The organism is Arthrobacter sp. P1_C12_2, assembly GCF_056406415.1.
In genome coordinates this window covers 170,401-226,548 of record NZ_JBFUAF010000005.1, presented here as the reverse complement: position 1 = coordinate 226,548, position 56,148 = coordinate 170,401, and the positions used below count along the sequence as shown (strand labels likewise).

50 protein-coding genes, 3 tRNA genes and 2 riboswitches (1 of these 55 only partly in view) are annotated in these 56,148 nt (G+C 67.3%); of the genes, 36 read left to right on the top strand and 17 right to left on the bottom strand.

The annotated features are described in order from the left end of the window. Window positions 1-1,476: the 3' portion of a SulP family inorganic anion transporter gene (locus AC1DZQ_RS08070; RefSeq protein WP_476963019.1), read on the top strand. Its footprint begins 255 nt before the window's first position; 1,476 of the gene's 1,731 nt are visible here — the last part of the coding sequence; its start codon lies beyond the left edge, outside the window; its stop codon occupies window positions 1,474-1,476. Window positions 1,477-1,504: 28 nt separating this feature from the next. Here the strand turns inward: AC1DZQ_RS08070 and AC1DZQ_RS08065 are convergent, their stop codons facing one another. Both AC1DZQ_RS08065 and AC1DZQ_RS08060 read right to left on the bottom strand, forming a co-directional pair. After that, window positions 1,505-2,176: a response regulator gene (locus AC1DZQ_RS08065; RefSeq protein WP_476963018.1), complete on the bottom strand. Its 672-nt coding sequence runs from the start codon at window positions 2,174-2,176 to the stop codon at window positions 1,505-1,507. Continuing rightward, on the bottom strand, window positions 2,169-3,938 hold the full coding sequence (locus AC1DZQ_RS08060; protein WP_476963017.1) for a sensor histidine kinase: 1,770 nt from the start codon (window positions 3,936-3,938) through the stop codon (window positions 2,169-2,171). The genes AC1DZQ_RS08065 and AC1DZQ_RS08060 overlap by 8 nt, the downstream gene beginning before the upstream one ends. Before the next feature lie 121 nt (window positions 3,939-4,059). Between AC1DZQ_RS08060 and AC1DZQ_RS08055 the strand changes: the two genes are divergently transcribed. The 4 genes from AC1DZQ_RS08055 to gatB all read left to right on the top strand — a co-directional run bounded on the left by AC1DZQ_RS08055 (window position 4,060) and on the right by gatB (window position 9,147). Beyond that, window positions 4,060-5,580, top strand: coding sequence for a CitMHS family transporter (locus AC1DZQ_RS08055; protein ID WP_476963016.1), 1,521 nt, complete (start codon window positions 4,060-4,062; stop codon window positions 5,578-5,580). A gap of 174 nt (window positions 5,581-5,754) precedes the next feature. Next, window positions 5,755-6,051 (top strand): Asp-tRNA(Asn)/Glu-tRNA(Gln) amidotransferase subunit GatC, encoded by a 297-nt coding sequence (gatC, locus tag AC1DZQ_RS08050; protein ID WP_026537696.1) that lies wholly within the window; start codon window positions 5,755-5,757, stop codon window positions 6,049-6,051. A gap of 4 nt (window positions 6,052-6,055) precedes the next feature. After that, on the top strand, window positions 6,056-7,642 hold the full coding sequence (gene gatA / locus AC1DZQ_RS08045) for an Asp-tRNA(Asn)/Glu-tRNA(Gln) amidotransferase subunit GatA (RefSeq protein WP_476963015.1): 1,587 nt from the start codon (window positions 6,056-6,058) through the stop codon (window positions 7,640-7,642). After that, window positions 7,642-9,147, top strand: a complete 1,506-nt coding sequence (gatB, locus tag AC1DZQ_RS08040) for an Asp-tRNA(Asn)/Glu-tRNA(Gln) amidotransferase subunit GatB (RefSeq protein ID WP_476963014.1) — start codon at window positions 7,642-7,644, stop codon at window positions 9,145-9,147. The genes gatA and gatB overlap by 1 nt, the downstream gene beginning before the upstream one ends. 3 nt (window positions 9,148-9,150) lie before the next feature. On the opposite strand, the gene AC1DZQ_RS08035 is transcribed toward gatB, so the two are convergent. Further along, window positions 9,151-10,059 carry a LysR family transcriptional regulator gene (locus AC1DZQ_RS08035; RefSeq protein ID WP_018774590.1) on the bottom strand — a complete coding sequence of 303 codons (909 nt, stop codon included), beginning with the start codon at window positions 10,057-10,059 and terminating at the stop codon, window positions 9,151-9,153. 167 nt (window positions 10,060-10,226) lie between these two features. Between AC1DZQ_RS08035 and tdh the strand changes: the two genes are divergently transcribed. The 4 genes from tdh to AC1DZQ_RS08015 all read left to right on the top strand — a co-directional run bounded on the left by tdh (window position 10,227) and on the right by AC1DZQ_RS08015 (window position 14,182). Then, window positions 10,227-11,273, top strand: coding sequence for an L-threonine 3-dehydrogenase (gene tdh, locus AC1DZQ_RS08030; protein ID WP_476963013.1), 1,047 nt, complete (start codon window positions 10,227-10,229; stop codon window positions 11,271-11,273). Between the two features lie 88 nt (window positions 11,274-11,361). Next, the gene (locus tag AC1DZQ_RS08025; RefSeq protein WP_476963012.1) at window positions 11,362-12,582 is read left to right on the top strand and encodes a glycine C-acetyltransferase; all 1,221 of its coding nucleotides are present in this window, start codon (window positions 11,362-11,364) and stop codon (window positions 12,580-12,582) included. Window positions 12,583-12,840: 258 nt separating this feature from the next. Next, a complete protein-coding gene (locus tag AC1DZQ_RS08020) occupies window positions 12,841-13,200 on the top strand; it encodes a GNAT family N-acetyltransferase (RefSeq protein ID WP_476963011.1) in 360 nt (119 codons plus the stop codon). A 439-nt stretch (window positions 13,201-13,639) separates the two neighbouring features. Further along, a complete protein-coding gene (locus tag AC1DZQ_RS08015; RefSeq protein WP_476963010.1) occupies window positions 13,640-14,182 on the top strand; it encodes a hypothetical protein in 543 nt (180 codons plus the stop codon). Between the two features lie 17 nt (window positions 14,183-14,199). Here the strand turns inward: AC1DZQ_RS08015 and AC1DZQ_RS08010 are convergent, their stop codons facing one another. Next, entirely contained in the window at window positions 14,200-14,343 is a 144-nt protein-coding gene (locus AC1DZQ_RS08010) for a hypothetical protein (RefSeq protein WP_476963009.1), read from the bottom strand. Here AC1DZQ_RS08010 and AC1DZQ_RS08005 point away from each other — a divergent pair. Both AC1DZQ_RS08005 and hutI read left to right on the top strand, forming a co-directional pair. Then, window positions 14,342-15,475 (top strand): NAD(P)/FAD-dependent oxidoreductase, encoded by a 1,134-nt coding sequence (locus AC1DZQ_RS08005; protein ID WP_476963008.1) that lies wholly within the window; start codon window positions 14,342-14,344, stop codon window positions 15,473-15,475. The genes AC1DZQ_RS08010 and AC1DZQ_RS08005 overlap by 2 nt on opposite strands. A gap of 11 nt (window positions 15,476-15,486) precedes the next feature. Next, window positions 15,487-16,704, top strand: a complete 1,218-nt coding sequence (hutI, locus tag AC1DZQ_RS08000) for an imidazolonepropionase (protein ID WP_476963007.1) — start codon at window positions 15,487-15,489, stop codon at window positions 16,702-16,704. 31 nt (window positions 16,705-16,735) lie between these two features. On the opposite strand, the gene AC1DZQ_RS07995 is transcribed toward hutI, so the two are convergent. After that, entirely contained in the window at window positions 16,736-17,416 is a 681-nt protein-coding gene (locus AC1DZQ_RS07995; protein WP_476963006.1) for a histidine phosphatase family protein, read from the bottom strand. 99 nt (window positions 17,417-17,515) lie between these two features. Between AC1DZQ_RS07995 and AC1DZQ_RS07990 the strand changes: the two genes are divergently transcribed. Beyond that, a complete protein-coding gene (locus AC1DZQ_RS07990) occupies window positions 17,516-18,283 on the top strand; it encodes a CPBP family intramembrane glutamic endopeptidase (RefSeq protein ID WP_476963005.1) in 768 nt (255 codons plus the stop codon). Between the two features lie 124 nt (window positions 18,284-18,407). Here the strand turns inward: AC1DZQ_RS07990 and AC1DZQ_RS07985 are convergent, their stop codons facing one another. Further along, on the bottom strand, window positions 18,408-19,046 hold the full coding sequence (locus AC1DZQ_RS07985) for a VOC family protein (RefSeq protein WP_026266630.1): 639 nt from the start codon (window positions 19,044-19,046) through the stop codon (window positions 18,408-18,410). 170 nt (window positions 19,047-19,216) lie between these two features. Next, window positions 19,217-19,332: riboswitch (SAM riboswitch) on the top strand. 62 nt (window positions 19,333-19,394) lie between these two features. Here AC1DZQ_RS07985 and AC1DZQ_RS07980 point away from each other — a divergent pair. The 3 genes from AC1DZQ_RS07980 to AC1DZQ_RS07970 all read left to right on the top strand — a co-directional run bounded on the left by AC1DZQ_RS07980 (window position 19,395) and on the right by AC1DZQ_RS07970 (window position 23,671). Next, window positions 19,395-20,711 carry a bifunctional o-acetylhomoserine/o-acetylserine sulfhydrylase gene (locus AC1DZQ_RS07980; RefSeq protein ID WP_476963004.1) on the top strand — a complete coding sequence of 439 codons (1,317 nt, stop codon included), beginning with the start codon at window positions 19,395-19,397 and terminating at the stop codon, window positions 20,709-20,711. A gap of 147 nt (window positions 20,712-20,858) precedes the next feature. Beyond that, window positions 20,859-20,974, top strand: a riboswitch (SAM riboswitch). Window positions 20,975-20,985: 11 nt separating this feature from the next. Next, a complete protein-coding gene (gene metX, locus AC1DZQ_RS07975) occupies window positions 20,986-22,125 on the top strand; it encodes a homoserine O-acetyltransferase MetX (protein WP_476963003.1) in 1,140 nt (379 codons plus the stop codon). Between the two features lie 166 nt (window positions 22,126-22,291). Then, a complete protein-coding gene (locus tag AC1DZQ_RS07970; RefSeq protein ID WP_476963002.1) occupies window positions 22,292-23,671 on the top strand; it encodes an MFS transporter in 1,380 nt (459 codons plus the stop codon). A gap of 103 nt (window positions 23,672-23,774) precedes the next feature. Here the strand turns inward: AC1DZQ_RS07970 and AC1DZQ_RS07965 are convergent, their stop codons facing one another. Next, a complete protein-coding gene (locus AC1DZQ_RS07965; RefSeq protein WP_090577094.1) occupies window positions 23,775-24,674 on the bottom strand; it encodes a LysR family transcriptional regulator in 900 nt (299 codons plus the stop codon). 203 nt (window positions 24,675-24,877) lie between these two features. On the opposite strand from AC1DZQ_RS07965, the gene mmsB reads away from it, so the two are divergent. The 3 genes from mmsB (at window position 24,878) to AC1DZQ_RS07950 (ending at window position 28,045) form a co-directional block, all read left to right on the top strand. Then, window positions 24,878-25,780 (top strand): 3-hydroxyisobutyrate dehydrogenase, encoded by a 903-nt coding sequence (gene mmsB / locus AC1DZQ_RS07960; protein ID WP_476963001.1) that lies wholly within the window; start codon window positions 24,878-24,880, stop codon window positions 25,778-25,780. Between the two features lie 64 nt (window positions 25,781-25,844). After that, window positions 25,845-27,329, top strand: a complete 1,485-nt coding sequence (locus AC1DZQ_RS07955; protein WP_476963000.1) for a CoA-acylating methylmalonate-semialdehyde dehydrogenase — start codon at window positions 25,845-25,847, stop codon at window positions 27,327-27,329. Window positions 27,330-27,478: 149 nt separating this feature from the next. Then, window positions 27,479-28,045: an isochorismatase family protein gene (locus AC1DZQ_RS07950; RefSeq protein ID WP_476962999.1), complete on the top strand. Its 567-nt coding sequence runs from the start codon at window positions 27,479-27,481 to the stop codon at window positions 28,043-28,045. Here AC1DZQ_RS07950 and AC1DZQ_RS07945 read toward each other — a convergent pair. Further along, window positions 28,042-28,623 (bottom strand): hypothetical protein, encoded by a 582-nt coding sequence (locus AC1DZQ_RS07945; protein ID WP_476963044.1) that lies wholly within the window; start codon window positions 28,621-28,623, stop codon window positions 28,042-28,044. The genes AC1DZQ_RS07950 and AC1DZQ_RS07945 overlap by 4 nt on opposite strands. 99 nt (window positions 28,624-28,722) lie before the next feature. Continuing rightward, entirely contained in the window at window positions 28,723-29,592 is an 870-nt protein-coding gene (locus tag AC1DZQ_RS07940) for an SGNH/GDSL hydrolase family protein (RefSeq protein WP_476963043.1), read from the bottom strand. 94 nt (window positions 29,593-29,686) lie between these two features. On the opposite strand from AC1DZQ_RS07940, the gene AC1DZQ_RS07935 reads away from it, so the two are divergent. Continuing rightward, window positions 29,687-30,343: an alpha/beta hydrolase gene (locus AC1DZQ_RS07935; RefSeq protein WP_476962998.1), complete on the top strand. Its 657-nt coding sequence runs from the start codon at window positions 29,687-29,689 to the stop codon at window positions 30,341-30,343. A 36-nt stretch (window positions 30,344-30,379) separates the two neighbouring features. Here the strand turns inward: AC1DZQ_RS07935 and AC1DZQ_RS07930 are convergent, their stop codons facing one another. Next, entirely contained in the window at window positions 30,380-30,616 is a 237-nt protein-coding gene (locus AC1DZQ_RS07930) for an RNA-binding S4 domain-containing protein (protein WP_476962997.1), read from the bottom strand. A 33-nt stretch (window positions 30,617-30,649) separates the two neighbouring features. Here AC1DZQ_RS07930 and AC1DZQ_RS07925 point away from each other — a divergent pair, with 33 nt between their 5' ends. The 3 genes from AC1DZQ_RS07925 (at window position 30,650) to AC1DZQ_RS07915 (ending at window position 34,133) form a co-directional block, all read left to right on the top strand. Continuing rightward, entirely contained in the window at window positions 30,650-31,615 is a 966-nt protein-coding gene (locus AC1DZQ_RS07925) for a DMT family transporter (RefSeq protein ID WP_476962996.1), read from the top strand. A 122-nt stretch (window positions 31,616-31,737) separates the two neighbouring features. Beyond that, entirely contained in the window at window positions 31,738-33,123 is a 1,386-nt protein-coding gene (locus tag AC1DZQ_RS07920) for a glycine--tRNA ligase (RefSeq protein ID WP_277526103.1), read from the top strand. A 2-nt stretch (window positions 33,124-33,125) separates the two neighbouring features. Next, a complete protein-coding gene (locus tag AC1DZQ_RS07915; protein ID WP_476962995.1) occupies window positions 33,126-34,133 on the top strand; it encodes a GNAT family N-acetyltransferase in 1,008 nt (335 codons plus the stop codon). 71 nt (window positions 34,134-34,204) lie between these two features. Here the strand turns inward: AC1DZQ_RS07915 and AC1DZQ_RS07910 are convergent, their stop codons facing one another. The 4 genes from AC1DZQ_RS07910 to AC1DZQ_RS07895 all read right to left on the bottom strand — a co-directional run bounded on the left by AC1DZQ_RS07910 (window position 34,205) and on the right by AC1DZQ_RS07895 (window position 38,228). After that, on the bottom strand, window positions 34,205-35,644 hold the full coding sequence (locus tag AC1DZQ_RS07910) for a short-chain fatty acid transporter (RefSeq protein ID WP_476962994.1): 1,440 nt from the start codon (window positions 35,642-35,644) through the stop codon (window positions 34,205-34,207). 70 nt (window positions 35,645-35,714) lie between these two features. Beyond that, complete coding sequence (locus tag AC1DZQ_RS07905; protein ID WP_476962993.1) at window positions 35,715-36,605, bottom strand: lysophospholipid acyltransferase family protein; 891 nt, start codon at window positions 36,603-36,605, stop codon at window positions 35,715-35,717. A gap of 46 nt (window positions 36,606-36,651) precedes the next feature. After that, window positions 36,652-37,464 carry a DUF1295 domain-containing protein gene (locus AC1DZQ_RS07900; RefSeq protein ID WP_476962992.1) on the bottom strand — a complete coding sequence of 271 codons (813 nt, stop codon included), beginning with the start codon at window positions 37,462-37,464 and terminating at the stop codon, window positions 36,652-36,654. Further along, a complete protein-coding gene (locus AC1DZQ_RS07895; protein WP_476962991.1) occupies window positions 37,464-38,228 on the bottom strand; it encodes an alpha/beta hydrolase in 765 nt (254 codons plus the stop codon). The genes AC1DZQ_RS07900 and AC1DZQ_RS07895 overlap by 1 nt, the downstream gene beginning before the upstream one ends. Before the next feature lie 259 nt (window positions 38,229-38,487). Between AC1DZQ_RS07895 and AC1DZQ_RS07890 the strand changes: the two genes are divergently transcribed. The 7 genes from AC1DZQ_RS07890 (at window position 38,488) to AC1DZQ_RS07860 (ending at window position 46,344) form a co-directional block, all read left to right on the top strand. Continuing rightward, on the top strand, window positions 38,488-39,861 hold the full coding sequence (locus AC1DZQ_RS07890; protein ID WP_476962990.1) for an FAD-binding oxidoreductase: 1,374 nt from the start codon (window positions 38,488-38,490) through the stop codon (window positions 39,859-39,861). A gap of 134 nt (window positions 39,862-39,995) precedes the next feature. Further along, window positions 39,996-41,444, top strand: a complete 1,449-nt coding sequence (locus AC1DZQ_RS07885; protein ID WP_476962989.1) for a YibE/F family protein — start codon at window positions 39,996-39,998, stop codon at window positions 41,442-41,444. A gap of 100 nt (window positions 41,445-41,544) precedes the next feature. Beyond that, window positions 41,545-42,723, top strand: a complete 1,179-nt coding sequence (gene dusB, locus AC1DZQ_RS07880; RefSeq protein ID WP_476937251.1) for a tRNA dihydrouridine synthase DusB — start codon at window positions 41,545-41,547, stop codon at window positions 42,721-42,723. Further along, complete coding sequence (locus AC1DZQ_RS07875; RefSeq protein ID WP_476962988.1) at window positions 42,707-44,005, top strand: deoxyguanosinetriphosphate triphosphohydrolase; 1,299 nt, start codon at window positions 42,707-42,709, stop codon at window positions 44,003-44,005. The genes dusB and AC1DZQ_RS07875 overlap by 17 nt, the downstream gene beginning before the upstream one ends. Before the next feature lie 52 nt (window positions 44,006-44,057). Continuing rightward, on the top strand, window positions 44,058-46,010 hold the full coding sequence (gene dnaG / locus AC1DZQ_RS07870; protein ID WP_476962987.1) for a DNA primase: 1,953 nt from the start codon (window positions 44,058-44,060) through the stop codon (window positions 46,008-46,010). A 53-nt stretch (window positions 46,011-46,063) separates the two neighbouring features. Then, window positions 46,064-46,136 (top strand) — tRNA-Asn (locus AC1DZQ_RS07865). A 135-nt stretch (window positions 46,137-46,271) separates the two neighbouring features. After that, a tRNA-Asn gene (locus AC1DZQ_RS07860) sits at window positions 46,272-46,344 on the top strand. A gap of 127 nt (window positions 46,345-46,471) precedes the next feature. Here the strand turns inward: AC1DZQ_RS07860 and AC1DZQ_RS07855 are convergent. Continuing rightward, window positions 46,472-46,879: a hypothetical protein gene (locus AC1DZQ_RS07855; RefSeq protein ID WP_026266625.1), complete on the bottom strand. Its 408-nt coding sequence runs from the start codon at window positions 46,877-46,879 to the stop codon at window positions 46,472-46,474. 334 nt (window positions 46,880-47,213) lie between these two features. Continuing rightward, window positions 47,214-48,437, bottom strand: a complete 1,224-nt coding sequence (locus AC1DZQ_RS07850; RefSeq protein ID WP_476962986.1) for a multidrug effflux MFS transporter — start codon at window positions 48,435-48,437, stop codon at window positions 47,214-47,216. A gap of 183 nt (window positions 48,438-48,620) precedes the next feature. Here AC1DZQ_RS07850 and AC1DZQ_RS07845 point away from each other — a divergent pair, with 183 nt between their 5' ends. The 6 genes from AC1DZQ_RS07845 (at window position 48,621) to AC1DZQ_RS07820 (ending at window position 54,040) form a co-directional block, all read left to right on the top strand. Continuing rightward, window positions 48,621-49,499, top strand: coding sequence for a phage holin family protein (locus AC1DZQ_RS07845; protein WP_476962985.1), 879 nt, complete (start codon window positions 48,621-48,623; stop codon window positions 49,497-49,499). A 55-nt stretch (window positions 49,500-49,554) separates the two neighbouring features. Beyond that, window positions 49,555-50,178, top strand: a complete 624-nt coding sequence (locus tag AC1DZQ_RS07840) for a CDP-alcohol phosphatidyltransferase family protein (RefSeq protein ID WP_476962984.1) — start codon at window positions 49,555-49,557, stop codon at window positions 50,176-50,178. Beyond that, window positions 50,178-51,080 (top strand): DMT family transporter, encoded by a 903-nt coding sequence (locus AC1DZQ_RS07835; protein ID WP_476962983.1) that lies wholly within the window; start codon window positions 50,178-50,180, stop codon window positions 51,078-51,080. The genes AC1DZQ_RS07840 and AC1DZQ_RS07835 overlap by 1 nt, the downstream gene beginning before the upstream one ends. A gap of 105 nt (window positions 51,081-51,185) precedes the next feature. After that, window positions 51,186-52,382, top strand: coding sequence for a glycosyltransferase (locus AC1DZQ_RS07830; RefSeq protein WP_476962982.1), 1,197 nt, complete (start codon window positions 51,186-51,188; stop codon window positions 52,380-52,382). Between the two features lie 182 nt (window positions 52,383-52,564). Then, window positions 52,565-52,638, top strand: a tRNA-Ile gene (locus AC1DZQ_RS07825). Between the two features lie 211 nt (window positions 52,639-52,849). Beyond that, the gene (locus tag AC1DZQ_RS07820; RefSeq protein ID WP_476962981.1) at window positions 52,850-54,040 is read left to right on the top strand and encodes an acyl-CoA dehydrogenase family protein; all 1,191 of its coding nucleotides are present in this window, start codon (window positions 52,850-52,852) and stop codon (window positions 54,038-54,040) included. A gap of 89 nt (window positions 54,041-54,129) precedes the next feature. Here AC1DZQ_RS07820 and AC1DZQ_RS07815 read toward each other — a convergent pair whose 3' ends face one another. Further along, the gene (locus tag AC1DZQ_RS07815; RefSeq protein WP_476962980.1) at window positions 54,130-54,711 is read right to left on the bottom strand and encodes a M23 family metallopeptidase; all 582 of its coding nucleotides are present in this window, start codon (window positions 54,709-54,711) and stop codon (window positions 54,130-54,132) included. Window positions 54,712-55,188: 477 nt separating this feature from the next. Here AC1DZQ_RS07815 and rpsB point away from each other — a divergent pair, with 477 nt between their 5' ends. Then, window positions 55,189-56,106, top strand: coding sequence for a 30S ribosomal protein S2 (gene rpsB / locus AC1DZQ_RS07810; RefSeq protein WP_476962979.1), 918 nt, complete (start codon window positions 55,189-55,191; stop codon window positions 56,104-56,106). The last annotated feature ends 42 nt before the right edge of the window (window positions 56,107-56,148 follow it).

Here is a 56,148-nt window from a genome sequence, read left to right as displayed (position 1 = left end):
CTGGCGGCAGTGGCCGCCAGTGCCGTGCTCGCGGCAGGCATCACCGGCGAGCAAGATGTCGCCTCGTTCGTTGCCGGAATCACCCTTGCCTCCGGGATCCTGTTCCTGATTCTTGCCGTCTTCAAGATGGGCTGGATTGCGCAGTTCCTCTCGAAGGCCGTGGTCACCGGCTTCCTTTTCGGCGCGGCGATCGACGTCGTGATCGGGGAGCTCCCCAAACTCACCGGGACCGAGGTCACCGGCTCCAACCCCATCCAGGAACTGTGGTCCTGGCTGGGCACCCTGGGCGAGGCACAGCCGACCACCGTGGTGGTGGGGGTCATCGCGCTGGCCGTCGTCTTCGGACTGAAAGCCATCGCTCCCCAGGTCCCAGGCGCCCTTGTCCTGGTGGTGGGCGGATTGCTGGCCGAGGCGCTGTTCAGTCTCGGGGCCAAAGGCGTGGCCCTGGTGGGCGACGTGCCCAGCGGCCTGCCCTCGCTTCAGGTTCCGGACGGCCAGCTGATGTGGGACCACGTGGGCACCGTCGCCCTCGCGGCGGTGGCGCTGGTCCTGATCGGCTTCTCCCAGACCGCCGGGGATGCGAGGGCCTTCGCTGCCAAGCACCGCTACCAGATCGACATCAACCAGGAATCGATAGCCCAGTCGATGGCCAACATTGCCGCAGGACTCTTCAAGGGGATGCCCGTCTCGACGAGTCTGTCAGCGAGCTCGCTGAACGACCACTCCGGGGCGAAGACCGGCCTTGCCTCCCTCACTTCGGGGGTCACAGTTCTGCTCACGCTGCTCTTCCTGGCGCCGCTGTTCTCGATCCTGCCTAAGCCGGTGCTGGCGGCGCTGATCATCGAGGCCGTCGTCATGGGCATGATGAACCTTCCGGAGCTGCGGCGGCTTGCCCGGGTGCAGAGGTTCGACTTCTGGATTGCGATCGCAGCGATCATTGGCACCCTCATCTTCGGCGTGCTCGCGGGCGTCGTCATCGGGATCGGCCTCTCGCTCCTCTGGCTCGTCCGGGTGGCCACCCACCCGCAGATGCCGGCCCTCGGCCGCGAACCGGGCACCCAGGTCTTCCGTGAAGCCGACGGGCACCCCGGCGACGAGATCGTTCCCGGCATTGCAGTGATCCGGTTCGACGGCGGCCTCTTCTTCGCCACCGCCGACGCACTGGAGGACCGTCTGCGCGAAGTCATCCAGTCAACGCCGGGGCTCACAGGGATTGTGCTCGACTGCGGCGGGATCAACTTCGTCGACTCCCAGGGGGCAGCAAAGATGGCGGACATCGTGATCCTCGCCCGCGAGTCGGACGTCAATTTACGCCTGACCCGGCTCAAGCCCGCGGTTCGGGCGATCCTGGAGCGCGACGGCGCGATCGAGCGCATCGGGACCGACATGATCCACGGCAACATCCACCGGGCCGTGGAGGCGGAGCAGGCGGCAGCCCAGAAGCGGCCCGACGACGCCGCCGGCCAGCCGCAGTGACCCCGCAACCAACAAGCGCCCTGCGTTTCTAGTGGCCGGTTGCGGCGGGGATCCCGTAGCGGTGCTCGGGCCGCCCGGTGGTGCCGTAGCGCAGCTGGATGTCGACGGCGCCGTCGTCTGCCAGCGCGGACAGATACCGCTGGGCGGTGGCCCGGGACACACCGACCCGGGCGGCGACGTCGGCGGCCGAATACTGCTCGCCGGGCACCAGGGATTCCAGCACCGCGGCCTCGGTGGCGGAGCGGGGACGCGCAGAGGCGACGACGTCGCCCGGGATCAGGGCGCGTTTGGCGCGCTCCACCGTTTCCTGGCTGACGGAGCCCGGCTGGGCCAGGATCCGGCGGTAGCGTGCATAGGAGCGCAGCTGCTGCGAAAGGGATTCGGCCGTGAAGGGCTTGAGCAGGTAGCCCAGTGCCCCGCGACGGAACGCGAGGCGCAGCGAGGCCGTGTCCGAGGCCGCGCTGAGGATCATTGTGTCGACGTCCAGCTGGTGCAGCAGGTCCAGGCCCGAGGCGTCCGGGAGATAGACGTCCAGCAGCACCAGGTCCGGGCGCAGGCTGTGGATGGCCTGCAGCGCCTGGGACGCCGAGCCGGCCGGCGGCAGCGCCAGGAAGCCGGCCACCGAATCCACGTAGGCGGCATGCAGCTTGGCGACGTGGAAATCATCGTCGACAATCAGCACCCTGAAATCCTCAGACATCGTTGTCCTCTCGGCGTGTATCAGTGGTACCCGGCTCAGTGGCACCCGGTTCGGTGGTTCCCGGCAGCGTTGGCCCTGGTTCGGTGGTTCCCGGCAGGGTGGCGACGAATACGGCGCCCGGGCCGCCGGGGGAGCCGGCTTCGAGCACCCGCACGTCTCCGCCGCGGCGGCGCGCGAGCTGGCGGGACAGCGCCAGTCCCAGGCCCTGCCCGGCGCCCGCCCGGGCCGGCCGGTCCGAGGTTGTATAGCCTTCCGCGAAGACCGCCTCGGCCTCCGCGGCTGTCATTCCGGCGCCCAGGCCGTCGCCGGAATCCGCCACCACAATGTGAAGTGTGCCGGCGCCCCCGTTGATGCCTGGTTCGTCCAGCACTTCCACTTCCACCCAGCGCTCGGCCGCCGAACCGGCGACGGCGGCGTCCACTGCGTTGTCGATCAGGTTCCCCAAGACGGTGGTGACGTCCTGCGGTTCGGTGACGTGGCCGCGGACCACGGATTCCGGGCCGAGGCGCAGGCTCACGCCGCGCTCGTCCGCCTCGACGCCCTTGGCGCCCAGGAAGGCCTGCAGGTAGGGATCCTGGAGCAGCTCGCCCTGGTCCACCGGGAACGCCAGTGGCCCGGTGCCGGCCAGTTTGGCGAGATAGTCCTGGGCCTGCTGGGGCTGGCCGATGCTCATGAAGCCAGCGATCGTGTGCAGCTGGTTGGCGAATTCGTGGCGCTGCGCCCGCAGGGCCGCGGACATGGTGCCGACGGCGTCGAGCTGGCGCGTCAGCTGCTGCAGCTCGGTCCGGTCCCGGAGCATCACCACCCAGCCCAGGTCCTCGCGACGATGCAGGGCCTTGCGGGCGCTCGCCACCAGGACCCGGCCGCCGGCCACGAGCTCCACCGCCTCACCCTCCGCCGCATCGGCCCGGGTCAGGGCCTTCAGCTGCGGCGGCACCGGCGCGGTGGCCCAGGCGGTGCCCGCGAGGTCGGGAACACCGAGCAGCCGCTGGGCGGCGGCGTTGAAAACACTGACCCTACCGTCGGCCGCAACGCCGATCACGCCGTCGTCGACCCCCTGCAACACGGCCACCTGGTCGTGCACCAGGGTGCTGATCTCCTCCGGCTCCAGCCCGAGCGTCAGTCGCTGGAGCCGCCGCCGCAGCAGGAAGGAGGCCAGCACGCCGGCCAGCAGCGCGCCGGCGGCCGTGGCGGCGATGGGGATGATGTCCCGGGCCAGGCTTTGGCTGATCGTCTCGGTGGAGTACCCCACACTCACTTCACCAACCACCGCTCCGGAGTCCGGGCCGTACACCGGGACCTTGGCGCCGGCTGACGGGCCCAGCGTGCCAGTGTTTCGCGTGGTGACCTCCCGGCCGGCGAGGGCCTCCGAGGGGTCGGTGCTGACCTTTTCGCCCAGCCGTTCCGCGTCCGGATGCGCCAGCCTGATGCCGGTCTCGTCCGTAATCACCACGAACAGCGCCCCGGTGCGGGTCCGGGCACCCTCCGCGGCAGCCATCAACGGACCGGACAACAGCTCGGCCGCCGGGGGAGCGGCGGGAAGGGCGCTGATGGACTGGACCTCTGCCCGCACCGACGGGTCCGAGGCCACCGTCCGGGCCAGGGTCAGCGCCTGGCTCTCCGCCTCCCGGCCCAGCCGGTCGTAGGTCAGCCAGGCGTGGACGGCACTGCTCAGCAGCACCACCAGCGCGACGACGCCGAGCTGCAGCAACAGTGTCTGGGTCGAAAAGCGCAGGGCCGGCAGAGCTGTGCGGCGCTTCATCGGGCTCCTGCCTGGGGTTGGTACGGACGTGAGCAAAATGCGCAAAATGCATCCAATAAGCAGTATGCCAATCAATTGAGCCAAAGGCCCAGTCGTGACGGGCGCCACTCTAACGTCTGTAGTGCGCATCACATCGGAGTGGTGTCATTCAACGAAGAAGGAGCCGGCCGTGCTGGTATTACTAGGATTCGCCATGATCGCGGTATTCATGGTGCTGATCATGACGAAGAAGTTGACGCCCGTACTGGCGCTCATCATCGTTCCCACAGTCTTCGGGCTTTTCGCCGGCGCGGGCCTCGGCATCGGCCCCATGGTGCTGGACTCCATGAAGTCCATGACCTCCACGGCCGCGCTGCTGATGTTCGCGATCATCTACTTCGGGTTGATGATCGACGTCGGGCTCTTCGACCCCCTGGTCCGGTTCATCCTGCGCAAGCTCGGTAACGACCCCGCCAAGGTGGTCCTCGGCACGGCCATCCTCGCAGCAGCGGTTTCGCTCGACGGCGACGGCTCCACCACCTTCATCCTCACCACCGCGGCCATGCTGCCGGTCTACCTGCGGCTCAAGATGAGCCCCGTGGTCCTGACCTGCGTGGCCGGCCTGGCCAACGGCACCATGAACATCCTGCCCTGGGGCGGACCCACCGCCCGGGCCGCCTCCGCGCTGAAGCTCGACGTCAACGATGTCTTCGTGCCCATGGTCCCGTCCCTCATCGCCGGACTCATTGTGGTGCTGGTCTTCTCCTGGATGCTCGGCCTGCAGGAACGCAACCGCCTCCGCAGCACCGCTCCCGAGATCTGGGGCGTCCCGGATACAGCTGAATCGTTCGACGGCGGCACAGCCGGTTCCAGCGCGACCGGCGGTTCCGGCACTCGCGGCGGCCGCAAGGGACCCGGAGCCTCGCCCGCGGGGCTCGCCCCGGAGGGATCCTCCGTTGCCGTGCTGGAACGCACCGATTCCCTGGTTGACGACCGCGACTCCGCCATGGCCGACACCGCCCTGGACCCCAACCGCAAGACCCTCCGTCCCAAGCTGTTCTGGTTCAACCTCGGCTTGACGGTCGCGGTCATGGTGACGCTCGTCGCCAACGTCGTTCCGCTCCCGTTCGTCTTCATGGTCGGCTCCGCCATCGCCCTGCTGGTCAACTTCCCCAAGGTCAAGGACCAGAGCGCCCAGCTGATCGCGCACGCACCATCGATCGTCGCCGTCGTCAGCATGGTCATGGCCGCCGCCGTCCTGACCGGCGTCCTCAACGGCACGGGCATGGTCAAGGCAATGTCGGAATGGCTGGTCCAGATCATTCCGTCCGACATGGGCCCGCTGATGGCCATCATCACCGGTGTCCTGAGCATCCCGATGACGTTCTTCATGAGCAACGACGCCTTCTACTTCGGCGTCCTGCCGGTCCTGAGCGAGACGGCGGCCCACTACGGCGTCAGCGCCGCCGAGATGGCTCGCGCTTCCATCACCGGCCAGCCCTTCCATCTGCAGAGCCCCCTGGTCCCGGCCATCCTGCTCCTGGTCTCCCTCGCCAAGGTGGACCTGGGCGACCACCACAAGAAGGTCCTCTGGCGCACGGCCGTGATCTCCCTGGTCATGCTCGGCGTAGGAGTCCTCACCGGAGCCATCGGCATCGGCTAGCAAACCCAACAACACCAAGCAACGCGGGGTCACTACGGCCCATTCGGGACCTCCGGATGGGCCGTAAGTGACCCCGCGTTGCTTGTGGTCGTCGTTCCAGGCGCCGGACAGTAACCACGGTTCAACCCACGTAGACTGGGACGGAAAATTATCCATACTTTGCAGGGGAGATCCATGGCTGCGATCAACCGCGACGACGTCGCGCATCTCGCGCAACTCGCGCACATCGAGATGAGTGCTGAAGAGCTGGACAGGATGGCCGGCGAACTCGCCGTCATCGTGGATTCAGTGAAGTCCGTCAGTGAAGCCGCCGGTGATGACGTCCCGGCCACGTCCCACCCGATTCCGCTGACCAATGTGTTCCGTGAGGACGTCGTGGGCCACACGTTTACGGCCGAGCAATCCCTCTCCGGTGCCCCCGACGCGTACGAAGGCCGTTTCAAGGTCCCGGCAATCCTGGATGAGGACTAAGACCATGACTGAGAACAACGAACTGATCCGCCTCTCCGCCGCCACACTCGCCGAGAAGCTGGCAGCCCGCGAGATCACCGCCGTCGAGGTCACCCAGGCATACCTGGACCGCATCGCCGCCGTCGACGGCAAGGTCCACGCCTTCCTCCACGTCAACGCCGACGAGGCGCTCGCCGTCGCCGCCGAAGTTGACGCGATCCGCGCCGCCGGCGGTGCCGCCGCCGCAGAGCTGCACGTGCTCGCGGGCGTGCCGATCGCCGTCAAGGACCTCATCGTCACAATCGGGCAGCCCACCACGGCCGGCTCGAAGATCCTCGAAGGCTGGCACAGCCCCTACGACGCCACCGTCGTCGAGCGCCTGCGCGCCGCCAAGATGCCGATTCTGGGCAAGACGAACCTCGACGAGTTCGCGATGGGCTCCTCCACCGAACACTCCGCCTACGGCCCCACGCACAACCCGTGGGACCTTGACCGCATCCCCGGCGGCTCCGGCGGCGGCTCCGCTGCCGCCGTCGCGGCCTTCGAAGCCCCGCTGGCCCTCGGCACCGACACCGGCGGGTCCATCCGCCAGCCCGGCGCCGTCACCGGCACGGTCGGCGTCAAGCCCACCTACGGCGGCGTCTCCCGCTACGGCGCCATCGCCATGGCCTCCTCGCTGGACCAGATCGGCCCGGTGTCCCGCACCGTCCTCGACTCGGCCCTGCTGCACCAGGTGATCGGCGGGCACGACCCCCGCGACTCCACCTCGCTGCCGGATCCGCTCGAGGACCTCGTGGCCGCGGCACGGACCGGCAACGTCGAGGGCATGAAGATCGGCATCATCAAGGAGCTCCACGGCGAGGGCTACCAGGCCGGCGTCGAGAACCGCTTCAACGAATCCCTCGAGCTGCTCAAGGGCGCGGGCGCCGAGATCGTCGAGGTTTCCTGCCCCAACTTCAAGTACGCCCTGGGCGCCTACTACCTGATCATGCCCTCCGAGGCGTCCTCCAACCTGGCTAAGTTCGACGGCGTCCGCTACGGCATGCGGGTCCTGCCCAAGGACGGTCCCATGACGATCGAACGGGTCATGGGCGCCACCCGCGCCGCCGGCTTCGGCGACGAGGTCAAGCGCCGCATCATCCTGGGCACCTACGCCCTGAGCGCCGGCTACTACGACGCCTACTACGGCTCGGCCCAGAAGGTGCGCACCCTGATCCAGCGCGACTTCGACGCCGCCTTCGAGAAAGCCGACGTGCTGATTTCCCCGACGGCGCCGACCACGGCGTTCAAGCTGGGCGAGAAGCTCAACGACCCGCTGGCGATGTACCTCAACGACGTCGCCACCATCCCGGCCAACATGGCAGGCGTCCCGGGCCTGTCCCTGCCCGGCGGCCTGGCCGACGAGGACGGACTGCCCGTGGGCATCCAGCTGCTGGCCCCGGCCCGCCAGGACGCCCGGCTCTACCGCGTCGGAGCGGTCCTCGAATCCCTGCTCGAGGCGCAGTGGGGCGGCCCGCTGCTGGACCGTGCCCCTTCATTGACGGCTCCGTCACTGACCGATTCCGCACCGGCGGCTGCTGGCGCCCCCGCGAGCCACGGAGGTTCACACTAATGACTGACGCAACCCTCAGCTTCGAAGAGGCGATGGAGAAGTACGATCCCGTCCTGGGTTTCGAGGTCCACGTGGAGCTCAACACCAAGACCAAGATGTTCTCCTCCGCGCCGAACGTCTTCGGCGACGAGCCGAACACCAACGTCAACGAGGTGGACCTCGGCATGCCCGGCGTGCTGCCGGTGGTGAACAAGACCGCGATCGAGTCCTCGATCAAGATCGGCCTGGCGCTGAACTGCAAGATCGCCGAGAAGTGCCGCTTCGCCCGGAAGAACTACTTCTACCCGGACACCCCGAAGAACTTCCAGACCTCCCAGTACGACGAGCCCATCGCGTACGACGGCTACCTGGACGTCGAACTCTCCGACGGCACCGTGTTCCGCGTCGAGATCGAACGCGCGCACATGGAGGAGGACGCCGGCAAGCTGACCCACATGGGCGGCGCCACCGGCCGCATCCAGGGCGCGGACTACTCCCTGGTGGACTACAACCGTTCCGGCGTGCCGCTGGTCGAGATCGTCACCAAGCCGATCGAGGGCGCCGGCAGCCGCGCGCCCGAGCTCGCCAAGGCCTACGTGGCAGCCGTCCGCGAAATCGTCAAGAACCTCGGGGTCTCCGACGCCAAGATGGAACGCGGCAACGTCCGCTGCGACGCCAACGTCTCGCTCCGCCCGCACGGCCGGGAACGGTTTGGCATCCGCTCGGAAACCAAGAACGTCAACTCGCTGCGCGCCGTCGAACACGCCGTCCGCTACGAGATCCAGCGGCACGCCGCCGTGCTGGACTCCGGCGAGCCGGTCACCCAGGAAACCCGCCACTGGCACGAGGACACGCGGACCACGACGTCGGGCCGGGCCAAGTCCGACGCCGACGACTACCGCTACTTCCCGGAACCTGACCTGGTTCCGATCACCGCGTCCCGTGAATGGGTCGAGGAACTCCGCGTCACCCTGCCCGAGCCGCCGGCCGCGCGCCGCAAGCGCCTGCAGGCCGACTGGGGCTACTCGGACCTGGAGTTCCGCGACGTCGTCAACGCCGGCGTCATGGACGAGATCGAGGAAACCATCGCCGCCGGCGCCACGGCCACCGTGGCCCGCAAATGGTGGATGGGCGAGATCGTCGGACGCGCCAAGAACGCCGACGTCGATCCCGGCCAGCTCGGCGTCGCACCGGCCACCATCGTGGAACTGAACAAGATGGTGGAGGACGGCAAGATCAACAACAAGATGGCCTCCGAGGTCCTGGACGGCGTGCTCGCCGGCGAGGGCACCCCGGCGGAAATCGTCGAGAAGCGTGGCCTCGCCGTGGTCTCCGACGACGCACCCCTCCTGGAAGCCATCGACGCGGCCCTCGCCGCGCAGCCCGACGTCGCGGACAAGATCCGCGGCGGCAAGGTCCAGGCGATCGGCGCGATCGTCGGCGGCGTCATGAAGGCCACCCGCGGGCAGGCCGACGCCGGCCGCGTCCGCGAGCTGATCCTCCAGCGCCTCGGCGTCGAAGGCTAGGCCCTAGCCGCCCACTAAATCGGTCATGATGGTCTGCAGCGCTTCGCAGACCATCATGACCGATGTGCGTTTAAGGTTCTCCGGCCGGGCCAGGACATCGATCCGGCGCCGGGTGCTGATGCCCTCCAGCGGCCGCAGCACAATGTCCGGGTTCAGCACCGGCCGCGCGGTGTGCCGCGGCAGCAGGCCGATCACGCCGCCGGCCGCCACGAGCGCCGCCACGGTCGAGTAGTCGTTGATGCGGTGCACGATGTTCAGCTCGCGGCTGGAGACCGCCGCGACGGCGGAGAGCACGTCGGCGGGGGAGTAGCCGGCGCGGCTCGTCACCCAGGGTTCGCCCACGACGTCGTCAGCCGTCACCGCCCGCTGGCCGGCCAGCCGGTGCCCGGCCGGCAGCGCCACGTCCAGCGGCTCGTGCGCGAGCGGGATCACGGCAACGCGTTCCTCGGGCCAGCGCGGGCTGTGATCCATCCGGTGCGCCAGGACCAGGTCATAGCGCGCCGTCAGGGCCGGGAAATCCTGCTGCGCGACGTCCTCGTCGGAGAGCAGGATCCGGGGTTGGCCGGGGCCGTCCAGGAGCCGGGCCAGCGGCGCGAACAGCGCCTGCCCGGCACTGTGGAATCCGCTGAGCGTCACCGGCGCGACCGGCGAGCCGTGGTAGGCGCCGATCGCCATCTTCGCATCCGCCATCGCACTGACCACCGCGGCTCCGGCGTCCGCCAGGACCTGGCCGGCCTCGGTGAGCACCAGGTTCCGGCCCTCCTTGCGGGTCAGCGGCACCTCTACGGTCTTCTGCAGGGCGGCCAATTGCTGGGACACGGCCGACGGCGTCACGAGGAGGGTTTCGGCGACGGCCTTGACGCTGCCCAGGGCTCCGAGTTCGCGCAACATCTCCAGCTGGTGGATTTCCATGCCAGCCATTCTATGCAACAGCAATTCCTAATTCGTCGATTGAGAAAAATTCGGTTGTGCTAATGCTTTCTGGTGGGTCTAATGGGGTGAGTTGTCCCACACGCCCGTGCCACGCAGCGGAACAGAACGCGCGGAGCAGAAACCGAAAAGCACAGTTAGGAAGGCCCATGAAGGCTCTCTACAAGGCCGGCGCCCACGCAGGGTTCGAGCTCGTCGACCGTCCCGAGCCGAAGACCGGCCCCGGCGACGTCAAGATCCGCGTCATGACCACCGGCATCTGCGGCACGGACCTGCACATCCAGGCCTGGGACGCCTGGGCCCAGGGCATCATCAATGCCCCCCTGATCGCCGGCCACGAGTTCTACGGCGAGGTCGTGGAGACCGGCGAGGACGTCCTGGACGTCAAGGTGGGGGACCGGGTCTCCGGCGAAGGCCACATCGTCTGCGGGATCTGCCGCAACTGCCGCGCCGGCCGCCGGCAGATGTGCATCAACACCGTCAGCGTCGGCGTCCAGCGCGACGGCGCCTTCGCCGAGTACGTGGTGATCCCCGAGACCAACGTCTGGGTCCACCAGGATCCCTCCGTCACCCCGGAACTCGGCGCGATCTTCGACCCCTTCGGCAACGCCGTCCACACCGCCCTGAGCTTCCCGCTGGTCGGTGAGGACGTCCTGATCACCGGGGCCGGACCCATCGGCCTGATGGCGATCGCCGTCGCACGGCACGCGGGCGCCCGCAAGATCGCGATCACCGACGTCTCCGCGCCCCGGCTGGCACTGGCCCGCCAGCTCGGCGTCGACCTCGCGATCGACGTCTCGAAGATGCGCGTCAAGGACGCCCAGCGCGAACTCGGCATGCGCGAAGGCTTCGATATCGGCATGGAAATGTCGGGACACCCCACCGCGCTGCCTGAGATGATCGACAACATGAACCACGGCGGCCGGATCGCGATGCTGGGACTGCCCAGCCAGTCCATCGACATCAACTGGGGCAAGGTGGTCACGCACATGCTGACCATGAAGGGCATCTACGGCCGCGAAATGTTCGAGACGTGGTACGCGATGAGCGCTATGCTCTCCTCCAGCCCGGCCCTGCACGCGAACATCTCGGCCGTGGTCACGGACACGCTGCCGGCCACCGACTGGGAAAAGGGATTCGAGGTGGCCCGCGCCGGCGTCGGCGGCAAGGTGGTCCTCGACTGGACCGTCTTCTAGGCCAGCCAGTTTCAGAAGCCCCTGCCAGACACCCCCTTCCCGATCCGCACGAATTGCCCCCGCATCCAACCAGCTGAGGAGCCAACCCATGTATTCCGCCATCAAGGACCAGCTGCAGCACGAACTCGATGAGATCCGCAGCGCCGGACTGTTCAAGACCGAGCGGCACATCGACTCGCCGCAGGCCAACCGGATCAAGGCCGGGCAGATCGGCGAATCCGGCGCCGACGTGCTGAACTTCTGCGCCAACAACTATCTGGGCCTCGCCGACCACCCGGACATCATCGCCGCGGCGAAGACCGCGATGGACGAGCGCGGCTTCGGCATGGCCAGCGTGCGCTTCATCTGCGGCACTCAGGACCTGCACCTGGCCTTGGAGCAGCGCGTCTCGGCGTTCCTCGGCACCGAGGACACCATCCTGTTCTCCAGCTGCTTCGACGCCAACGGTGGCGTGTTCGAGTCCCTCTTCGGCCCGGAAGACGCCGTCATCTCCGACGCCCTGAACCACGCCTCCATCATTGACGGCATCCGGCTCTGCAAGGCCCAGCGCTTCCGCTACGCCAACCAGGACATGGCGGACCTCGAGGCAAAGCTGATCGCGGCCACCACGCAGGAGAACCCGGCCCGCCGCAAGATCATCGTCACGGACGGCGTCTTCTCGATGGACGGCTTCCTGGCCCCGCTCGAGGCGATCTGCGACCTCGCCGAAAAATACGACGCCTTGGTCATGGTGGACGATTCCCACGCGGTGGGCTTCATGGGCGCCACCGGTGCCGGCACGCCGGAACACGCCGGCGTCTCGGACCGCGTGGACATCTACACCGGCACGTTCGGCAAGGCCCTCGGCGGCGCGTCCGGCGGCTACGTCTCCGGCCGCAGTGAAGTCATCGCGATGCTCCGCCAGAAGGCCCGCCCCTACCTGTTCTCCAACTCGCTGGCCCCGGCGATCGTCGCGGCCACGCTCAAGGCCCTGGACCTCGTGGAAAACTCCGGTGAACTGCGCGGCAAGCTCTTCGCGAACGCTGAGCTCTTCCGCAACCGCATGAGCGAGGAAGGCTTCGACCTGCTCCCCGGCGAGCACGCGATTGTCCCGGTGATGTTCGGCGACGCCGTCATGGCGGCCAAGGTGGCCGACGCCATGCTCCACAACGGCGTCTTCGTCACGGCGTTCAGCTACCCGGTGGTGCCCAAGGGCGCCGCCCGGATCCGCGTCCAGCTCTCCGCTGCGCACAGCACGGACGACGTCGAGGCCTGCGTCCAGGCGTTCGTCCGCAGCCGCGCGGCTGTCGCCGCAGCCGGCGCCGCCTGATCGCTGAGGCCGGGCTCCACGGGGCCCGGCCTCACTCCAGGGGCCCGGCCTTGCTCGTTTATCCCGGCTTCCCGCCAGTGGCTTGTCCGCGGGACATGCCCAGCTCCGGCAGCGAGGACTGGACATAATGCCACTATGTCCAACGGCCACGACCAACGAAGGGCATGTCCCGGGCCGGCCCGCGGCCTCGAGGGGACATGTCCAGTCGTGCGGACCAGGGAAGGGCATGTTCCCGGCCGGCACGCGGCCACGAGGGACATGTCCAGCGGTGCGAAACGTGGACATGGCACCTCAGCCTTCTTCGAACGATCCATTGGCACCTTTGTGGGCTACTGCGGCGTAGTCGGGGCGCCGGATCGGGACTTCGATGAACTGACTTATGTCTTCCACCAGAAGTTCTGGCGCAAAGGCTATGCAAGCGAAATCGGGCGGGAAATGCTCGCCCACGTCTTCAATATCTCCATGCTCCGGTCAATCTCCGCGACGGTCGATCCAACCAACCAGGATTCCAAGAAGGTCGCCGCCAAACTCGGAATGGTGGAGATGCCAATTGCCGACAACACTGTGAGCCACTGGACTCTTCAACGCCCCGGGACCAAACCAGACCCGCTGTCGTGATGGAGTGCGTCCCGGCGACTCGTGAAGGTTGCACGTGACAGACTTGCCGACTCTTTGTCACAAAAATGACCAGCAGGCTCCCCTAGTTAGTGGACAACCCCGATCGTAAATTGAGTGTCATCACTCGTTTCTAACCAGGGAGCTACGGTGTTCATTGGGGGAATTGCGGCGTATGCCGCAACATCACATCGATCTGCCGGCGGCCTTAGGCTGCCGGCTTTGATGTTCCGCGGGGCTGTGGCCTCCTGGCCCTTCCACTGAAATCCAACGGTATGAGACTGGTATTTTGGCTGGTCCTGGCGCTGAGCCTCCTTGTGCTTGTTGTGATGGCGACGTGGGGAAGATTTGATCTTATCCATTTGCCTGCCATACCTCTGGTCGTATCCGCCGGATTCCTGTGGCTGAGCCGACCCGGACGATGACCGGCATGAGGAAGTGGATGGCTGTTCACCGCAAGTTCGTCGTCCTACTGGGAGCCGCAGTTGTGTGGGTCGCCGGTATCGCCCTCTTCGTCAGCTGGGGTCACCCGCTGGGACGGGTGCTCGCCAACGCGGCGATGTGGGCCGTCTACATGGCAGTCCTCTGGTACTTCCAAGCACGCCGGGAACGCAACGCCGCGGCCAGGCTCGACTCCCAGGGCACGCTCCTGGTCTACATCCGCGAGCCGGATTCACGTCCCGGATCCCTCAGTGGTATCTGGAATATGGGAGTCGCCACGTTCGAGGGGACAGCGGTTATGAAGTTCCAGCCGGCCGTCTATGACACGCTCGAGCCCTCCGGCCGGCCCACAACCTTCAGCGCCCTGGCGACGGTGTCCACTGAGCCCCGGAAAATCGACCGGAAGGAGCAGAAATACATCACCCATCAAGGCTTCCAGGCCATCCGGCTCACCACCGACAAAGAGGACATCGAAGTGGCCGGCAGGCCCGATTCACTCCGAAGAATCCTCGACCTCATTACCGGCTCCCCGGCGCCGGAATGAGTCGGGGCGTGTGCGGCTTAGACCGATTCGTTCTGACCGGAGTCCGCCAGAGTGATTCCACCCACGGACCAGTGCTCTCCGGAGAAGTTCACCTCGACGCCGGCCGCACGGGCGCAGGTTTCGGCGCGGCGTGACGGGACAATCTGCAAGGATGGGACCATGTCAGCTCATTACGATGTCGTAATTGTCGGCGGCGGTATCGCCGGCCTGTCCCTTGCCTCCACACTGGCCGGGCACTGCAGCGTGGCCCTGATCGAAGCCGAGCAGACCCTGGCCTACCACACCTCAGCCCGCTCGGCCCGGCAACTGATTCCCAGCTACGGCCCGCCTGTGGTCCAGGAACTGACCGTCCGGACGCTGGACCTCATCGCCGCCCAGGACGCCGAACGTCCGGAGCCGGTGCTCACCCCGCGCAGCTTCATGCTGATCGGTGACGAGGCCACCGTCCGGGCGGAGGCCAGCGGCCACATGCACCCGATCACCCACGCCGAGGCCCTGGACCTCTGCCCGGCCCTGGTCCCGGACTCCTTCAGCGCCGCTGGCCTGGACACCGGATCCTTCGCCTGCAACGCCCCCGTGCTGCTCGAGGACCACCGGCGCCGTGCCGAGGCGGGAGGTGTGGACATCATCACCGGCGCCAGGGTCCATTCGGCCCAGCGGCTCGGCACCGGCTGGGAACTGGGCGCCGGACAGGAAGGCTTCCAGTCCGCCGTCGTGGTCAACGCCGCCGGTGCCTGGGCCGACGAGCTCGCCGTCCTCAGCGGCGTCGAGAAGCTCGGCCTGCAGCCGTACCGGCGCACCGCGGCGATCGTCGACGTCGAGAATCCGCTCCCGGAGGCCTGCCCGATGGTGGCGGCGGCCGATGACAGCTTCTACTTCCGGCCCGATAACGGCCAGGTCCTGATCTCGCCCGCCGAGCACGTGCCGAGCGGGCCCGAGGACGCCCGGCCATACTCCGGCGACGTCGAACGGCTCATCGCCCGGCTCAACACGATCACGACGCTCGGGATCCGGGGCGTCCGCACGGCCTGGACGGGGCTGCGGACGGAGGCCGCCGACGGCGTCCCTGTGATGGGGTTCGACGCCGAGGCCACCGGATTCTTCTGGCTCGCCGGTCAGGGCGGGTACGGCTTCCAGACCTCCTCCGGCATCGCGGAGCTGGCCGCCGGTCTGATCCTGGCCGGTCAGGGGTCCGCAGCGCTGGCCCCGTCTGTGCCCCCGGCTCGGGACGCTAGTCCGGCATCCCGGACAGCGGAGGCGCTGGCCGCGACCCGCTGGTCCATCCGGCGCTGAAGAATGGATCCATGAGTACCCTCATCACCAACATCGCCGAACTGATGACCCAGGACGCGGAACACCGCGTCCTCCGCGACGCGGCAGTGGTGATCGAGGGGGAACGGATTTCCTGGCTCGGTCCCGCAGCCGACGCCCCGGCCGCGGACGAAAGAGTGGACGCCGGCGGCCGGGCGCTCCTGCCGGGCTGGGTCGATTCGCACACCCACCTGATCTTCGCGGGGGACCGCACGGCCGAGTTCGAGGCCCGGATGGCGGGGCAGAGTTACAGCGCCGGCGGGATCGCCGTCACCACCGGCGCCACCCGGAGCACGAGCGACTTCGACCTGACCCGGCTGGCGATGGGCCGCGTCGCGGAGGCCGTCTCGCAGGGCACCACCTACCTGGAGACCAAAACAGGCTACGGCCTGGACCTCGAGAACGAGGCCCGCAGCGCCCGCATCGCCTCCACCGTGGCGGACGAGGTGACCTACCTGGGCGCGCACCTCGTGCCCGCCGGGATGGACGCGGAGGAGTACACGGAGCTTGTCTGCGGACCGATGCTCAGCGCAGTCCTGCCCTACGTCCGCTGGGCCGACGTCTTTTGCGAGCAGGGCGCTTTCAACGAGGACCAGTCCCGCCGGGTCCTGCAGGCCTGCAAGGACGCCGGGCTGGGGCTGCGCGTCCACGGCAACCAGCTCGGCGAGGGCCCCGGCGTCCGGCTGGCCGTCGAATTCGGCGCCGCGAGCGTGGACCACGTGAACTACCTCTCGGCCGCGGACGTCGATGCCCTCGCCACCAGCTGGTCCGGCTGGGACGCCGCCGGCGGCAGCGGCACGCGGGGCACGGTCGCCACGTGCCTGCCGGCCTGTGATCTTTCCACTCGGCAGCCGCTGGCCCCGGGCCGGGAACTGCTCGACGCCGGCGTGCAGCTGGCGCTGGCGTCCAACTGCAACCCCGGCACGTCCTACACGAGCTCCATGGCGTTCTGCGTCACCACCGCCGTGCTGCAGATGCGGCTCAGCGTCCATGAGGCGGTGCGCGCCGCGACTTACGGCGGCGCGCTGGCCCTGGGGCGGGAGGCCGGAAACGACGTCGACGGCGAACGCGCGGTGGGTTCGATCGCCGTCGGGCACCGCGCGGACCTGCACCTGCTCAACGCGCCTTCCGCCACGCACCTGGCCTACCGGCCCGGCATCCCCTTGACGCACGCGGTGTGGCGGGCCGGCGCAGCGCAGCCCGTCCGTTAGCCAGGCGGCTCGCTGATCCGGCTGCAGCCGGCTAGAACACCATGGGAGGTGCATCGAGGACTGTCTCGTCCACGCGCCTCTTCTCCCACTGCGTGAAGGGCTTGTCGAGCTCGTACTTCCCGTGCGGGGTGCGCAGCAGGGTGCGGACCTCGGCGTTCTCCGGGTTGTTCAAGGACTCGAAATATTCCACCGACCAGTGGAACCAGCGCATGCAGAACAGCCGCATGGTCAGTCCGTGCGTCACGAACAGCGCGTTCGGGGCATAGCTGGGCTTGGACCAGTGCCGGTGCAGGGTTTCCATGAAGGAGGAAATCCGGTCGTACACATCGGAACCGGACTCGCCCTCGCGGAAGCGGTAGAAGAAGTGCCCGTACGCGTTGCGGAGCTCCTTCTGGTCCTCAATGTCGCCGGCGATCTGAAAGTTGGCCCAGTCCTGTTCGCGCAGGCGCGGTTCCTCGATCACCCGCTCCACGAGCGGGCCGAGGTTCAACGCCTCCAGGGTCTGGTAGGCGCGCAGGTACGGGGAGACGTAGACGCACACCGGGCGCCCGTCCAGCTGGCGCCGGACCTCCTCCCCGGCCGCGGTGGCCTGCTCCAGGCCCAGCGGCGTCAACGGGATCCGGTAGTCCGGAACACGGTTGTAGATCGAGGTGTCGGCATTGGCGGCAGACTGGCCGTGCCGGATCATGATGATTTTCCGGGGCGCACTCATAGTCCCCAAGCATAGGGCTCCCAAAAACCCGGGGGTGCCGGCGCGGCCGGCGCCCCCGGGCACCAGCAAACTATCGGCAACTGCAGGCAAGATAGAAACATGTTGGTTCCCTCCCGCCGTCGGCTGCGGTTCGAAATGTTGATTGTCCTGGGGTTGTCTCTGGGGCAGTCCGCGGTCTACTCCCTGGTGCAGTTGCTGGACAAGATGACCACGGCACCGCTGGCCCAGGGGACATCCACGCTGAACCGTTCGCAGAGCCCGCGCGAATACTTCGACCTCACCTACCAGATGCTGGACATCTTCTTCGCCCTGGTCCCGGTGGCCCTCGTGATCTACTTCCTCACCGAACACTGGCCGGCCGGAGAGCGCGGAACCTCGGCGTTCCATAAGATCGGCTTCGACTTCGCCCGGCCCGGCAAGGACCTCCTGCAGGGGCTGGGGCTCGCCGCACTCATCGGCATTCCATCCCTCGGGCTCTACGCCGCCGGCCGGGCGCTGGGGATCACGACGTCGATCATCCCCAGCGCCCTGGACGCGTACTGGTGGACCGTGCCGGTACTGGTCCTGTCCGCGATCCGGCACGCGGTGGTCGAGGAAGTAATTGTGGTGGCGTACCTGCTGGACAGGCTCGGGAAACTGGGCTGGAGCGTGCCGGCGGCAATCATCGCCAGCGCCCTGCTCCGCGGCAGCTACCACCTGTACCAGGGGTTCGGCCCATTTATCGGCAACGCGATAATGGGCGTCATCTTCGCGCTGTTCTACATCCGGACCAAACGGGTGATGCCGCTAGTGATCGCGCACGCCATCCTGGACACCGTGGCGTTCGTGGGGTTCAGCCTGTTCGGCAAGGCCGTGGGCCTTGGCTGAGTTCCTGGGCTGAGTTCCTGGTCCGGCCCGCCTAGGCCGGCCTTAAATGATCTCGGCCGCCGTCTCCTAGGTGACATCGTTGGCACCTAAGAGATGGCGGCCGAAGCGTGGGGCAGGTGGAGCGTTAGATCGTGACCGCTCCGGAGGCGGTCTCGAAGGTGACAGAAAGGATGCCGGGAGTACCGTGCGGCGCGATCCAGTTCACGGCGACGTCTTCCAGCGGCTTTTCAACCGGTTCGCCCAGCCACTCCGTGACGCGCGCTGCAGAACCGGCAATGGTCAGTGCCGACATCTTGACATCGCTCGCGTAGGCGTTGGACGGGTGCAGTTCCGGGTCACCCTCCCACTTGAGCATGTACGGCACCTGGGGGTCGGCGATGAGCCCCAGAATGCCGATCTGCTTCCAGACCAGTTCGCGGCCGTCGGGAAACTTCCGGTTGCCGTTGACTGCGGCGCGGCCGAGCCGCTCCTCGAACGGAGCAAGATCGTCAACCTCGACGCACCAGCCCATCCAACCGCCGCCGGCTTCCGAGCGCGCCCGGACGGCCTGGCCGAACGGGGCCTTGTCTGAGGCCGGGTGGTTCAGGACCTCCACGACTTCCAGGTACTTGTGTCCCGCGAGCGGGATAATCATGTTGCGTGTCCCGAAACGGGGGTGCACTCCACCCTTCACGGCTTCAACGCCGAGGGCAGACGCAATACGTTCAGTGGTGGCTGCCAAGCCATCGTGTTCACAGGCGTAAGAGACGTGATCCATGCGCATGCCATCATCTTGGCACTTTGTGATGGACCTCTCAGCTTAGGCACCCCTAACCGTCATGGGATGTCCCGGCGCGGCGGGCGCGGCGTCCCGGGAGGCGCCGCCACGGCAACCGTCTTCATCTTCGTCACAAAGCTATCCAGGGCTCCGCCGCCATTCCTACACTGAAGCCAGGTCATGAGTGCCAGCACACAGCCCCGGCTTGCTGGCCGGCAACCCTCGTATCGCGGTGGGGTGCCCCGGGTGAAGACCTGGCCGTCCGGCGCCCGCCGGAGGGCAAGCGCGGCGCCTGTCCCGGTTCGGGCCGAAGAGCCCTGGCCGGTGCTGTGCCCAGTCCCTTGAGGAGCATCAATGTCCAACGCCTGGTCCTTTGAAACCCGCCAGATCCACGCCGGCCAGGAGCCGGACAGCGCCACCGGCGCGCGGTCCCTGCCCATCTACCAGACGACGTCGTTCGTGTTCCCCAGCGCCGAAAGCGCCGCGAACCGCTTCGCGCTCGCCGAGCTCGCCCCCATCTACACCCGGATCGGCAACCCCACCCAGGACGCCGTCGAACAGCGGGTGGCCAGCCTGGAGGGTGGCCTCGCTGCCCTGCTGCTCAGCTCCGGCCAGGCCGCCGAGACCTTCGCGATCCTCAACATCGCCGAGGCCGGGGACCACGTGGTGGCCAGCCCCAGCCTCTACGGCGGAACGTACAACCTGCTCGCCCACACGCTGAAGAAGTTCGGCATCTCCGTGACCTTTGTTGCGGACCCGGACAACCTGGACCAGTGGCGGGAGGCCGTCCAGCCCAACACCAAGCTGTTCTTCGGCGAAGTGGTCTCCAACCCCCGCCAGGACGTGCTGGACATCGAGGGCATCTCCCGCGTGGCGCACGAGGCCGGCGTGCCGCTGATCGTCGACAACACGCTCTCCACCCCCTACCTGATCCGGCCGATCGAATGGGGCGCGGACATCGTGGTCCATTCCGCCACCAAGTACCTCGGCGGGCACGGCGCCGCAATCGCCGGCGTGATCGTGGACTCCGGCAAGTTCGACTTCGGCAAGGACCCGGAGCGGTTCCCCGGCTTCAACACCCCGGACCCCACCTACAACGGCCTGGTCTACGCCCGCGACCTCGGAGCGGACGGCGCTCTGGGCGCGAACCTTTCCTACATCCTCAAGGCCCGCGTCCAGCTCCTGCGCGACCTCGGCTCCGCCGTGTCCCCGTTCAACGCCTTCCTCATCGCCCAGGGCATCGAAACGCTCAGCCTGCGCGTCGAACGCCATGTGGCCAACGCCACCCAGGTGGCGCACTGGCTGGAGGCGAGGGACGACGTCGAATCGGTCGCCTACGCCGGGCTGCCGTCCAGCCCCTGGTACGAGCGCGGCCGCAAGTACGGACCCAAGGGGACCGGCGCCGTCGTGGCGTTCAACATCGCCGGGGGAGCGGAGGCCGGCAAGCGGTTCGTCGATGCCCTCGAACTGCACTCGCACGTCGCGAACATCGGGGACGTCCGGTCCCTGGTGATCCACCCGGCGTCGACCACCCACAGCCAGCTCTCGCCCGAACAGCAGGCGATCGCCGGGGTGAACCCCGGGCTGGTGCGGCTTTCGGTGGGACTGGAGCACATCGACGACATCCTCGCGGACCTCGACGCCGGATTCCGCGCGGCCAAGGGCGCCTAGGTAAGCAGGACGGCCGGTAAGCCGGACGGCCGGCGGCCGGTCTCCCTTGAACGGGGCGGCCGGCCGCAGTGCTCTCAGAAGGCCGAGGTGTCACATGAAAGTCACAATCTTCGTGATTTCCGCACCCTGTTTCGTAGACTCGTACCAGGTCATGAGTGCCAGTGACAGCCCCGGCTTGCTGGCCGGCAACCCTCCTTTTGCGGCGGGGTGCCCCGGGTGAAGACCTGGCCTGCCGGTCAGCTGGCGGCAGGCAAGCGCAAAGTTAGGTCCTCACATGACGATTGCCGTCACCCGCACAGGTGTTCCCGAAACCAAGCCGTCCCGCCATTCGGACGGGACCGTCCAGTACGTCAGGATCGGTGACCTGCAGCTCGAATCAGGGATACCGCTGCCGGATGTGGTCCTGGCCTACGAGACGTGGGGGACCCTGAATCCGGACGCCTCCAACGYCGTCCTCATTGAACACGCCCTGACCGGCGACACACACGTGACCCGCGGCGACAGCGGGGAGCCCGGTTGGTGGGAACAGCTCGCCGGACCCGGAGCTCCCGTGGACACGGACAAGTACTTCGTCGTTTCAATCAACATCCTGGGCGGCTGCCACGGTTCCACGGGACCCTCCACCCCGGCCCCCGACGGGCGCCCCTGGGGATCGCGCTTCCCGCTCGTCACCCTGCGGGACACCGCCGCCGCCGAGGCGCGGTTGGCCGACGCCCTGGGCATCGGCAGCTGGTACGCCGTGCTGGGCGGCTCGCTCGGCGGCGCGCGCGCCCTCGAATGGGCCGTCACGTACCCCGCCCGGGTCCGGCGCTGCGCCGTGATTTCCGTCGGCGCCAGCAGCACGGCCGAACAGATTGCCTTCGCGCAGGCCCAGACCCTGGCCATCCGCCAGGACCCCCACTTCAACGGCGGAGACTACTACGGCGGCCCGGAACCCGAAGCAGGGCTCGCCCTCGCCCGCCGCATCGCGCACATCACCTACCGCTCCGCGGCCGAACTGGAGGGCCGGTTCGGCCGGAACGCCCAGGCGTCCGAGGCGCCGCTGGAAGCCGGATCGCTGGCCGGACGCGGGCGCTACCAGGTGGAAAGCTACCTGGACCACCAGGGCAGCAAGCTGGTCCGGCGCTTCGATGCGAACAGCTACATCGCCATTACCGAAGCCCTCATGAGCCACGATGTCTGCCGGGGGCGCGGAAGCCTCGGTGAGGCCCTGGCCCCGGCCACCGCCGAGTTCCTGGTGGCGGCCGTGGACTCGGACCGCCTGTATTTCCCGGCCCAGTCCCGTCAGCTGGCCGAGGCCCTGCCGGGCAGCCCGGAACTGCACATCATTGAAGCACCGATCGGCCACGACGGCTTCCTGACCGAGATCGCCCAGCTCAGCGGCCAGTTGCGGGAGACCTTCTTCGGCCACTAGGCCGGATGAGTTGTGCATTTTTGCAGATGCGCTCTGCACTAATGGCCGTTGAGGCTCAGGGCGGGAGCGTCCATACTCATGGAGAATGACGCCATGTGCCCTACATCACGGGCGTCCTCAGTCCAATGGTCCACGGGGTGTCGAAGGCGACACCGAAGGAGTTCTCATGAGTACGGAAAACGCCGCGAGGCGCGCTGAAGAAACGGACGTCAAATCGTCCGGCCTGAAGAAGGTAGTAACGGCCTCCATGGCCGGCACGGTGGTTGAGTGGTATGAATTCTTCCTCTACGCCTCCGCCGCCACCCTGGTCTTCGGCAAGATCTTCTTCCCCAATTCGGGCACGGAACTGGACGGCATCATCGCCGCGTTCCTCACCTACGCAGTCGGCTTCATCGCCCGCCCGATCGGCGGCATTGTCTTCGGCCACTTCGGCGACAAGTTCGGCCGCAAGCAGCTGCTCCAGGTCAGCATCATCCTGGTGGGCGCCTCGACCTTCGCGATGGGCTGCCTCCCCACCTTCGCGCAGATTGGCTACTGGGCCCCGGCGCTGCTGGTCTTCCTGCGCTTCGCCCAGGGCTTCGCCGTCGGCGGTGAATGGGGCGGCGCCGTCCTCCTCGTCGCAGAGCACAGCCCCAGCAAGTCCCGCGGCTTCTGGGCCAGCTGGCCGCAGTCCGCCGTCCCGCTCGGCAACCTGCTCGCCACCGCCGTGCTGTTTACGCTGTCCTCCCTGCTGTCCTCCGCCGACTTCCTCAGCTGGGGCTGGCGCGTCGCCTTCTGGCTCTCCGCCGTGATCGTGCTGGTCGGCTACTACATCCGCACCAAGGTCAAGGACGCTCCCATCTTCCTGGAGGCCCAAAAGGAAGTCGCCGTTGAGAACAAGGGCTACGGCGTGGCCGAGGTCTTCCGCCGCTACCCGCGCGGCGTCTTCACCGCGATGGGCTTGCGCTTCGCCGAGAACATCCTCTACTACCTCGTGGTCACCTTCTCCATTACCTACCTGAAGGTCATCGTCCAGACGGACACCTCGCGGATCCTGCTCCTGCTGTTGGTCGCGCACTTGGTCCACTTCGCCGTGATCCCGATGGTCGGCAAGCTCTCGGACAACGTCGGCCGCAAACCGGTCTACATGGCCGGCGCTGTCCTCGGCGGCACCTGGGGCTTCTTCGCCTTCCCGATGATGGACACCAAGAACGACTTCGTCATCCTCGCTGCGATCACCATCGGTCTGCTGTTCCACTCGCTCATGTACGCCGGTCAGCCGGCCCTCATGGCCGAAATGTTCCCGACCCGGATGCGCTACTCCGGTGTCTCGCTGGGCTACCAGGTCACCTCGATTGTGGCCGGTTCGCTGGCTCCGATCATCGCCGTCGCCCTGCTGAGCCAGTACAAGTCCTCCGTCCCGGTGGCCATCTATCTCCTCGGCGCCTGTGTGGTCACGATGGTGGCGGTGTACTTCCTGAAGGAAACCCGCGGGATCTCGCTCCGCGACGTGGACGCAGCCGACGCCCGGGGCACGGCCGATCTCCTCGCCGCCTCCAAGAAGTAGGCAAGAAGCAGCATCGAATTAACACGGCAACAGCCCGGGACCCGCACTGCGGGACCCGGGCTGTTGCCTTTTGTGCCAGCTTAGCTTCGCCTGCCAGGCTGTCTCAGCCTGCCAGGACTGCCTGGCGGTCGGCAATCTCGGTCCGGATCGCCTCCAGCACGGCACGGACGGGGGCTGAACGCAGCGACTCGGGCCGGGCCACTGCCCAGATGGGCAGCTGGCGCTGGAAATCGTCCGGCAGGACGGGCAGGAAGCCGGACCGGCCGGCCACGAGGAAGTTGGGGAGCAAGCCTATTCCGGCGCCCCGCCGGACGGCCTCCAGCTGGGCGAAGACGCTTGTGGCCTGGAAGCTGGACCGCGGCACCGGCAGCTGCGTGGAGCGGTGCCCCAGCTCGGCCACCTGGAGCGCCGACTCCACGTAAGAGACAAAGCCGTGCTGGCGGACGTCGTCGAGCGTTGCCGGAAGCCCGTGCTCCTGCGCATATCCGGGACTGGCGTAGAGCCTGAGGAAATAGTTGCTCAGGAAAATGGCCTGGGCGTTTGCGGTGTCCATGTTGCCCACCACCACTTCCAGGTCCACGCCGGAGCGGTTTTGGCTGACCTTGCGGGTGGCGCTGAGCAGCTCGACGTTGAGCAGCGGATTCGCCTTCTGCAGCCGTACGAGCGCCGGGGCCAGGAATTCGGCGCCGAAGGCATCCGGGGTGCTGATCCGGACCAAGCCGGAGACCACGTCGCCGGACCGGGCAATGCTGCTGGACAGGGCGCCGAGAGTGCCCTCGATGGCCTCCGCGGCCGCGACGGCCTGGCTGCCGAGTTCGGTCAGCTCCCAGCCGTGCGGGCTGCGTTCCAGCGTCCGGCCGCCGAGCTGCTTGTCCAGGGCCAGGACGCGGCGGGAGATGGTGGTGTGGGTGGTGCCGAGCGTCTCCGCCACCGCGTTGAACCGCCCCAGCCGTGCCACCGTCAAAAGAATCAGCAGGTCATCGGGGCTCGGAAGCCGGCGCAAGTCCACTTTTGTCCCCTCTTCAGCGAGTGTGTCGTCAACGGATACGGGAGTCGGCGCCGCCAGTGTGCATTTGTGCACATGGCATCTGTGATTTTTTCCCTTGATTGCACTCTAGCAGGAGTGTGATGGTGGACACCGGGACGCCGCGGTTTCGGCTTCWGGCCGAAACCGCGGCAGCACATCAAAGCAAAGGAGCTTAAGCCATGGCAGTCATCGCCTGGATCGGACTCGGAAACATGGGCGGGTCCATGTCCGTCAACCTCTCAAACGCCGGACATGAGGTCCGCGGCTTCGACCTCAACACCGCAGCCGTTGCCGCCGCCGAGGCCGGGGGAGTCAAGGCCGCCGGCACCATCGCCGAGGCCGTCGCCGGCGCCGACGTCGTCTTCACCATGCTCCCCAAGGGCGAGCACGCCCGTGCCGTGTACCTCGGCGAGGACGGCGTCCTGGCCCACGCGGACACTCGGACCCTGCTGGTGGATTCCTCCACCATTGATATTGCCTCCGCACAGGCCCTGCACGACGCCGCCGCTGCCGCCGGCTTCCGCTTCGTCGACGCGCCCGTCTCGGGCGGCATGAGCGGCGCGAAGGCCGCCACCTTGACGTTCATGATAGGCGGCGAGGCCGGCGCCGTTGCCGAGGCCACCGAATACATCCGCCCCATGGCGGCCAACATCATTCCCACCGGCGGCGCCACCACCGGCCAGGCCGCGAAGATCTGCAACAACCTCATGCTCTTCATCAACCTCGCCTCCACCGCCGAGGGCGCCGTCCTCGCCGACCGCCTCGGCCTGGACAAGCAGGTCTTCTGGGACATCGCGTCGGTCTCCTCCGGCGACAGCTGGGCGCTGCGCACCTGGTATCCCGTGGCCGGCGTCGTGCCCACCGCGGCATCCAACAACGACTTCGCCCCGACCTTCACCACCGAACTGGCCAACAAGGACATTGGCCTGGCCATCAGCGCCGCGCGGGACACCGGCACCCCGCTGGAAATCGGCGAGCACGTCCAGCAGCTCTTCCAGCGGCTCATCGATTCCGGCCAGTCCGGCCAGGACTGCTCGATGATCGTCAAGCTCGTCGACGGCACCTTCGACCCCGCCAACTAGCCCTTCACGGCCGAGCTTTACGGCCCCCTTCACGGCCCTGCCCTTCACGAAAGAGACCCACCCCATGGAACGCATTCCGCACTTCATCAACGGCGCCCTGATTTCCGACGCCGAGCGCTACGGCCCCGTCTTCAACCCCGCCACCGGCGAGCAGGAGAAAGAGGTGGCCCTGGCCTCCGCCGGCCGCGTCGAGGAGGCCGTCGCGGCCGCCCGCGCCGCCCTGCCCGGCTGGCGCGCCACGAGCCTGGCCAAGCGCACCGGCATCTTCTTCAAGGTCCGTGAACTGCTCATGCAGCGCCGGCCCGAACTGGCGGCCCTGCTCACCAGCGAGCACGGCAAGGTCCTCTCGGATGCGGAAGGTGAAATCACCCGCGGCCTGGAGAACATCGAATTCGCCACCGGGCTGTCCCACATGCTCAAGGGCGAGCGCTCCGAGCAGGTCTCCGGCGGCGTCGACGTGCACTCGGTCCGCCAGCCGGTCGGCGTCGTCGCCTGCATCACGCCGTTCAACTTCCCCGCCATGGTGCCGTTGTGGATGATCGGCAGCGCCCTGGCCTGCGGCAACACCGTGCTGCTCAAGCCCAGCGAAAAGGACCCGTCCTCCGCCATCTTCATCGCCCAGGTCTTCGCCGAGGCCGGACTGCCGGCTGGCGTGCTCAACGTGGTCCACGGCGACAAGGAGGCCGTCGACGTCCTGCTGGAACACCCCGACGTCAAGGCCGTCAGCTTCGTCGGCTCGACGCCGATCGCGCAGTCCATCTACAAGCGCGCCGCCGATCACGGCAAGCGCGTCCAGGCCCTGGGCGGCGCGAAGAACCACATGGTGGTCCTGCCGGATGCGGACCTCAACATGGCAGCGGACGCCGCCGTCTCGGCCGCCTACGGTTCCGCCGGGGAGCGCTGCATGGCAGTCAGCGTCCTCGTCGCCGTCGGCAGCATCGCCGACGACCTCGTGGATGCAATCAGCACCCGCATGGCCGCTCTCACGATCGGCCCGGGCACGGACCCGGCCTCCCAGATGGGCCCGCTCATCACGGCCGAGCACCGCGACAAGGTGGCCTCCTACGTTGCCGGCGCTGCCAATGAAGGCGCCACCGTGGTGGTGGACGGCCGCGAGCACGAATTCGACTCCAACGGCTTCTTCATCGGCGTCAGCCTGATCGACCATGTGAAGCCCGGAATGAAGGTCTACGACGACGAGATCTTCGGTCCCGTCCTCTCCGTGGTCCGCGTCGAGACGTACTCCGACGCCGTGAAGCTGGTCAACGACAACGAGTTCGGCAACGGCGTGGCCATCTTCACCCGCGACGGCGGCGCCGCCCGCCAGTTCGAGTTCGACGTCGAGGCCGGAATGGTGGGCGTCAACGTGCCCATCCCGGTGCCGGTGGGCACCTTCTCCTTCGGCGGCTGGAAGAATTCGCTCTTCGGCGACACCCACATGTATGGCCCGGAAAGCATCCGTTTCTACACCCGCGGCAAGGTTGTCACCACCCGCTGGCCGGACCCGTCCACCTCGGTGATCGACCTCGGCTTCCCCCAGGTCGACTGACACTTCTTCTTCTCCGTAAAAGCAACGCGGGGTCACTTAGCGCCCATATGATTCTGCGACCGGATCATGGGCCGCAAGTGACCCCTCGTTGCTTTCGGGCTACGGGATTAGAGTGGGCAGGCAGGGACAGCCAGGATCCGGGAGGCATCATGACCACGCTCGTCAACCGCCCCAACACGGCACTGCTCGTCGTCGATATGCAGGTCGGCGTCGTCGCTGAGGCCTACCGCCGCGACGACGTCGTCACGACCATCGCCGCCCTCGTGGACAAGGCCCGCGGTGCCGGAGTGGACGTCATCTGGGTGCAGCACAGCGGCGAGGAACTCCCGCGCGGCAGCGACGGCTGGCAGTATGTGCCGGAGCTCGCGCGCCGCGGTTCGGAGCCGCTCGTGGCCAAGGAGTACAGCGACGCCTTCGAGGCGACCGACCTGGAGTCCGTGCTGGCCGATCGCGGCATCGGCCGTTTCTTCCTGGCCGGTGCGCAGACCGACGAGTGCATCCGCTCGACCCTGCACGGCGCGATCACCCGCGGCTACGATGTCACGCTGGTCGCCGACGCCCACACCACCGAGGACCTGAGCGATTATGGCGCGCCGCCGCCGGAACTGGTGGTGGCCCACACCAACTTGTACTGGCAGTACCACAGGGCCCCGGGGCGGACGGCAGGAACGGTCAACGCGGCCGACGTCGACTTCGCCGGCCCAACAGGGCCTTAGCCCTTCATGATTTCAGCGCGCTGGGCCATGTAGTCCTCCATGGACAGCTTGCCGTCGGTGTACTGCTGGTCGAGTTCAGCCAGCTTGCGGGCCCGGTAGCCCTGCGCGGCCCCCGGCGGCGGGGGAGTCTGGGGTGCCTGCGGCTGTCCCGTTGCCGGCGCCGGTTCGTGCCGCTGCGGTTGCGGCGGGTTGTTCAGATACTCGGGGCTGTCCTCGTAAGGAACGGGGGACTGGTAGCCTGCCGGGTTCGGGTACTGCTGGCCGGGGTACGGCTGGTTCGGGAAGGGCTGGTCGGGGAACCGGGGACTGGGATACTGCTGGTTGGGGTACGGCTGGTTGGGGTACGGCTCATTGGCCGGTCCCGGCTGCTTCGGGGCGCCCAGCTGGCCGAAGCCGCCAAAGTAGTCCTGCTGCGTGTAGCCATCCCGCGGCTGGTTGTTCTGACCGGAGTTGTTCTGGTTACCGGGGAACGGGCCGAACTGTCCCGGTGTGCCCTGGTTCCGGCCGCGGACGGACCGGCGGTAGAGGCGCATCGCCACGGGAATCAGGAAGGACAACACGATGATCCAGAAGAACATACTGCTCACGGTACTGGGCCTTTCAGCTGCTGGGCCTTCTCATCTGCGGGCTCATCTGTAGGGCCGGAGAAGTGTGCCTCCAGCTTATGCCCCGCAGGCTCAGGACCGTACCGCGTCCTCAGCGCCGGGCGGGCCTTCGCCGGAGCCAAGCGGAACGCCGGGACCGAACACCGGGCCCGCCAGCGGCCGCTTGGCCGTCATGCCGTCGCCCGAGGAACGGTGCCGCAGCCGCCGCACCACCCAGGGGACAAAATACTCCCTGGCCCACACCAGGTCCCCGCTACGCGCCTCCCGCCAACTGCGCTGTGGCAGCGGCTTGGGGGAGAGGGGCTGGAGGGTGTGCTGGACGTTCAGCGAGTCCAGCACCATGGCCGCGATCGTGTGGTGGCCCAGCGGTGAGAAATGCAGCCGGTCAACATTCCACATCTGCGGGTCGTTGAGCTGGCGCAGGGACCACATGTCCGCGATCACGGCATCGTGGCGCGCGGCGATCGTGCGCAGGTTCTCGTTGTAAATGGCCACCTTGCTGCGGATCCGGCCCAGCACCGTCGAGCCGGTGTCCGGGCCGTTGAACAGGACCACGGTGGCGCCGCCCAGGCTCAGGATCTGCACCACCGAGTCCAGCTTTTCGGCCAGCACGTCCGGATCGCCACCCGGGCGGATGAGGTCGTTGCCGCCTGCGGAGAGCGTGATGAGGTCCGGTTTGAGGGACAGGCAGTGCGCCATTTGCTGGTCCACGATCTGCTGCAGGAGCCGGCCGCGGACGGCCAGGTTGGCGTAGGCGAAGTCGTTGTGCCCACGGCTGAGTTCCTCGGCCACCCGGTCTGCCCAGCCGCGATGACCGCCCGGGCTGGCCGGTTCCGGGTCGCCGATGCCCTCCGTGAAAGAGTCGCCCATGGCCACATAGCGGGTCCACGGGTGGGTGACGGTGTCCGCGGTCTCCGCTGAGGCGTCTGGTGAATTCTCCATGGCTTCGGTCTCGCTCACCTTCATATCCTCACTGTTCCTGCAAAGCTACGCCACCGTAGCGTTGTTACCACAGGGTAACTGCAAGAATGGACCCATGACTCAAGCCGATGCCTTTCCCGCCCCTGTCGTCCAATGGTCCCAGCCGGAGCAGGAACGGGCCGGCAAGCCGCTTCTTGTCCTGCTGCACGGCTATGGCGCCAACGAGCAGGATCTGCTGAGCCTGGCCGAGATGCTCCCGCAGGATTTCGCGGTGGCCTCGATGCGTGCCCCGCTCGCCATGGGTCCGGGATTCACCTGGTTCCCACTGACGGCGTCCATTGATTACTCGCTCGACGCCGTCAAGGAAGCCGCCGGTTACGTCCTGGACTGGCTCGACGGCGTCAAGACCAACCACCCGTCGGTGACGCTGCTGGGGTTCTCCATGGGCATGGCCATGGCCACCACGTTGCTGCGGCAGCGTCCGGCGGACTTCGCCGCCGTCATCGGCCTGTCAGGATTTGTCGTCGACGCCGGCGATGACCCCAGCTTCCGCGACGGCGAACTGGACGGCACTGTGCCGCTGTTCTGGGGCCGGGACCAGCAGGACCCGGTGATCACCGCGGACAAGATTGACTACACCGTCGGCTGGGTCCGCAAGCACGTGAAGCTCACCAAGGTCCTCTACACGGGCATGTGGCACGGCATCAACCAACAGGAAATCGGCCACGTCTCGGAGTTCCTCACGCACGTGGTGCTCAACTCCAAGAAGTAGGCGCGCCACGAGAAGTAGGCGCGCCCGCGCGGGCGGCTAGGCGGCCGGGGGCGCGCTGATCCGCACGGTACGGCCGTTCGCAGTGACAGTGTCGCCGTCGTGCAGCTGGCGGCCGCGGCGCTCGTCGATTTCGCCGTTGACCTTCACCAGCCCGTTCTTGATCAGTTCCGCGGCCTCCACGCCGTCCTCCACCAGATCCGCAAGTTTCAGCAGCTGGCCCAGCCGGATCATGCTGTCGCGGATGGTGATGTCTTCGAATTCCGGATTGCTCATACAAGCAATAATGCCTGACCTAAGGTTGTACCAATGACCCACACCCCCCGTCTCCCGCTGATCGTCGGCCTGCCCATGGCCGTCGCGACCGGACTGTTCATCCCGATCCAGGGCCGGATCAACGGCGCACTCGGGGTGGCGCTGGGTGACGGAATCGGCGCCGCCGTCGTCAGCTTCAGCACCGGACTGGTGGTCATGATGGTCATTTCCCTGGCACTGCCCCGGGGCCGGGCCGGCCTGAAACGGATCCTGCCGGCCGTGCGCGAACGGCAGTTTCCGCGGTACTACGTCCTGGCCGGCTGCATCGGGGCCTTCTTCGTCTTCGCCCAGTCGTTCACCGTGGCACTGCTCGGCGTCGCCCTCTTCACGGTTGCCGCCGTGACGGGGCAGACCCTCAGCGGGCTGCTGGTGGACCGGATGGGGATCGGACCGGCGGGGAAGCGGCCCATTACCGGGATTCGGGTGCTCGGCAGTGTGCTCACCGTCGCCGCCGTCGCCTGGGCGGTGTCGCCCAGGTTCAGCGCCGGGGAATCCGGGCTTCAGCTGCTGGTTCCCGTGCTGCTTCCGCTCCTGGCCGGGTTCCTCATGAGTTTCCAGCAGGCCATGAACGGCACAGCCACCGTGCACTACGGCACGCCCATCGCCGCGACCCTCGTGAACTTCATCGCCGGAGCCGTCCTGCTGTGGGTGGCCTGGCTGATCAAACTCGCCGTGGCCGGCGCGGGCAACCCCCTCCCGACGCAGTGGTGGTACTACCTTGGCGGCCCGCTCGGCTGCATCTTCATCGGCATCGGCGCCCTCCTGGTCCGCAGCCTGGGGGTGCTGGTCACCGGTCTCGGGATGATCGCCGGCCAGCTGCTGGGGTCCCTCGGACTGGACCTGATATTGCCGGTGCCCGGAACGGTGATCGCCCTCCCGACGGTCCTCGGCACCGTGCTGACGCTTGGCGCCATCGTCCTGGCCACCCTGCCCTGGCCCAAGGGCGCGCTGAAGCGGTAGAGGGCCGGTAGGCTTGGAGTTTGCATCGCACTGTTCGTACCGCCCCGTCCGGCAACCAGCCGGCGACCCGGGGCCAACACCACGGACCGCACCCAGCGGCCCTGTAGAAAATTGGAGTTCCCATGGCAGCAAAATCCGTCCTCGACCAGATCATTTCCCTCGCCAAGCGCCGGGGATTCGTTTTCCAGGCCGGTGAAATCTATGGTGGCTCCCGTTCTGCCTGGGACTACGGGCCGCTCGGCGCCGAGCTCAAGGAAAACATCAAGCGCCAGTGGTGGCAGTCCGTGGTCCGCGGCCGCGAAGACGTCGTAGGCCTGGATTCCTCCGTCATCCTTCCCCGCCAGGTCTGGGAGGCCTCCGGCCACGTCGATGTGTTCTCCGACCCGCTGGTGGAGTGCCTGTCCTGCCACAAGCGCTACCGCGCGGACCACCTCGAGGAAGAGTACGAGGAGAAGAAGGGCCGCCCCGCCGAGAACGGCCTCAAGGACATCGCCTGCGCCAACTGCGGCACACGCGGCCAGTGGACCGAGCCCCATGAATTCTCCGGGCTGCTCAAGACCTACCTCGGCCCGGTCGCCAGCGAGGAAGGCCTGCACTACCTGCGCCCCGAAACGGCCCAGGGCATCTTCGTGAACTTCGGCAACGTCCTGACCACCTCGCGGAAGAAGCCGCCGTTCGGTATCGGCCAGATCGGCAAGTCGTTCCGCAACGAGATCACGCCGGGCAACTTCATCTTCCGCACCCGCGAGTTCGAGCAGATGGAGATGGAATTCTTCGTCGAGCCCGGCACCGACGAGCAGTGGCACGAGTACTGGATGAAGGAACGCATGTCCTGGTACACGGGCCTGGGCATCCGCGAAGAGAACCTGCGCTTCTTCGAGCACCCGCTGGACAAGCTCAGCCACTACTCCAAGGGCACCACGGACATCGAATACCGTTTCGGCTTCCAGGGCTCGGAGTGGGGCGAGCTCGAGGGCATCGCCAACCGCACCGACTTTGACCTCTCCACCCACGCCAAGGCCTCTGGCGCGGACCTGAGCTATTTCAACCAGGCCACCAACGAGCGCTACACCCCGTACGTGATCGAGCCCGCCGCCGGCCTCACCCGCTCGTTCATGGCCTTCATGATCGATGCCTACACCGAGGACGAGGCTCCCAACGCCAAGGGCGGCGTGGACATCCGCACCGTGCTCAAGCTCGATCCGCGCCTGGCACCGGTGAAGGCGGCCGTGCTGCCGCTGAGCCGCAACGAGGACCTGTCCCCGAAGGCCAAGGACCTCGCGGCGCAGCTGCGCAAGAGCTGGAACATCGAGTTCGACGACGCCGGCGCCATCGGCCGCCGCTACCGCCGCCAGGACGAGATCGGCACCCCGTTCTGCATCACCGTGGACTTCGAGACCCTGGACGACCAGGCCGTCACCATCCGCGAACGCGACACCATGAGCCAGGAACGCGTTTCCCTGGACAAGGTGGAGGGTTACCTGGCCGCACGGCTGATCGGGGCCTGATCGTGGCGATTGCATACCGGGAATGGCGGGAGGGCGACGACCTCGCGCTGCTGGAAATCTGGGGCGGCCCGGAAACCGTCCAGGCCGGACAGTTCCGCGGCACGCTGGCGCCCTCGGGCAATGCCCCGTGGCGCCGCTGCATCGTGGCCGAGGACGTCGTGGACGGTGTCGCCATCCCGGTGGCGGCTGCCGTGGTCCACGAGGCCTCGCTGCATCCGGAACGGCTCTGGGCGTACATCGAGGTTGCCCGGGACCACCGTCGCGCCGGCCTCGGGTCCACGCTGCTGAGCATGCTGCGGCACGAGGCCGCCCAGTCGCCGTCGGGCGTGTCCAAACTGCGCTGCAAAGTGGAGCCCGGCACCCCCGGCGCGGCGTTTGCCGAGGCCGCTGGCCTGGCCCCGATCCAGCGCTCCCGCCTCGTCGTCGTTGACCCGGCGCCGCTCAAACTGCCGGTGTTCGGCGACGGTTCGGAGTCCGCGGCCACCGACCAGGTCGAAGACCTGGCCACGGGCTCGGTGGAGCTCAGCGACGTCGTGGGACGCTACTACACGGCCGTGCACGGCTGGGACAGCCCGGGGGAGTTGAGCGTTGCCGCGGTGCAGCGCCTGTTCCTGGATGATCTCAGCGGCGCCCACGGAGCGATCGTGCTGCGGGCACCCAAGGCCAGTGCCTTCGGGCAGGGCATCGCGGCGAGCCGGAAGGGCCGGCTGGAGGGTTTCGCCATCAGCTACGCCCAGGGCATTCCCGGGGCCGACGCCGACGGCGGCGCCGGTGCGGCCGGCTCGGCCGGGCCTACTGAAGTCTTCGTCGGACACGAGCCCAAGCTCGGCGCGGATCAAGCCCGGGCCGCCGTCCGGGATCTTCTGGCCCTGATCGCTTACCAGCACCCGGTGATGCTGGAACTGGACGACGCGATGGAGGCGCTGGGCGCCGTCGTCGAACCGCTGCTCGAGAGCGGCAAGGCCCATGTCCAAGGCTCGGAAACGCTCGTCGTCTCCGACCGGACCTAGGCCTTAACCAAACTGACCCGCAGCCACAGCTGCGGGTCAGTTTGGGTTAAGCACACTGCTGTCAGACACAGCTATTTGGGCATTACCGGCGGGACGAAGTCGAAGGTCATGCCGAGCAGCCAGACCAGCAGCAGGACCACCGGCAGGTGGAAGATGAACTGCAGGAAGGTGAAGCCCACCAGGTCCCGGGCGCGCAGCCTCAGCACCGCGAGCAGCGGCAGCATGAAGAACGGGTTGACCAGGTTCGGCAGCGCCTCGGCAATATTGTAGATCTGCACCGTCCAGCCGAGGTTCATCTGCACGTCGGTGGCTGACTGCATCACGTAGGGCGCCTCCACAAGCCATTTTCCGCCGCCGGAGGGGACCAGGATTCCCAGTACGGCCGTGTAGAGGGCAATGACGACGGCGAAGCCGCCGCCGCTGCCGATGTCCGAGAAGAACGCCGCGAGGTGTGTGGAGAGGCTCATCCCGCCGGTTCCCGTGGCCTTGGTCAGGATGGCCGCCATCGCCGCGTAGAGCGGGAACTGCACCAGGATGCCCGCGGTGGCCGGGACGGCCTTCGTGACGGCCTGCAGGAAGTTCCGCGGCGTCCCGTGCAGGACCAGGCCCAGGATGAGGAACACCAGCAGATAGCCGTTGAGGCTGCTGACCACGCTGAGGAATGGCTTGGTCAGGAACTGCGAGACGAGCCAGCCGAGCGTGAGGACGCCGGCCAGGATTGGCAGGACCTTGCTGTATTCGAGCCATTCGCCCGGCCGGGAACGCGGCGCGGACTCGCCCGGCTCATCGTCCAGGTCCACGCCCAGGTCCTCAGCGGTGCGGATCGAGCCGCCCTGGGGCGCGGAGAAGTGCGCAATCACGGTGGTGAGGGCCATCAGGATGGCCAGGGTCAGCAGCGACTGCCAGGTAAAGATCGTGGTGCCGAAGTCCAGGATGCCAGTGATCTTCAGCAGCGCCGGCGGCAGCGACGCCGCCGTGGCCTGCAGCTGCGCGGCAGAGGAGGACAGCCCCAGGGCCCAGACGGCGCCGAGGCCCATGAACGCCGCCGCGCCCAGGGCGCGGTAATCCACCGTCAGGTCTTTGCGGCGGGCGATCGCGCGGGCCAGCAGCCCGCCGAAGATCAGGCTGAGCCCCCAGTTGAGGAAGGACACGGACATGGCGAGCACGGCAACGAAGCTCACCGCGGTCCGCGCGGTTGACGGCACGAGGGCCAGCCTGTTGATCAGCCGCGCCACGGGCGGGGAGGTGGCCACGACGTAGCCGGTGAGGACCACCATGGCCATTTGCAGGGTAAAGGCTGTCAGGTCCCAGAAGCCGTTGCCGAACGAGTCGGCGATGGCCTGGGGTGTGGCGCCGATGGCCAATGCGGCCACCGCGATGATGACGACGCCGGCGAGGGCGAAGATGTAGGCGTCCGGGAACCACCTCTCCGTCCAAGCCGCCATTCGTTGGGCTATCCCTGCGAGACCGCGTTCTTCGGTCCCGCTCTTGGTCACGACTGTGCTTGCCACAGGTGTACCTCTCCATTGAGTGCGTTTTGTACCCCATGGAGTTTAGTCAAGACGATGGCGGAATCCGGGCTTATCGGCGCTTGGCACCTGCGCGCCGGGGACCGTCGGCCGCGTCGAGCCGGCGTCGTTCCTCCTCCGTGGGGGCGCCGCCACCGAGACCGGCCGGCATCCACCAGGCCCCGGGGGCCGGTTGCAGGGGGAAGTCGGCCATGCCGGCGTCGATCCCGTCCTGCAGGGTCTTGGCCAGGCGCGCCGTCGCCGGCCGGGCGTCGTGGGCCGGGTCCGGGAGCGAACCGGGAAGGATCGGCGCTCCAATATGGATGCGGACTGGGGCACGCCAGGCGCGCCGCGGCGAGAAGGCATGGTGGCGGGTCATCAGCCGGTGGGCGCCCCAGATGGAGAGCGGGATGATCGGCACGCCGGCCTCGGCGGCCATCCGCACCGCACCGGTCTTGCATTCGCGCACCGTGAAGCTGCGGCTCACGCCGGCCTCGGGCAGGACGGCGACGTATTCGCCCTCCCTCAGGCGGGCGACCGCGGCGTCGTAGGCGTCTGCTCCCGATCCGTACCCGACCACCACCTGCCCGGCGGCGCTGACCGCGGGCCCGGCTAACCAGTGGTCGGCGGCGCCCTGCGTGACGAGGAAGCGCAGCTGGGCCCGGATGTGCCACCACAGCAGCATCTCGGCAAAGGCAAAGTCGAGGTAGCCGAAGTGCGTGATCGCGACGACGGCGCCCTGGCCGGGCAACACCGGACGGGACGGGCCGCGGGACCGGCCGCGGGACCGGCCGCGGGTGGGTCCGCGGGTGGCATTGCGGGCGGAGGCACTGAGTGGCCCGGGCGCCGGCAGGTGCTCCCGGCCGGTGACGAGGACGCGGATCCGGAACAGCCAGCGCAGCGCCAACCCGGTGCGGACGATGAAGCGGTAGAAGCGGTCGCTGGGATCCGGCCGCCACTTCAAGGGCCCCCACCCCAGGGCAGGCCGGGTCACTCCCGGGCCCCGCACGTCAGCGCCCGCCCACCCGCCGCCGGGGCGGCAGGGGCAGGAAGCCGGAGGTGGACTCGATGTATTCCTTGTAACCGGGCCGGGCAGACATTGCCTTTTCCGTCAGCGGCTTCCCTGTCTTGCCGGCAAGAGTCCAGATCATCAGGGCGGGGGAGAAGATGGTCAGCACACCCGGCCAGGAATCGGTGGCCACGAGGAATAGCCCTGCCCAGACGGCGGCGTCGCCGAAGTAATTGGGGTGGCGGGTATAGCGCCACAGCCCGGTGTTGAGGACGGTGCCGCGCCTGGCGGGGTCGGCCTTGAACCGCGTCAGCTGCCAGTCGCCGACCGTCTCGAACACGAAGCCAAGGATCCAGAGCAGAACACCGGCGAATGCCAGCCAGCCCAGGCTTCCGGTGGCGAACATGCCGACCTGGATGGTGAGCGAGACGACGAACATCACCACACCCTGGGGCAAGTAGACCCGCCGTAGGGCGTAGACGTTGCGTGATCCGGGTGCTGCGGAAAGCATGTCCACGTAACGCGGGTCCTCGTGGCCGCCGCGCGCGCGTGCCCCGATGTGGACGGCGAGGCGGATGCCCCACACCGCGATCAGGGCAAGCAGCAGCAGCCGCCTGCCGGCGTCGCCGTATCCGGCGGAGAGCAGCCAGGAGATGCCGGCCACCACCACGAAGCCGAGGCCCCAGACGGTGTCCATGACGGAGTGCCGGTTCTGGCGCACGGCAACCGCGAAGGTCACTCCCAGCAGCACCACGAGTCCCGCGATGACCCACGGCAGGCTGGCAAGGAAGGCATCAAGTGGGAACGGCGGCATCACAACACCACCGGCATACGTGTTCCGGCCGCCGGCGGGGCGCTGCGCAGGGCGCTGCGCAATGCGTCCGTGGCGCCGGAGACATCGGCTCCCGTGGCCTCGCCGAAGGCATCCAGGACGTATCCGTTCGCCAGCACGTTCCACAGTGCCAGCCGGCGGATCATGAAATGGCCGGCACTCTTGAGCGAGACGTAATCAACCGACGCGGCGACGCCGTCGGCGCGCCGGGCATAGTCCAGGGAGTTCGCCGGGCTGGTCCAGCGGTCGTCGGTGCCGTGGACGATCAGGACCCGCCGGCCGGCGACCGGTTCGAGCGGGGTTTTGTGATTGAGCCACGGGGCGAGCGCGACGACGGCGGCGACCTGCGGGGCGTCGGCCACGCACAGTGCCGTGAGACCGCCCATGGAATGACCCAGCAGGTATACCGGCACGCCGGGATGTTCCTGTCTGATCCGGGTGAGCGCCCAGCGGGCATCGTGAACGGGGGACATGTCCTCCCCGTTCCAGCCGCGGTACCGGTTGCGCAAGGTCCACACGGCCAGCCCGTGCGGCCCGCCCTGCTTGTGCAGCGCCCGGGCGAAGGGCCGCATCCGGGCCGGACTCAGGTGCCGGCCGCGGACCGCGTCATAGCTGTCGGCCCGCCCGCCGTGCAGGATCAACACGACTCCGCGGGTCTCCCCGGCGGCTTCGGCGATGGTCAGCACGGCTTTGGCGGCAGGCCCGGAACGGCCAGCCTCCGGCTCGCGGTCGTCTAGTTTGCGCATGGCCACGTATGTGTCCTTCCGGTCCTTCGTCCGTCAATTACCAACCATAGGTTGCGGCTTCCTCCCGTCAAGGCAGGGGGTGCCCAGTGTGGATTCGGAGCCGGCCGCCGGGGCGATGGGTGCGGCCCTCCGGTGGACCCTTGACGGGGGAATGCGGAAAGAGTAGGCATATGCAGGTAAACCTCCGGGCGCCACGCCGGCTGGGAGCGCAGAGGGAACCGTCCGGGTCGAATCTCACGACGAAATCGACGGTGTAGAAATGAACGGAACATCTTTGGATAGCCTGCGCGAGCAAGTCCGCGGGCAGATCATCACGCCCGGCGACGCCGGTTACGACGCGGCGCGTGCGGTCTTCAACGGCATGATCGATAAGAGGCCGGCAGGGGTGGTCCAGGTATCCCAGGTGGCCGATGTCATCTCCTGCGTCAACTTCGCCCGCGACAACTCCCTGGATTTGGCGGTCCGCGGGGGAGGACACAGCGCTCCGGGCTTTGGCACGTGGGATGACGCCCTGGTGATCGACTTTTCAAACACCACCGGGGTCCGGGTCGATCCTGCAGCCGCGACGGCGCGCGCGGAGGCCGGTGCGACGTGGGCCGACTTCAACCACGCGACGCATGCCTTCGGGCTGGCAACTCCTGGCGGCATTGTCGGCTCGACCGGCATCGCCGGGCTGACCCTCGGCGGCGGCATTGGCTACCTGAGCCGCAAGTATGGGCTCAGCTGCGACAACCTCCTCTCAGCCGACGTCGTCACGGCCGAGGGAAAGTTCCTTACCGCCAGCGAAAGAGAGAACGAGGACCTGTTCTGGGCGCTGCGCGGCGGCGGCGGGAACTTCGGCGTCGTGACGTCATTCGAGTACCGGCTGCATCCCGTGGACATGGTCCACGCCGGCATCATCATTTACCCCATCGAGCATGCGGAGACGGTGGCAAAGTTTTACCGGGACCACATGGCCACCGCCCCTGAAGAGTTTGGGGCGTTCCTGGGATTCCACCAGGGCCCTCCCGTTCCGTTCCTGCCCGAGGAATGGCATGGCAAACCGGTGTGCGTCATCGTCGGCATGTGGACCGGCGATCTGGCGGAAGGCCCGGCACGCTGGCAGCCGTTCCTGGACGTCGCGCCGGCGGCGGGATCCATGGTGGGGCCAATGCCGTACCCCGCATTGAACACGGCCTTCGACCCGCTGCAGCCCCCCGGCATGCAGGCCTACTGGAAAGCGGATTTTCTAGCGGAACTCAACGACGGTGCCATCGCTGCGCACATCGAACACGGCAGCAAGGTCCCCAGCGTGCAAACCGCGGTACACATCTACCCCATCGATGGTGCTGTCCAGCAGGTGGGCGCCACGGACACGGCGTTCGCCAACCGGAACGTGAAGTTTTCGCCCGTGATCGCGGCGCAGTGGCTGGACCCCGCGGAAAACGAGGCCAACATCGCTTGGGTGCGGGACTACGCGGCCGCGCTGCGGCCCTATTCGGCTCCCGGCGGCTACATCAACTTCATGGATGGGGATGATCTGCCCAGGATTGCGGAGAACTACGGAGAGAACTACAAGCGACTGAGGGAGACCAAAGCCAAGTACGATCCGCAGAACCTCTTCCACGTCAACCAGAACATCGCGCCCGCTTAACTGGACGTCCCGCTGGCCCACCGGGGCACGCCGGGGCACACCGGGGCACGCCGCACCAGCGCGGCGTGCCCCGTCATCGGTCCAGAGCGGCCCCGCCCACGCCGTAAAGTTTTCGGCATGAGGTTGAACTGCTGATGGGCGCCGGACACACGCACTCCCACAACGAACATCCCGAGCCGACGCCCCAAATGCTCGCGGCGCGGAAGAAGGCCAACTGGATCCTGGCTGCCATCCTGATCCCGCTGACGCTGCTGACGCTGGCGGCCATGGCCTTCATGTGGCCGTCGGGGAGCAAGGAGGGCATCACCCTGGCCAGCCCGTATGCAGCGGCCCCGGGCGTGACGTTTGATACCGGCAAGATCCAGCGGGTCGTCGTCGGCAGCTGTTCGGATGCCCAGACCGGCGGTGACGCCGCGGCGCAGCAGGGCACCTCCGGTACCGACACCGCGGTGCAGCCCCCGAACGAGGGCTCGCAATGCACGTTCGCGTACACCGAGCCGGACAAGGGCGGCAACCCGGTGAAAGTGGTCATCAACCCTGACGTCGCGAAATCCCACGGCGTGAAACCCGGGGACAACATCCGCTACCTGAACCTCTCGAAGGCTCAGGGAGCCGACGGCCAGGGCGCGCCGGCCTATGTCTTCGTCGACTTTGTCCGGACCCTGCCCATCATCTTCCTGGCCGTGCTCTACGCCGTCGTCGTCATCGCCGTGGCGCGCTGGCGCGGCCTGCGGGCCCTGATCGGACTTGTCGGCGCGTACGTTGTGCTTGTCTCGTTCATGCTGCCCGGGCTGGTCGAAGGCAAGCCCCCGCTGCTGCTGGCACTCGTGGGATCCACGGTGATCATGATCGGGGTGCTCTACTTCGCCCACGGCTTCTCCGCCCGCACGTCGACGGCGCTGCTCGGGACAATGTTCGGCCTCACCATCACTTCTCTGCTGGCCGCTTGGGCCACCGACGCCGCAAACCTTGCCGGTGTGGGCAGCCACGACGCCGCCACGCTCACCAACATGTCGGACAACATTTCAATCTCTGGCATCATCCTGTGCGGGCTGATCATTTCCGGCCTGGGCGTGCTCAACGACGTCACCATCACGCAGTCCTCGGCCGTCTGGGAACTGTGGGAGCTCGCCCCGGAAACCAGTGCCCGGCAGCTCTTTACGTCCGCGATGCGGATCGGCCGGGACCACATCGCCTCCACGGTCTACACCATCGCGTTTGCCTACGCCGGCGCGGCCCTGCCGGTGCTGATCTTGGTCATGCTCTACGAGCGGCCGCTCGGGGACGCCCTTACCAGCGCCGAACTCTCCGAGGAAGTCATCCGCACCCTCGTCGGCTCCGTGGGACTCGTCCTCGCCGTGCCGGTCACCACCCTCATCGCCGTGCTGGTGGTCAAGGCCACCGGTATCAGGGGCGGCGCGGTCAGGGGCAGCGTGCCAGCAGTCGGCGCGTCAGCAATCGGCGAACGCGACTGGGTCGGCGTCGACGCCGACGAGTTCGAGGCGGTCTCGCCGGACGGGATCGAGCCGGGCGGTGCCGGTGGCGCAACGCGCCGCGGGCGGCGGGCCGCCCTGCGGGGCTGACGCGGAATCCGGCGTCGCCCAAGCGTTGCCACATAGGCGATATTTCCACATAGCCGGAGCGGGACCGGGCCGATTTGCCCGTCTTTGAGACAATGGTCGGGTGACTGTTGTAGCAACCCCTCCCGCCCCCAAGCTGGAACTCCCGCCCCTGAAGCTGGGCCCGATCACCGTGGACACCCCGGTGATCCTGGCTCCCATGGCGGGCATCACCAACTCCGCCTTCCGCAGGCTGTGCCGTGAATACGGCGGCGGCCTGTATGTGGCGGAGATGGTCACCTCGCGCGCCCTCGTGGAGCGCACGCCGGAGTCGTTGCGCATCATTTCGCACGACGACGACGAAAAAGTCCGCTCCGTCCAGTTGTACGGCGTGGACCCCGTCACCGTCGGCCAGGCCGTGCGGATGCTGGTCGAGGAGGACCGGGCGGACCACATCGACCTCAACTTCGGCTGCCCCGTGCCCAAGGTCACCCGGCGCGGCGGCGGATCGGCCCTGCCGTGGAAGATCGACCTCTTCACCTCGATCGTCCAGACCGCGGTGAAGGAGGCCTCCCGGGGCAACGTCCCGCTCACCATCAAGATGCGCAAGGGCATCGATGAGGACCACCTGACGTACCTCGATGCCGGCCGTATTGCCCGCGATTCCGGCGTCGCCGCCGTCGCTCTTCACGGCCGCACGGCCGCACAGTTCTATTCCGGCCAGGCCGACTGGTCCGCCATTGCCCGGCTGCGCGAGGCCCTGCCGGACATTCCGGTCCTCGGCAACGGAGATATCTGGTCCGCGGAGGACGCGGTCCGGATGGTCCGCGAAACGGGCGTGGACGGCGTCGTCGTCGGCCGCGGCTGCCAGGGCCGGCCCTGGCTCTTCGGCGACCTCATGGCCGCGTTCGAAGGCAGCGACCAACGGCACCGGCCGGATCTGCGCCAGGTGGCCGAAAGCGTGTACCGGCACGCCGAGCTCATGGTCGAGACCTTCGGGGACGAGGGCAAGGCCCTGCGTGAAATCCGCAAGCACATTGCCTGGTACTTCAAGGGCTATGTGGTGGGCAGCGAACTGCGGACCAAACTGGCACTTGTCACCAGCCTCGAGGTGCTGCGCGGGACCCTGGACCAGCTGGACCTGGACTCACCGTATCCCGGGGGCGACGCTGAGGGTCCGCGCGGCCGCGCCGGATCTCCCAAAAAACCGGCGCTGCCGAAGGACTGGCTGCTGAACCGGACGCTGGATGACGCGCAGACCCGCGACATCTCCTTCGCCGAACTGGATGTCTCCGGTGGCTGAGACCCGGACCACCGCCCCCATCCTGGACGGCTACACCTCCCGCGACTGGGCCCGGTGGGTCGAGGAGCCGACCAAGAGCACCTACCGGTCGGACTTCGAGCGCGACCGTGCAAGGGTCCTGCACTCCTCGGCGCTGCGCCGGCTCGGCGCGAAAACCCAGGTGGTCGCCCCGGATACTGACGACTTCGTCCGGACCCGGCTCACCCACAGCCTCGAAGTTGCCCAGGTGGGCCGCGAGCTGGGCCGCGCACTCGGCTGCGACCCCGACGTCGTGGACACCGCATGCCTCAGCCACGACCTCGGCCACCCGCCCTTCGGCCACAACGGCGAAGCCGCCCTCAACGAGGTGGCCCACGGGATTGGCGGCTTTGAAGGCAACGCCCAGACGCTCCGGTTGCTGACCCGGCTGGAGCCAAAGGTCCTGGCCGCCGACGGCCGGCCGGCCGGCCTGAACCTGACCCGGGCCAGCCTCGATGCCGCTGCCAAATACCCGTGGTCCGCCGTGAACGCCCCGGTCATCCACGGCGAGCGGACCAGCAAGTTCGGCGCCTACGAGGACGACCTCCCCATCTTCGACTGGATCCGCGACGGCGCCCCGGAACGCCGGTCCTGCCTCGAGGCGCAGGTCATGGACCTGGCGGACGATATCTCCTACTCGGTGCACGACGTCGAGGACGCGATCGTCGCAGGCCATTTCCAACTGCGCTGGATGGACAATCCGGACCACCGCGCCCGCGTCGTCGGCTACGCCAAGCAGTGGTACCTGCCGCACAACGATCCCGCGGCGATCGACGCCGCGCTGGCCCGGCTGGAGGCCACGGACGTCTGGGTGCGCGAGGCCGATGGCAGCCGCAAGGCCATGGCGGCGCTCAAGGACATGACCAGCCAGCTCATCGGCCGCTTCTGCCAGAGTGCGCTGGAGGCCACCCGTACGGTCTACGGCCCGGAAAACCTGACCCGCTACAACGCGGAGCTGATCGTCCCGGATGAGACCGTCATGGAAATCGCGGTGATGAAGGGCCTGGCCACCACCTTCGTGATGACCACCGAGCACCGGCAGCCCATCTACGAGCGCCAGCGCGAGGTCCTGCATGCCCTCGTCACAGCGCTCAGCGCCACGGGGGACCGCCACCTGGAGCCGATGTTCGCCGCCGACTGGCTCGACGCGGGCGACGACGCCGGGCGGCTTCGCGTCGTGATCGACCAGGTCGCGTCGCTGACGGACGGCTCGGCGCTGGCCATGTACGAACGTCTCGTGGGCAGCCTGCCGTCGCTGTGGTGACAGGCACCATGGACGGCCGGTCGGCGTCGTACCCGGGGACTAGGATGGCACTGTGGCTGGCCTGATAAAACGCGAAGACATCGATGAAGTACGCCAGCGTACCGACATCAAGGAAGTCGTCGATGGCTACGTGACGCTCAAGGGAGCAGGGCTGGGGTCCTACAAGGGCCTGTGCCCCTTCCATGATGAGCGCTCACCCTCTTTCACCGTGCGTCCCCAAGTGGGTAGGTACCACTGCTTCGGCTGCGGCGAGGACGGCGACGTCATCTCCTTCGTCCAAAAGCTGGACCACATCTCCTTCCACGAAGCCGTGGAAAAGCTGGCGCACCGGATCGGCTTCGAGCTCCACTACGAGGACGGCGGCTCCGGACCCAACCGGGAGGACATCGGGCGGCGCCAGCGGCTGCTGGACGCGCACAAAGTGGCCGACGAGTTCTTCCGCGCCCAGCTGCTGACTCCGGGCGCCGCGGAGGGACGCAACTTCCTCCACGGCCGGGGCTTCGACCGGGCAGCGTCGGAACAGTTCGGCGTGGGGTATGCCCCGCAAGGCTGGGACTCGCTCCTCAAACACCTGCGCGGCCGCGGCTACACGGACGCGGAACTCAAGCTGACCGGCATGTTCTCGGAAGGCGGCCGGGGAATCTATGACCGCTTCCGCGGCCGGCTGATCTGGCCCATCCGGGACATCGCCGGTGACACCATCGGCTTCGGCGCCCGCAAGCTCTATGAGGACGATCAGGGCCCGAAGTACCTGAACACCCCCGAAACCGCGCTTTACAAGAAATCCCAGGTCCTTTACGGGATCGACCTCGCCAAGCGCAACATCGCCAAGGACCGCCAGCTTGTGGTGGTGGAAGGCTACACCGACGTCATGGCCTGCCACCTGGCCGGCATTCCGACCGCGGTAGCCACGTGCGGCACCGCCTTCGGCACCGAGCACATCAAGATCGCCCGCCGGCTGCTCTCCGACGACGGCAGCGGGGGAGAGGTCATCTTCACGTTCGACGGCGACGCCGCCGGCCAGAAGGCGGCCCTGCGCGCCTTCGAAGAGGACCAGCGGTTTGTCGCACAAACCTTCGTGGCGGTCGAACCCAACGGCGCGGACCCCTGCGAACTCCGCCAGTCCAAGGGCGATTCCGCCGTCCGGGACTTGATCGGGAGCCGCCGCCCGCTGTTTGAGTTCGCCATCCGGGCCACCCTGAAGCGGCACAATCTGGACACCGTCGAGGGCCGGATCGCGGCCCTGCGCGAATCCGCGCCCGTGGTGGCGCAGATCCGCGACGCCGGAATCCGGCCGGCCTACGCCCGGGAGCTCGCCGGCTGGCTGGGGATGCCGGTCGAGGAGGTCAGCAGGGCCGTCGGTGCCGCGACCAAGCGAGCCGCGCAGGCTGCCTCGGCCCCGCCGGGCGGCCAGGGCCAGAGCCATGGGCACGGCGGCGGTCAGGGCTATGCCGGGTCCGGCCGCGGCTATGCCGGGACTGCGCCCGGCGTTGCCCCCTTGCCGCCGTCGGCCGTGCTCCCGTCCTTCAACCGCCCTGATCCCCGGGACCCCGTGGCAGCGATGGAGCGCCAGGCGCTCGAGGTCGCGCTGCAGGAACCCGGCATGCTCGAGGGCGAGACGTGGCAACGCTTCTCTGAAGCGCGGTTCTCCACGCCCGCCTATCTCGCCATCCACGAGGCCATCCGGGCCACCGGACTCGGGTTTTCCGGGGATCCGGTGCGCTGGGTGGAGCAGCTGCTGCAGGAGGTCCCTGAGCCGCTGCGCCCGCTGGTGTCCGAGCTCTCCGTGGTGCCCCTGCCGGCCAACACGCCCGAGGGCGTCCTGCGCTACTGCAAGGACATCCTCGCCCGCTTGTTCGAGCTCCAGATCACCCGGGTGAAGGCCGAGAAGATGGGCCAGCTGCAGCGTCTGGACGCCTCGGCCGATCCCGAGGAATTCCAGCGGCTGAATCGCGAACTCATGCAACTTGAGATGCAGCGGCGGTCCCTGCGCTCGGACGCCTGAGCCGCCGATTTCGTTTCCCGGGCTGGTGTTTGCTAGGCTCATACCCGCTTCATTCCTCCTTAGCTCAATTGGCAGAGCATTCGACTGTTAATCGAAGGGTTGCTGGTTCAAGTCCAGCAGGAGGAGCGCGCAGTCCCCGTTCCGGGTTCCGGAACGGGGACTTTTTTATACCCGGAGGGGGTATTTCACAGCCGGCCGGCGCTGGTCCCTTGGCCGATTTCCCTACCGGCAAAACCTTTGCTAATGTCATACCTGCTTCATTCCTCCTTAGCTCAATTGGCAGAGCATTCGACTGTTAATCGAAGGGTTGCTGGTTCAAGTCCAGCAGGAGGAGCGGACAGGTCCCGCGGCCGGTGAAAACCAGCCGCGGGACCTTTTTTATTTCTTCGTTTTCTTGCTCCGTCCGTGGCCCGGGCTTTMGGAGCCGGCGTCCACGGGACGGGCCGTTTCAGCTGCCGGACTCAGACGAAGTACATTTCCACCTGAAGGAAGCGCTGGGCCTCGGCGACCGCGGCCTGGAAGGCCTCCTGCTCCGTGGGGGACTTCCGAGGCTCCCGCGGATGCCATTCATGCGGCGCGGAGTGCACCTGGGTGAATCCGCCGCCCGGGGGCGCATAGAAGATGCCGAACCTCTGCACCGGCCACTCCGGGGAAGATTCCGGTGCCACAAGGAGGGCCGAGTCATACGCAGGGTTGTACCACTGGGCAATCGGGCGGCGGCGGTCTTCGGTGAACAGGCCCGCGGCGAACAGGGCCGCCGACTGCGGACTGGTCTGACTGCACAAACGATCCCACCACAGGGGCAGGATTCCGGCGTCGCACCGCTGCCATGTGGCCGGAAGGGGCGGGTGGTCCTGCCTGTCGGGCATGAAATAACTTTATCGCCCGCCGCGGACGCCGAACAGGGTGCGATAGAGCCAGGGTGTTAGCGGTGCCGGGCTGCCCGCGGGACATGTCCAGTGCTGGCGGGATGGCCGTGGGGACATGCCCAGTGGTGGTCCTGGCGGGTGGACATAATGCCGATATGCCCAGTCCCGGCCGCGAAGAATGGGCATGTCCCTCCGGAGTGGCTGCGAAGAATGGGCATGTCCCTCCGGAGTGGCTGCGAAGAATGGGCATGTCCCGCCGGAGTGGCTGCGAAGAATGGGCATGTCCCGCCGGAGTGGCTGCCACGAATGGGCATGTCCCCCGGGAGGGGCTGCGCTACAGGATCGAGGGCACCGTGCTGGGCCGGACAATGAGCCACAGCGCAGCGGCCGCCAGCAGGATGCAGACGGCCTGGACGGCGCCCATGGGGGTTGCGGACCCGACGCCGATCCAGCCGACCACGGGGGAGACCAGGCCCGCCATCATGAAGGTCGCCGCGCCCAGCAGTGAAGCCGCGGTTCCGGCCTGGGCACCGTGTTTGGCCAGGGCCAGGACCTGCACGGTGGGGAAGGTGAAACCGGCGCCGAGGATGTAGAACCACAGCGGCACCAGGACGCCCCACAGCCCGAAGCCCAGCTGGTCGAAGACGACAATCAGCACGGCCATCACGAACATCCAGGCTGTGGAACAGGCCAGGATCCATTGCGGCGGGACGCGCTTGATGAGCCTTGCACTGGTCTGCACGCCTGCCACGATGCCGAGTGAGTTGATGCCGAAGAGCAGGCCGTACTGCTGGGGCGTAAACCCGTAGACATTCTGGAACAGGAACGGCGAGGCGGAGAGGTAGGTGAAGAGGCCCGCGAAGTTCATCCCGCCCACCAGCAGCAGGCCCACGAAGATCCGGTCGGAGAACAGCACTTTGTAGCGCTGGCCCGCTGTCATCCCGGATTTGCCGCGCAGCTCCGGCGGCAGGGTCTCCCGGATCACGAAGAGGGCCGCGATGATGACGCAGGTCCCGTAGGCGGCCAGGAACAAGAAGATGCCGGGCCAGGGCACCAGCAACAGCAGCTGGGAGCCGATGACCGGGGCGAGGATCGGGGCCAGCCCGTTGACGAGGGCCATCCTCGAGAACATCCGCACCATCGCGTAACCGCTGAACAGGTCACGGACCATGGCCATGGCCACCACGCCGCCGCCTGCAGCCCCGATACCCATGAGGACACGGAAGAAACCCAGCGTGGCGATATCCGTGGACTGGGCGGCGCCCAGGGATGCCACGATGTGGACCGCCGTCGCCAGGATCAGCGGCAGCCGCCGGCCGAACTTGTCGCTCAGCGGGCCCACTACCAGCTGTCCCAGCGCGAAACCTATGGTCGTCCCCGTGAGCGTCAGCTGCACCGCGGCCGCGGAGACGCCAAGGCTCTCTTCAAGGGCCGGGAATGCGGGCAAGTAGAGGTCCACCGTGAACGGCCCGAGGGCCGTCAAAGCGCCGAGCGTCAGGATGTAGAGGAATTTACGACGGCGGCTCAGGGAATCGCCGGGATTGTGGGGTGTGCTCACAGAGGTCCATCCTATGGCCCTCCGGGCGGCCGGCCGGTGGCTGGACAGGCGCGCCACGCCTAGCCCGAAAGGGCCTCCCAAGAGCCTAAATGATAGTTTTGACACCGGGGTCTGTGCGATGCTGTCCAGACCCGGCAAGCCCGCGCGAGCGGATCGACGGATGGCACCAGTTAGGCGGGACCGATGAGCGGACGTCACAGCGGCGGCACAGGCGGTAGGTTGCGCATTTCGGCGCTGCCGCAAACCCTGAAGATGATCTTCAAGCTGGCCCCCCGGCAGCTCAATGACGAGATTGCTCTGGCCAAGGCCGAAATCAAGCGCAAGGGGGCCCAGCTCGGCGTCGCCGGCGCCTTCTTCGCCGTCGCCCTGGTCTTCGTTGGACTACTGGTGATCGGTCTCTTCATTGCTGCGATCATGGGTCTGGCCACGATCATGCCGGCATGGCTCGCCGCCTTGTTGGTCTCCGCCGTCTGCCTGGTCATCGCCGCGATCGGGGCGCTCATCGGGCAGAACAAGTTCAAGAAGCTCATGCCGCTGGTCCCCGAAGAGACGATCCGGGGACTCAAGTACGATCTCGGCATCGCCAAGGAAGGCTCCGCCTTCGACGCCAGGATCTTGGATCCGAGCACCGAGCAGTACAAAGCCGCGAAGGCCGCCAAGGAAGCCGCCGCCGCCAAGGCGAAGGCGGAAAAGGAAGCCAAGGCTGCCGCCAAGCCCGACTTCGGGCCGCCGCCCACAGAGGCCGAACTCCGACGCCGGCTGGACCTGCGGCGCACGCACCTTACCGGCGTACGCGACGACCTCGGCCGGGAACTCGATGTCAAGACCCAGGCCCAGATCCTGCTGGCGGCTACCCAGGTCCGGCTCCAGGACGGCAAGGAGCAGCTCAGCGACAAGGTCGCAGGCTTCCGCGCCTCAGCCCGCTCGTCGTCGGGGTCGTCCGCATCCGCTGACGGGCAGGGCCTGGCCGGCACGATCAAGCAGCGCTGGAAGCCCCTTGCTGTGCTCGCCGCGTCCGGGGCCGCCCTCGCGGTCCTTGTGCGCAGGCTGATAAAGGGCTAGGCAGATCCCTGAACCCAAACGCCAAACCGTTGCCGTCCACGGAAGGGGGGAATCGATGAAGTTCATCGGCGCTGGCGCCCGCCCCGGGCAACCCCTCGTCCACCGCGACGCGGTCTTCACGGTTCCAAATGTCCTGACCGTGGTGCGGTTCCTTGGTGTTCCCCTGTTCATCTGGCTCGTCCTCTCCGAGCACAAATACGGCTACGGCGCCCTCGTGCTCGCCATCATGGCCGGCACCGACTGGGTGGACGGCTATATCGCCCGCCGCTTCAACCAGATGTCCAACCTCGGACGGGTCATGGACCCCATTGCCGACAGGCTCTCGCTGATCGCCGTGGCCGTGACCCTCGTGATCGCCGGCGTCGTCGAGTGGTGGTATCTCGCCGCGCTGCTAATCCCTGACGCGGTCCTGCTGGCCCTGTCACTGTTCTATTTCCACGGCCACCCGGACCTGCCGGTGAGCCGCATCGGAAAGATCCGGACCGGCCTGCTGTTGGTGGGCACCCCGCTGCTGGTGCTGTCCAAACTGCCGGTGCCCGGCGCGGACGTCTACGCCACCGTCGCCTGGATCTTCCTGGGCCTGGGCCTCGTGGGGCACTGGATCGCGGCCTATAACTACGTCTGGGCCATCATCGGCAAGGGCAGGCAGCTTCGCGCGCACGACGGCGGCGCCCGCTGATGGTCTGGTTTGCGGTTTTGCTTGCGGTCCTCGGCGCCTTCTGCCTGGCCTTTGGCGCCCAGCGCCAGGGCAGCGCGGTCAAGGCCGATACCGGCGGCCTCTCGCTGAGCACCCACGGCCTGGTCCGGCTCGCGCGCAATCCGCGCTGGGTTTTCGGGTTCATGCTGCTATGCGTCGGGATGGGGATGAACGCCGTCGCCCTCGTCATGGCCCCGTTGACGGTGGTGCAGCCAATCGGTGCGATCGCCCTGGTCATCACCACCGTGGTCAACACCAAGGACCAGGGCCTGAGCCTGAACCGGGCCACCATCGTGGCCATCTCGCTCTGCGTGACAGGTTCGGCACTCTTCGTGGTGCTGGCCGTCAACGTCACCCAGGAGAACCACAACGTCAGCAGCTCGGACGAGCTGACCATCGTGCTGCTCCTGGCCCTGGCGGTCGGGCTCTTCGGAACGCTCGCCGTCGTGTTCAGACACCGCATGAGCGCCTTCGTCTACATTCTCGGCGCCGGCGTTCTGTTCGGCTTCGTGGCGGTCCTGACCCGCATCATCGGCCGGCATCTGTTGGACTCGAACGGGCAGTTCCTGCTGAATGTGCCGTGGTACAGCGCCGTGGCAATTGTGGCGGCAGGCGTTCTGGGATCGTGGTTTGTGCAGAATGCCTACTCCGGCGGACCGCCGGACCTCGTGATTGCCGGTTTGACCGTGATCGACCCCATTGTGGGCATTGCGATCGGGATCGTGATTCTGGGAGAACTGCGTCCCGACGTCCAGCCTGTGATGGCTGTCGCCATGGGGACGGCCGCATCACTTGCTATCGTGGGAGTCATAGCCCTTTCCAGACACCACCCGGAAGTCACCAAGCGCAAGAAGGACGCGCGGAAGGCTGCGGGCAGGTCCTAGGGCGTCAGCCCAGACTTCGGCTGCAGGCCCGGCGCCCGCGCGCCGATGGCCAGCCGGCCACCTTTGAACCAGCTGCCCGCACAGCGACCACCAGGAGCACTACACGTGACCAAGTCCGACAACCAGCCTCCGCTGACCATTCTGATTGCCGCTGACACGTACCCGCCCCACGTCAACGGCGCCGCCCAGTTCGGCTACCGCCTGGCCAAGGGGATGACAGCCCGCGGTCACGAGGTCCACGTCCTGGCGTGCCGCCCGGGCAAGGGCCCGAGTTACAGCGAGTTCAGCGACGAGGCCACCGTCCACCGTCTGCGCTCCCACTCCGTGCCCACGCACGAGTACTTCCGGGTCACCTTCCCCTGGGAGATCAAGAAAGAAATCGGGTTGTTGTTCGACCGCATCCAGCCGGACGTGGTGCACATCCAGAGCCATTACATGATCGGCGAGCACGTCCTGTACGAGGCCGTGAAGCGCGGCATCCGGGTGGTGGCGACCAACCACTTCATGCCGGAAAACCTGAACCCCTTCCTGCCGTTCCCGCAATGGTTCAAAGACATCGTGGGCCGGATCTCGTGGCGGGACATGGGCAAGGTCATGGGCCAGGCCGACGTTGTGACCACACCCACACCGCTTGCCGCCAAAGCCATGCACCAGCACGCTTTCCTCCGCAAGGTCCTGCCCCTCTCCAACGGCATCGACGCCGCAGCCTACGAGCTGCATCCCGACGAAACGGTGGAACGCCACCCCAGCCCCACTGCACTCTTCGCCGGCCGGCTGGCGGAGGAGAAGCACGTGGACGTCCTGATCGACGCCGTCGCCAAGACGCCCAAGGACCTGGACATCCACCTTGAAATCGTCGGCGGCGGCGAAGTCCGCCCTGCCCTCGAAGCACAGGTCGCCCGGCTCGGACTGACGGACCGCGTCAGGTTCCTCGGCCTGGCCAGCGACGCCGAGCTTCGGAAGGCCTACATCACGGCCGACGTGTTCTGCATGCCCGGCACGGCGGAACTTCAGTCCCTCGTGACCCTGGAGGCGATGTCGGCGTCGACGCCGGTCCTCCTGGCCAACGCCATGGCGCTGCCGCACCTGGTCCGCGACGGGGAAAACGGCTACCTCTTTACCCCCAACGACAGCGACGATCTCGCCGCCAAGCTGACGCGCCTGTTCTCGCTGCCGGACCATGAGCGTAATGCGATGGGCAAGACCAGCCGCGAAATGGTGGAAAGCCACGGGATCGCACGCACGCTGCAGACGTTTGAGGACATCTACCGGGGCGCCAGCTACGACGACCTGGTCCTTTAGGCAAGCCGCCTGGCACAAAGGCGCCCACGCCGAACCCGTCCAGTCCAACCGGTTTCGGTTCAGTTCCGCTAGGCCGGCGTTGGCCGGTGGCTGCGTGCACGCGTGATGCGTCTACTATTGCTAGAGTATTTTTGCCCGGAACCAATCCGGCCCCCGCGGGGCAGGCGTGGTTCCGGGCGCATGGGGCTATAGCTCAGCTGGTTAGAGCGCGGGACTCATAATCCTAAGGTCCTCGGTTCAAGTCCGAGTAGCCCTACAATCCTGCGGCACCCCCTTATCCGGGTCCGCATCCACGGGAGCCGTGGCTGACGTCCGACGTCGGCCACGGCTCCTTTTTTGTCGGGGTAATAGTGGTGCCCGGCGCTTGCAGGCGTCTCCACACTGCGATATGTTACTCATGAGTAACATATCGCCGACGCGAAGCCCGCGTCCTTTTGGTCCCCGCTGATCACGAGTGAAGGAACACCATGCCCAAAGCTGCCATCGACATCCAGAACCTGCCCTACGCCGATGGCGATTTCTTCGCGTTCGAGCAACTGCTCAGCGCCAAGGAGCAGGACAGGCTGGCCGAAGTCCGCGAGTTCCTCACCCGCGAGGTCAGGCCGATCGCCGTCGATTGCTGGAATCGCGCGGAGTTCCCCATGGAGCTGATCCCGAAGCTGGCCGAAATCGACCTGGTCAGCCCGGTCCGGAGGCAGGGCTACTCGAACCTCTTCGCCGGAATCCTGCATGCCGAGGCCACCCGCGCCGACACGTCGATCGCGACGTTCATGGGCGTCCATGACGGGCTCTTCACCGGCTCCATCGAAGCCCTTGCCTCCCAAGAGCAGCAGGACGCGTGGCTTCCCGATATCTACTCGCTCAAGAAGATCGGCGCCTTCGGCCTCACCGAGCCGCTTGGCGGCTCCGACGTCGCCGGCGGTACGCGCACCACGGCACGGCGTGACGGCGGGAAGTGGATCCTCAATGGTGCCAAGCGCTGGATCGGCAACGCGACCTTCTCAGACTGGGTGGTCATCTACGCCCGCGACGTCGACGACAACCAGGTCAAGGGGTTCCTCGTGGACACCAAGACTGAGGGGTACAGTGCCGTGAAGATCGAGAACAAGATCTCGCTGCGCACGGTTCAGAACGCCGACATCACGCTCGATAACGTGGTGGTGCCGGAGTTCTTCAAGCTCGCCAACGCCAACAGCTTCCGCGACACGAACAAGGTCCTGAAAGTCACCCGCCTGGCCGTGGCCTGGCAGGCGGTGGGCCAGCAGCTCGCGGCCTTCGACGTCGCCCGGCGCTACGCCGTGGAACGCAGCCAGTTCGGCCGGCCGATTGCCTCCTTCCAGCTGATCCAGCACCAGCTCGTGCAGATCCTCGGCAACGCGGTCAGCTCCATGGGCATGATGGTGAGGCTGTCTCAGCTGGAGGACGCTGGGGAAGCCAAGGACGAGCAATCCGCCCTGGCCAAGGCGTTCACCACCGCGCGCATGCGCGAAAGTGTGGCCCTGGGCCGGAGCATCCTCGGCGGCAACGGCATCGTGACGGACTTCGAGATGGCGAAAGTCTTTGCGGACGCCGAAGCCATCTACTCCTACGAGGGCACGCACGAAATCAATACCCTGGTCACCGGCCGGGCGATCACGGGCATTTCCGCGATCGTCTAAAACACGCCGAACAACCGCCGCGGCTGTCCGGCGCGCGCGGACGGGCGAGCCGTGCACCAAAGGCGGCGTCAACGGAATCAAAGGCGGCATCACGGGCCGGCCTCCAGGGGCTGGAGCAGGACAGAAGGCCTCAGGTCCATCACGAACGCCAGCGGGTTGACATAGTCTTCGCCGCGGCGGACGCCCCAATGGAGGCAGGGCGGCGCCGGGCCACAGTGGCCGGTCTGCACGTGCCCCAGGACTTCGCCCTCGGCCACGGCGGACCCCGCCGTCAGTGAACTTGCCACCGGCTCGAAACTGCTGCGCAGCCCGTTGCCGTGATCGATCGTAATGACCGGCCTGTCCACCACCGTCCCGACAAAGCTCACCGTCCCCGCGGCCGGCGCCATGAGCGGGGCGCCGTCGAAGGCCGCCTCAATATCGACACCGCGGTGACCGCTGAGCCACGGCCTGGCCGGGGGATCGAAGGCACGCAGCACCGCCGGCCGCGGGCTGAGCGGCCAGCTCCAGGCAGGTGCCGGGACTGGCCCTGCCCTCGGGGAGCCCCGGCCGGGGGAAAACGAAATCTCGGCGGCGCCGGTGGAGACGGAATGGGCGCCGGCGGCGATGGAATCTGCGGGGATGGGGGACAGCGCCAGGAGCAATGCCGCCAGGCCAAGGGGGAGCTTCATGGCCCCAGCCTGCCGCGGCGGCACCCTGGGCGGAATCTCCCGCCATGGCTATGTGGATAAGGTGCCTGCCGACCCCCGCCAAAGCCCCGGAACCCCGCCCCGAGGCAGGGCGAAAACCGTCCTCCGGGGCGGGGGCGCTGTAGTACACTTGGTGGAGCAGTTTGCTGTGCCCTCACGCTTGTAAATCGCGATAATACGTGATTGCCGAAGCCGGCACGCCTCATTCAGGGGTGCGGGGGAGCAGCAGCTGACTACGCGTATCCAGCCCTCCTCAAAAGAAGCCTGAAACTTCCGATGCGGTGGACTGCGCCTCCTGCGGTCCGTTCCACATGGCATGTCCATGTGGCGCGGATGGGAAGTGCAGTGGATGCCAGGAGCAACGCCCGCCCCGGGCGAATGCTAAACAACCGTCAACTATTGGCAGGGTAAGAGGGCCATGGGCTCTCTCATGAATGACCTGCCGGAAGGAGCGTCGGCATGCCCGTCGTAACTATGCGCCAGCTGCTTGACAGCGGCGTCCACTTTGGACACCAGACCCGCCGTTGGAACCCGAAGATGAAGCGCTTCATCTTCACGGAGCGCAACGGTATCTACATCATTGACCTGCAGCAGTCGCTGTCCTACATCGACCGTGCCTACGAGTTCGTGAAGGCCACCGTTGCACACGGCGGCACCGTTCTCTTCGTCGGCACAAAGAAGCAGGCGCAGGAATCCATCGCCGAGCAGGCCACCCGCGTTGGCCAGCCGTACGTCAACCAGCGTTGGCTCGGCGGTATGCTGACCAACTTCCAGACGGTCTCCAAGCGCATCCAGCGCATGAAGGAACTCGAAGAGATCGACTTCGACGACGTCGCCGGTTCGGCTTACACCAAGAAGGAACTGCTGCTCCTTCGCCGCGAACTCACCAAGCTGGAAACCAACCTCGGTGGTATCCGCAACCTGACCAAGGCGCCGTCCGCGCTGTGGATCGTTGACACCAAGAAGGAACACCTTGCTGTCGACGAGGCCAAGAAGCTGAACATCCCGGTTGTGGCCATCCTGGACACCAACTGCGATCCCGACGAAGTCGACTTCCCGATCCCGGGTAACGACGACGCCATCCGCTCCGTCAACCTGCTGACCCGCGTTGTCGCCGACGCCGTTGCTGAGGGCCTCATCGCCCGTAACCAGCGCGCCACCGGCACCACGGAAGCTCCGGAAGAGCCGCTGGCCGAGTGGGAGCGCGAGCTCCTCGAAGGCAACAAGGCTGAAGCTGCTGCAGCGCCCGCCGCCGAAGCTGCTCCGGCTGCTGAAGAGGCACCGGCTGCTGAAGAGGCTCCGGCTGCCGAGGCTGCTCCGGCTGCCGAAGAGGCACCGGCTGCTGAAGAGGCTCCGGCCGCCGACGAAGCCAAGTAGTCAGACAAGTAAATCTGGATCTCCCCACATGCGCTCAGCTGC

Bases quoted from the DNA above. Each gene is read 5' to 3' on its own strand.
- AC1DZQ_RS08065 (WP_476963018.1), bottom strand. From the start codon at position 2,176: ATGTCTGAGGATTTCAGGGTGCTGATTGTCGACGATGATTTCCACGTC.
- AC1DZQ_RS08060 (WP_476963017.1), bottom strand. From the start codon at position 3,938: ATGAAGCGCCGCACAGCTCTGCCGGCCCTGCGCTTTTCGACCCAGACA.
- gatC (WP_026537696.1), top strand. From the start codon at position 5,755: ATGGCTGCGATCAACCGCGACGACGTCGCGCATCTCGCGCAACTCGCG.
- gatA (WP_476963015.1), top strand. From the start codon at position 6,056: ATGACTGAGAACAACGAACTGATCCGCCTCTCCGCCGCCACACTCGCC.
- gatB (WP_476963014.1), top strand. From the start codon at position 7,642: ATGACTGACGCAACCCTCAGCTTCGAAGAGGCGATGGAGAAGTACGAT.
- AC1DZQ_RS08035 (WP_018774590.1), bottom strand. From the start codon at position 10,059: ATGGAAATCCACCAGCTGGAGATGTTGCGCGAACTCGGAGCCCTGGGC.
- tdh (WP_476963013.1), top strand. From the start codon at position 10,227: ATGAAGGCTCTCTACAAGGCCGGCGCCCACGCAGGGTTCGAGCTCGTC.
- AC1DZQ_RS08025 (WP_476963012.1), top strand. From the start codon at position 11,362: ATGTATTCCGCCATCAAGGACCAGCTGCAGCACGAACTCGATGAGATC.
- AC1DZQ_RS08020 (WP_476963011.1), top strand. From the start codon at position 12,841: ATGTCCAGCGGTGCGAAACGTGGACATGGCACCTCAGCCTTCTTCGAA.
- AC1DZQ_RS08015 (WP_476963010.1), top strand. From the start codon at position 13,640: ATGGCTGTTCACCGCAAGTTCGTCGTCCTACTGGGAGCCGCAGTTGTG.
- AC1DZQ_RS08005 (WP_476963008.1), top strand. From the start codon at position 14,342: ATGTCAGCTCATTACGATGTCGTAATTGTCGGCGGCGGTATCGCCGGC.
- AC1DZQ_RS08010 (WP_476963009.1), bottom strand. From the start codon at position 14,343: ATGGTCCCATCCTTGCAGATTGTCCCGTCACGCCGCGCCGAAACCTGC.
- hutI (WP_476963007.1), top strand. From the start codon at position 15,487: ATGAGTACCCTCATCACCAACATCGCCGAACTGATGACCCAGGACGCG.
- AC1DZQ_RS07995 (WP_476963006.1), bottom strand. From the start codon at position 17,416: ATGAGTGCGCCCCGGAAAATCATCATGATCCGGCACGGCCAGTCTGCC.
- AC1DZQ_RS07990 (WP_476963005.1), top strand. From the start codon at position 17,516: ATGTTGGTTCCCTCCCGCCGTCGGCTGCGGTTCGAAATGTTGATTGTC.
- AC1DZQ_RS07985 (WP_026266630.1), bottom strand. From the start codon at position 19,046: ATGCGCATGGATCACGTCTCTTACGCCTGTGAACACGATGGCTTGGCA.
- AC1DZQ_RS07980 (WP_476963004.1), top strand. From the start codon at position 19,395: ATGTCCAACGCCTGGTCCTTTGAAACCCGCCAGATCCACGCCGGCCAG.
- AC1DZQ_RS07970 (WP_476963002.1), top strand. From the start codon at position 22,292: ATGAGTACGGAAAACGCCGCGAGGCGCGCTGAAGAAACGGACGTCAAA.
- mmsB (WP_476963001.1), top strand. From the start codon at position 24,878: ATGGCAGTCATCGCCTGGATCGGACTCGGAAACATGGGCGGGTCCATG.
- AC1DZQ_RS07955 (WP_476963000.1), top strand. From the start codon at position 25,845: ATGGAACGCATTCCGCACTTCATCAACGGCGCCCTGATTTCCGACGCC.
- AC1DZQ_RS07950 (WP_476962999.1), top strand. From the start codon at position 27,479: ATGACCACGCTCGTCAACCGCCCCAACACGGCACTGCTCGTCGTCGAT.
- AC1DZQ_RS07945 (WP_476963044.1), bottom strand. From the start codon at position 28,623: ATGTTCTTCTGGATCATCGTGTTGTCCTTCCTGATTCCCGTGGCGATG.
- AC1DZQ_RS07940 (WP_476963043.1), bottom strand. From the start codon at position 29,592: ATGGAGAATTCACCAGACGCCTCAGCGGAGACCGCGGACACCGTCACC.
- AC1DZQ_RS07935 (WP_476962998.1), top strand. From the start codon at position 29,687: ATGACTCAAGCCGATGCCTTTCCCGCCCCTGTCGTCCAATGGTCCCAG.
- AC1DZQ_RS07930 (WP_476962997.1), bottom strand. From the start codon at position 30,616: ATGAGCAATCCGGAATTCGAAGACATCACCATCCGCGACAGCATGATC.
- AC1DZQ_RS07925 (WP_476962996.1), top strand. From the start codon at position 30,650: ATGACCCACACCCCCCGTCTCCCGCTGATCGTCGGCCTGCCCATGGCC.
- AC1DZQ_RS07920 (WP_277526103.1), top strand. From the start codon at position 31,738: ATGGCAGCAAAATCCGTCCTCGACCAGATCATTTCCCTCGCCAAGCGC.
- AC1DZQ_RS07900 (WP_476962992.1), bottom strand. From the start codon at position 37,464: ATGCCGCCGTTCCCACTTGATGCCTTCCTTGCCAGCCTGCCGTGGGTC.
- AC1DZQ_RS07895 (WP_476962991.1), bottom strand. From the start codon at position 38,228: ATGCGCAAACTAGACGACCGCGAGCCGGAGGCTGGCCGTTCCGGGCCT.
- AC1DZQ_RS07890 (WP_476962990.1), top strand. From the start codon at position 38,488: ATGAACGGAACATCTTTGGATAGCCTGCGCGAGCAAGTCCGCGGGCAG.
- AC1DZQ_RS07885 (WP_476962989.1), top strand. From the start codon at position 39,996: ATGGGCGCCGGACACACGCACTCCCACAACGAACATCCCGAGCCGACG.
- AC1DZQ_RS07875 (WP_476962988.1), top strand. From the start codon at position 42,707: ATGTCTCCGGTGGCTGAGACCCGGACCACCGCCCCCATCCTGGACGGC.
- AC1DZQ_RS07855 (WP_026266625.1), bottom strand. From the start codon at position 46,879: ATGCCCGACAGGCAGGACCACCCGCCCCTTCCGGCCACATGGCAGCGG.
- AC1DZQ_RS07845 (WP_476962985.1), top strand. From the start codon at position 48,621: ATGAGCGGACGTCACAGCGGCGGCACAGGCGGTAGGTTGCGCATTTCG.
- AC1DZQ_RS07840 (WP_476962984.1), top strand. From the start codon at position 49,555: ATGAAGTTCATCGGCGCTGGCGCCCGCCCCGGGCAACCCCTCGTCCAC.
- AC1DZQ_RS07835 (WP_476962983.1), top strand. From the start codon at position 50,178: ATGGTCTGGTTTGCGGTTTTGCTTGCGGTCCTCGGCGCCTTCTGCCTG.
- AC1DZQ_RS07820 (WP_476962981.1), top strand. From the start codon at position 52,850: ATGCCCAAAGCTGCCATCGACATCCAGAACCTGCCCTACGCCGATGGC.
- AC1DZQ_RS07815 (WP_476962980.1), bottom strand. From the start codon at position 54,711: ATGAAGCTCCCCCTTGGCCTGGCGGCATTGCTCCTGGCGCTGTCCCCC.
- rpsB (WP_476962979.1), top strand. From the start codon at position 55,189: ATGCCCGTCGTAACTATGCGCCAGCTGCTTGACAGCGGCGTCCACTTT.